The organism is Bacteroidetes Order II. bacterium, assembly GCA_016788705.1.
GTDB lineage: Bacteria > Bacteroidota > Rhodothermia > Rhodothermales > UBA2364 > UBA2364.
This window is the reverse complement of sequence record JAEUSQ010000013.1, coordinates 1-48,429: the sequence shown is the minus strand read 5'-3', so window position 1 is coordinate 48,429 and position 48,429 is coordinate 1. Positions and strand designations below refer to the sequence as shown.

Below are 48,429 nucleotides of genomic sequence, written 5' to 3'. Positions count from 1 at the left end.
TGAGCCGAAGTTCTTTACTAAAAAAATCTTGTAGCTCACTATATTGAGCCAGCTTTTTCGCTTTTGTTGCCATAATCTTGTAGATGTCAGAACCCACAAGATAGGCAACATGGCGGAAAAGCTTTTTTGTCATGTACTTAGCAACGTTTTATAATTTTGGGAACAGTCCTACTAGTATTGGACGGAATAACAATTGGGCTATTAATGGCAACATGACGTTAAATGGAACAAATGTGTCCACATCCCCCAATCCTTTAACGGTGTCTTTTGGCAATGGTTCATACCTGTATATCAATGGTGCGGGAGTAAATTTCCAGCAAGCCACATTCACCTCCCAAAATGGCGGGACATGGAAAGGTATCACCATGAACCCGGGCAGCAGTGCGACCTTCGATGGTTCCAAAATCTTGAATGTAGGTGGCTCTTGGGGGGGTACGGCCTTGAGTGTCAATAGTGCAAGCCTCACGTTTAACAACAGCGAGATTGATGTGCCTTCGGGTGGTGCAGTCTATGGTTTGTATGCAAGTCAGTATGGGGGAAGCAATTCGGTAAGCATCAGCCATTCCAAGATCAAAAGTGCGTCCGAAAGTGCCATTGTAACCTACGGCTTGCCTGTTTCTTTGTGGTATAGCCAAGTTGTACAAACGAATGGAAAGACGGCTTTTAGGAATAGTGCTACAACGAGTTATTTAGGCAACGACAAGATCAAAGGCGGAAAGTTAAGCGCAGGGTATAATGGTGGCATTTTAGGTGGGTTGTACGCTGGCCATGGCTCGCACAATCATTTTTGCGATGCAGCAAGTTCGTCCTTAGAAGTATCGGGTGGTGGCTATATCTTTGCCAATAGCAATTATTGGAACAATACCCCTACCATGAGCGGTTCGCCTATTTATTATGACGGTTCATTGGGGGCACCAAATTGTGCAGACGTTAGCACAGCACTCGCACGGGCCAGAGAAACAGCCGTGCAGGCGCAAGGTATAGACACAAATGCCAATACAAGCCTAAGCACATCCGCAAACGCCGACCAATTGCCAGATGTTTCGTTGCTCTCGGCCTTGAGCAAAGTGGGCAAAGGCAAGATAGAGGAAGCACTCGCCGATCTGCAAGTGGTGGTGCATAGTGGGAAGATGCCAGATGCACAAATCGCGCTGACCCAAATTGGACAACTTTCAGCACGATACCAAAAAGGGCAAGAACAACGTGGCTTCGTAATACAGAAACTTAAGAAAAGCGATCCATTGTACGTGACGGCATTGGAGACATCGGCACTTTTGGACGCGAGCGAAGGCAAAACGGCAGATGCCATCAACACACTCAAAACACTTGCCAATGCAGACAAAGGCATAGCAGGTTTCTATGCACAACTCAATATGGCGCAGTTGTATCACCAAATGGGCGATATCAACAAGGCAAAAGCAACTTTGGCAAGTGCAAAACCACAAAGCCAATACCAAGAACAAGATTTGGCCATGCTCTTGGCTACATTGGGCGAAACCAAAGTACCGAATAACAGGAAGGATATGCGTCTTGACGACAGGGAAAGGGTTACTTATTCAAATACGAGCCAAGCCGTACACATTACGACGTACCCAAACCCGTTTAATCCAAGTACAACACTATCGTATAGCTTACCACAAGAAGCGAATGTGCGCCTCACCATGTATGATGTTACAGGCCGTGAAGTGTCGGTGTTGGTCAATCAAAAGCAATCCCAAGGTATGCACCAAGTTATGTGGCAAGCCTCTTCGTTTGCGAGCGGTGTGTACTTTTATAAACTTGTTATCGGTGATCAGATTCTGTCGGGAAAATTGATGTTGGTGAAATAATTCTCCCTGTTCGGTCAAACAAAAGCCTACGATTATTATCGTGGACTTTTGTCGTTAAACGAATACTTATGGGCAAAGATAATTTTGCGGTATTCAGCACATCGGTTATTACAGTCATTCCTTTCTGCGGTCAAGGGTTTCTCGCACCCTGCGCATTTGGTTTCTGTGGCGTTCTGAGCGTTTGTAGCGGCTCTACAAACAAAATATGGTAGCTGTAGTGGAAAAAACGTGGGCGTGGAGTATCTTACCATTTTTGATCAAAAAAACAAAATGGCATGTTGAAAAAAGCGTTCTTCCTAATGTGTTTGATTGGAGGGGGGGCGAGCGTTGGTTTTGCACAAGAACAACTGCTACCCCTACATGGCACCCCAACTGTTTTAGCCAAAAAAGCAGAGATGGGGTTCCCTAAAACGAAGATGATAAAAAGTCTGCATATTACGGATCAGTTGGTGAACAGTGAAGAAGGACAACGTACCCTTGCAGGATTCCGGGAGTGGAAAAAGAATGGCGGACAGGCTTTGCTTAAGAAAGAATCTCCGGCTAAATTAGGCGATACCTTGGCGTTTCGGGTACGAGACTTCAAGAATAACCGCAATATCACCCTAAAATTCCGGTTAGAGCGAGTCCACGATCAGGCTAATTTTTGGGTAGAATTGGGGGAAATAGCCGCAAAACGTATTCGGAGTACGGCCTTAGACTCGGTCGTGGCCTATATGACCGCCAAAACACCGGCATTTACGGATAAAGGCATTATTCAAACCGATCAAGCCTTGTTTGGACAGCCGCCCAATAGTGATAATGATGGAAAATTAGACGCGCTGCTGTATAACATCCCCGATAATTATGATCCGGAAGGCAATGCATCCGCGATTGCGGGATATGTGTCGCCGCAAGACTTGCCCGGAGCCGGCGGAAATGGTAATAACCGCGACATTATCCATTTAGATACCTATCCCAGTTTAAATAATGGGATTGCAGAGTTGATGGCCACTGCGGCACACGAGTACCAACACCTGATCCGCATCAACTATGACAACCTCGAAGTTACTTTTGTGGATGAGGGCCTCTCGGAATGGGCCGAGTTGTATAACGGCTTTTCCGGACGACTGATTTACTACCTCAGCACGTTCTCTATTCCAACTATTGGTTTTTCGCAAGTGGCCGAAAATAATGTTTACTTATTAGATTGGCGTACTCTTTCTTCTGGAAATGATAACCTTACCCAGAATGATTATCAACGAGCAGGCTTGTTTACCACCTATATGGCCGAGCAAGTTGGTGCGGAAAATACGGGAGCCATCACGCGAGACACAGCGACAGGGCTTGGCGGCTATCGGAATGCCCTCTCCAAAAATGCCACTACGCTCAGCTTAGAAACCTTGGTACACAACTGGCACACCGCCAATTTGGTAAATTCCTATACCTTAGACCCGCGATTTGGCTATCAAAACCGATACCGCCGGAGTTTTTTCCGAAATGTAACCTACGATGGCGATTTTGACGGGGCATCCGCAACCGAAAAAACCCAAACCACGGCCAAAATCCAGCCCGGTGGCGTAACCTATTTTCGCTGGAATACCGTGAAAGACTTTAAAATTCAGATAGACCCCGTAGCAGATGCTGGCGGAACGCTCAGTGATTATCGGAGCGTGACCCGTGCCCGTCTCATTTTGAAAGCAGTAGGGGGGACAACGCAGGTTAAAGACCTGACATTGGGCACGGCCACCGAGACCATTACGGGCGAGTTTACATCGGTGTCACTCCTCATTAGCAACGTAAATCCCAGTCGAGGATCCGGATATACGCCCGCTGTTCGGTTTGTTACCTCGTGGTCTTCGGAACTTGCCACCGCTTCCACCGAGGTGAAGTATGGGGAAAATGCCTTGGTACACCAAGATACGGACTCTGGAGCCTATTATTTCTTTGCATTGGGCGGGAATGAAAGCAATGCCGCCGCTACAAGATTCCTAAAACCCACCAATGCCGTAAGATTACAAAAAGTATCTGTTTCTCCCTACTATCGTAGTCAAGATAGTAGTTTTGGAATTTCCGCAGATGCGCCAAGAGACATTAAGCTAACGGTTTGGCAAAGCAATAGCCAAGGATTACCGGGCGATGTCTTATTCGAGTTGGATGTGACCGATCCCCGTGCTTATGATGTGCCCCGCGTTGGATTTAATTTTTTTGAAATAGATTTGACGGCCCATGAATCTAAATTAAATGCCTTGCCCGATACCGTTTTTATAGGCTATCGTGAAGCCGGAAACGACCAAAATTATATGTTATTGGCTGCTTCCTATTTTTCAGGAGAAAACACCTCCTTCTTTATGGGGAGTACCAAAGCATGGCGGGAACTCAATGGAACCCAACTATCCGCCACTACCACCGTTACCAATGCTACCTTGCCCATACGCGCCACATTCCTAACCCGAAAAATTGTGGCGATAGACGACGAAACCACCTTACCAGAGCAGATAGAACTTTTGCAAAACTATCCGAATCCTTTTAATCCCACAACGACTATTCAATACCACTTGCCCACATCCGGGCATGTTCGCCTTTTGGTCTATGACACTTTGGGACGATTGGTAGAAACAATGGTGGATCAACCACAAGTAGCCGGAACGTATTCCGTACAACTCCAAGCCAAAAACTGGCCGAGTGGTTTATATTTTTATACGATAGAATCTGGCTCGCAGCGCTTTTCTAAGCGAATGATATTGATTAAATAATGTCTTTAATGCTGATTCTGATGAGGGCCTCTTTTTTATAAAAGGGGCTTTTCTGTGTGTGAAATAATTGATTTTTTTGGTATGATTATTGCTTTATTTTCATGTAGCCCTCCTATAACGACCCAAATAGTATGAAAATTCTGGCTGTGGATGACGATCCCTCTCTTCGCCGATTGTTGTATTTTTTTCTAAAAGACCAGTATGAGGTCGTGACGCTGGCTTCTGCTGAAGAGGCCATAGAATATGTCCGTGCAAATCCACCTGATGCTGTGATCATGGATGTTGGATTTGGCGGGGGGATGGATGGAGATGAAGCCGTTCTGGAACTAAGGCGGACCCATCCACACCTTCCAATAATCGCCCTGAGTGGTTATGTATTTAAGCGTCATCGTGAAATTTGTCGTGACGTTGGTTATACTGATTTTGTACCTAAACCTTTTTCACAGGAACAAATCATCGCTTCGCTCGAAAAGTGGTTATCTTATACCCTTGCCCGCACATAAGTCGTTTTCATACCGCTTAGTTTTAGTATATTCGGGCCGTTTTTGTGTCCGGAGGATATCCAATATGTATCTCCGGTGTACACCCAACCCCTTCAAGAAAATACAGATTATGAGTTACGGACTCTTAAAAGGGAAAAAAGGCGTCATCTTTGGGGCCATGATTGAAACCTCCATTGCTTGGGCCATTGCCGAAGCGGCCCATCGGGAAGGGGCACAGTTTGTGCTTTCCAATGCGCCCGTTACTAAGCGATTTGGAAATTTGCCCAAACTGTCTGAAATAACAGGAAATAGCCCTGTTATCTATGCGGATGCCACCAGTGATGAAGACCTGAAAGCGCTCTTCGAAGCAACCAAATTCCATTTTGGCGGTCAAATTGATTTTATCGTTCATGCCATTGGGCAAAGCATTAACATCCGTAAAGGGCTTGCTTATACCGAGTTGGACTATGAGAACATGCACAAAACGTTAGATATTTCCGCGATTAGCCTGCATCGTGTCATCCGCGCCTCTTTAGATACCGAGGCATTGGCAGACGGGTCTTCGGTGGTGGCCCTCAGTTATATTGGGGCACAGCGTACGTTCTCAAAATACTCCGAGATGAATGATGCAAAGGCATTGTTGGAGTCTATTGCTCGTACCTACGGCTACAACCTCGGTAAGCGGAAAATCCGGGTGAACACCATTTCCCAAAGCCCAACTATTACGGTTGCAGGACAGGGCCTGAAAGGCTTCGATGCCATGTTCGAGTTTGCCAATCGGGTTTCGCCACTTGGTAATGCCGATGCCGCTTCGTGTGCCGATTATACGGTTTCGTTGCTCTCGGACCTGACCCGCATGGTGACGATGCAAAATCTCTTTCACGACGGAGGGTTTAGTTCTACGGGCATGTCGGACGAGCTTATTCTGATGTTGGCAGAAGCACTGACAAAGGACGAAGGGAATCTGGGTTAATCATTGCATGATTGAACTTTTTATCTCGGATATAGACGGCTGTCTTTCGGAGGTTTATCGTCCGCATAAGTTGGGTGCATTCCAGCGCATAACAGATTTTGTTGTACGAGAAGATGCTGTATTTCCGAAGTGGTCATTATGCTCTGGACGATCGGGGCCGTATGTGGAGGCCATGGCCCAACTGTTCGGGCTAACCCAGCCGGTGCTCTTTGAAGGAGGGGCTGGTATGTTGCATCTTACCACCGGACACGTGCAATGGCATCCCGCTTTTGAAGAAGGGGTAAATCTCGACATTCAGGAGGTTCAACGTTGGCTTCAACAAGCGATCATTGGCTCCCCCATCGTATATGATTATGGAAAGCGTACACAAGCGGGCGTGGTTTGTCCAGACCGAGCCGCTTTAGCGCGGTTTTTCCCCATTGTGGAGCAACATATTCTCCAGCATTATCCGAATCTGGTGGCATTCCAAACCCCTTATTCGGTAGATGTAATCCCGAAAGCCACTACAAAGGCCGATGGAATCTTGTGGCTTTCTCGGATAACAGGCATTCCATTGCACAAAATGGCTTATATCGGGGATGCTGGGATGGATATTGGGGCCCTAAAATTGGTCGGTTTTCCTTTTGCACCTGCCAATGCCCACGAATCGGTAAAAGCATTGGGCATCCAAATTACAACCGGAAGCTATGTGGAGGGTGTTTTGGAGGCATACGATTGGTGTGTTTCGTGGAACCGGATGAAGCAATACGGACGCGACACCTTGCCCGTCGGGGTTTGATTCGGATTGGTTGAAGCACCCACAAACGGTGTATCCTCTTTAAATGACTTCTGACTTTCAACCGAAGTATCGTTATGAAAACCGCTGTTGCATTTCTGCTTTCTGCTTTAATTCTTGCTTCTTGCGACATGCCCATCCTGTGCTTAGGGGTAAAAGATTGTTCACCTGTAGTATCGGATGAACCGTTCCCTATTTCGGGTAGAAGCCTGCAAGAATCTCGCAAAATTCAGGTGTACGATCACCTAAATCCGGATGACTTACCGCATGATCCGGCAGGTATCGAGGGTGGGTCTTTGAAGGGCCATACCTTAACCCTTAAAGTGGCCAGTAGTGGCGGATGTCGAACGCATGTTTGGGGGCTTGCCGGAAGTCCGGCCATTGCCAAGTCTTTACCGCCCCAAAACAACCTCTTCCTCACACATAATGCCAATGGCGATCTTTGCGAAGCGATGCTTTACGAAACCCTTACGTTTGACTTGGAGCCGCTGGCTGCCGTATTAAAACCAAGCAAGGAAGTCATTCTTCATGTTTTTGAACCAGGAGCGACGAAGCCCTTTGCTAAATCGTTTACGTTTAACCCTTAAAATGGAAAGACTGACCTCATGTTTACTGGTATTATTGAAACCGTTGGAACCGTTCAAAGCATCACCAAATTGGGTGGTGGGCGCCGTTTTGGGATTCAGTCCGATGTGGTGCCAATGCTTAAAGTGGACCAGAGCATCGCCTGTAATGGGGTTTGTTTAACGGTGGTGGCGCTGGAAGAACAGGTGTTTTTTGTAGAAGCGATCGAAGAAACCTTGCGAAAAACCACCTTGGGTGGATGGGAAGTTGGACAACGGGTGAATATGGAACGGGCCATGTTGTTGTCTGCACGATTGGATGGTCATATTGTTCAAGGCCATGTGGATGCAACTGGAACCATAGAAAGTGTGGTCTCGGAAGAAACGGGATGGCTGTTTACCATCCGTTTTGGGCTGCAGCATAAAGCATTGGTGATCCCAAGAGGTTCTATTGCCATTGATGGGATCAGCCTAACTGTGGCACGTTTGTCGGAAGAGGTCTTGACCATCGGGATTATTCCCTATACCTTTCATCATACGGTGGTCTCCGATTGGCAAGTGGGTACGATGGTTAATATAGAGTTTGACCTACTTGGAAAATATGTGGTGGGCTGGTTAGAACAACGTGAAAATGCGGCCTAAAGTCGCCATGCGATCTTTAACGTTAGTTGTTTGTCTTGCACAAAACCGATGATCCTGCCAATATCTTATGACATCACTTTACGGTTACACGTGCCAATTTTCTTAGCGAACCAATTAGTATGTAGATCCATCACGAATACCACTGGCAGGTTAAAATTCTGTAAGCGATTTTCTATCTGAATATGGGAAGGGAAATATTTTTTGGGACGGGTTTGTAAAAATTTTGTTTTCTATTTGGAATTAGTCTAAATAAGCATTATTTTTAAGACATTAAAAAACCCGTCCTTCGGGCAGGAAAGACAGGTTTATAAAATGGGCTATGATTAGGCTTTTTTAACCCAACTGGTGCAGTATCCTTTGGGTGCGATCGGTCCTTTGACCACACTGCATTTGCCACAAGCCGCACCGCCGGTTGCTGCAATATAGAGTTGACAACCGTCACAAGCCTTCGTCGGATCGGTTGTTACATCTACGTACTTCAGGGTTTGACGCATGGTGATGTCCGCAGGTGCAAGGCCCGTTGTGTCGTTACAACCCGCTGCTGCGGTATCGCCACCACCGCCACAGGCAGCTAACGTTCCTGCTAAGGCAGGTGCGACAGCGCCAACCATGGCAGCCTTAAATAAGAAGTCTCTGCGGTTGAGTTTTTCTTGCATGAGATTTTGTGTTTAAGTGTAAGAGGGTTGCCTCATTGTGAGGCAGCAAGCATTAATTGATTAAGGTATTCCGTTCATTGAATTTCGTTCAATAGGCTTTTGCGCAATGTGTTGTACGTCAAATGCCTACATAGCCGTTATTTTCGGGGGCGGCGATAGGTGTCGTCGTCCCAATCTTCGTCTTCGTCGGATAAATTCCCAATGCCAGATAACATAGACCCCACGATGTCGCTATAGGAAGCAAAGAACTCCGAATAGTCTTTTCCGACGAGGGAATGTTGGTGCAACGCTTCCAGTACCCACTCCATCATTACCAGCTTGTCCGCCTCTCGGTGGGTTTGGATGGTTTTTTGTACCATTTCTTCGAGTCCATGGATCTTTGTGAGGGCTTTATGATAATCTGCTTGGTCCATGTCGTGCCGAAAAGTAAGGCTATTTCCTTTCGCAAACCAGTTCAGGACTTCTTTATAAGCGGCTTTCCCTGATTTTTTATCTGCTGGATCGGGGAAGTAACGCAGAAAAATGGCCTTTACGGCTTTTCCGATGAGTAATCGAGCGACATTTTGGGCTCCTTCTTGCTCTCCTTCATATACCAATTCCACTTTTCCGGTGATGGCTGGTTCAACTTGCAACAAGTCTGATATCCGTACAGTGGTTTTTTGTTCATGGTGGAAGAGGGCGCGTCTTTCGGCAGCGGAGATCAGGGCTTCGAGTGCGGAGCGTGTCATCCGAACCGAAACGCCGGACTTCTGGTCTATGTATTCGCTGGTACGGGCCTCGAAAGCTACTTGTTCAATGATTTCCCGAAAGAAGTGTGGCACCTCTATTTGTACGCCACCACCTCGTTCTTGCCAAGCTTCTTGGCGGGTAATTTCGATCCCCGTTTCTAAGTTCTTAGGATAGTGGGTAATGATCTGGCTGTCAATCCGGTCTTTAAGGGGGGTAATGATACTGCCACGATTGGTGTAGTCTTCGGGATTGGCAGTAAAAACCAGCAGCAGGTCTAGTGGAATACGGAGGTTAAAGCCCCGTATCTGGACATCTTGCTCTTCCATAATGTTCAGAAGCCCCACTTGGATCCGTGGCTGGAGGTCTGGTAATTCATTGATCGCAAAGATTCCCCGATTGGCGCGTGGGATTAATCCAAAATGGATCACTTCTTCGTCGGCATAGGTCAATCGTCGGGTAGCGGCTTTGATGGGGTCAATATCCCCGATCAGGTCTGCCATATTGGTATCCGGCGTGGCGAGTTTTTCAGTGTATCGTTCCGATCTGTGTAGCCAAGTGATGGGGGTTTCGTCGCCTTTTTCATTTACCAAGTTTTTCCCATACTTTGTGATGGGGTTCAGTGGGTTTTCATTGAGTTCGCTGCCTTCGATAAAAGGGATATATTCATCTAAGAGCGAAGCCAGCATCCGTATGAGCCTGGTCTTGCCTTGTCCGCGTAGGCCTAGTAGGATAAGGTCGTGACGGGCAAGGAGTGCATTCTGAATTTGTGGAATGACCGTTCGTTCATAGCCGATCATCCCCTCGAAGACAGGTTGTTTTGCCTTGAGCTTTAGGATCAGGTTATGGCGTAATTCTTCTTTAACCGTTCGGAAGACGTATCCGGACTTTTTTAATTCGCCAAGGGTTTGGATGGGAGGAGGATTCATAGGCGGGGTTTGGGGATGTTCGGTGCTTATAAAAATTAAAAACCCGAAACCACCCGGAAGGTTCATGCCGTTTACCGAAATAGGGTATGTGTATCTACTATTCACGGACAGTTAACGCATGAACCGTTGCTGGGTTTTTGGTTTATGCGCGTTTAAGGACCACACCGGGTTCAACCGGTTTTACGGAAACCCGATCACCGACATTAAAGCGGTGGCGATTATCGGTATGTACCAAAAATTCCAGCCCTTTTTGACGGAGGCGGTAGGTGATGTCGTGGCCACGGAAATCCTTAGAGATGACTTCGGCTTGTATCGGATCCCCTTCGTTCACCAAACGAATGTCTAAGTGCTCTGGTCGGAGTGCGACTAAAACATCGCCTTTGGCAGCACGCTTTAGGGAAATGGTTCCAACCGGGCTTTCGGCCATATTTCCGGCTGCCTCAGAAAAGAACAAGTTGGTCTTGCCGAGAAACTGGGCGACGAACAAGGTATTGGGCTCGTAATAGAGTTCTTCGGGAGTCCCCAATTGTTCGAGGTGGCCTTCTTGCATTACCCCGATTCGGTCTGCAAATGAAAAAGCTTCTTCTTGATCGTGTGTTACCAGAATGGCGCTCATTTTGGCTTCTTTCAATAAAAGGCGCAATTCGTCGCGTGTTTCGTTGCGAAGGACGGCGTCTAAATTCGAGAAGGGTTCGTCTAACAGAATGAGTTGTGGTTTGGGGGCCATTGCGCGGGCAAGGGCTACTCGTTGTTGTTGTCCGCCAGAAAGTTCGTGTGGTTTTCGGTGAGCCAGTTTTTGCAAGCCTACAAGCCGGAGCATTTCGTCGGCACGGTCGGGGCGGGCAGATTTGGGGAGGTGGTGCAAGCCAAACATTACATTTGCCCGAACATCTAAATGCGGGAATAGGGCATATTCCTGAAAGACAAAGCCAATGCCCCTCTTTTCTGGCCGAATCCATGTATGCGCATCCGAAAGGGTGCGGCTCCTTAGTATAATCCGTCCTTGGTCTGGTCGTTCAAACCCCCCAATCATCCGTAAAATGGTGGTTTTTCCACAACCACTTGGGCCTAAGAGGGCAAAAATCTCCTCTTCTTGCACCGCAAAAGAAACCTGCGCTACCACTTTGCCTTCAGTAGGACAATAACATTTATGCAGGTCTTGTACTAATAGTAGGGGTGTTGCGTCCATAAAAAAGGAGGTTATTAAGGAGTCTATAATTTAGCCTTGAAGATGACCATAATGTAACCAATGGGTTGTCGGATCATTTAAATTTCATTGGATCAGGCTTTTTCGCGGTGTAGGAGTAAGCCTACAAAAGTCGAGGAAAGCGTCACGATGGTGATGGCATATGGTGCCGCGGCTGAAAAATTGGCAGTTGCGGTATATTGCCAGACGTTCATCGCAAGAGACTCAAAGCCGATGGGGGCCAACAACAGGGTGATGGGCAATTCCTTCATGATAGACAAGAAGACGAAAGCCATACTCGTCAGTAAACCCCGTTTAAGCAGGGGCAGTGTCACCTTTTGGAAGGCCGAAAAGCCCGAAATACCCAAAGAACGTGCTGCTTCTTGAATATGGGGTGATGCCTGAAAAAGAGCAGAGCGGACAGGGCCAATCGCCTCGGCAAGGGCATGAAAAACGTAAGCGAATACCAATAGAAGCATGGTTTGGTATAAAAAGGGAACGGCCCCTAGTGCAAAGGCGATAAAGGCCAGACCAAAAACGACGGGCGGTGTGGCATAACCCGTATAGGCCAGTCGCTCGAATAAGCGGGTTTGAAAAGAAGGATGACGGACTGCGCCATAGGTCAACAAAAGCGCACACAACGCAGCGCCCACGGCAGAAGGGAAGGCCACAGAAGTTGAGGCCCATAACGAGGTCAGTAACTCTTTCCAATGGGTAGTATTATTCGACTGGAAAGCCCAGAACCCAATACATAAAAGGGGTAGTAAAACTGTTATAAACGTCATTATAATGTAAAACATCCAGAGGATCCATTGGAGGTATCCTATTTCGTGCAACCTGAAACGGCGTTTGGCGGCACGTGGGGAGGTGTCTAAGCGAAGTCCTTTGAGTTGTCGGGCTTCTATCCACAATAAAACCAATGTGATGGCGAGGGGAATAAGGGCGAGGCAGGCAACCGCTGCCGGATTGCTCATCTCGGTGGCTTGATACAGTACAAAACTGAAGGTGCGATAGCGCATCAACGAAACTACTCCAAAATCTCCTAAGACATGGAGTGCCACCAAGAGACCGCCGGATAAAAGGGCAGGACGTAACTGCGGCAATATGATCCGAAACCAAGATTGTTGAACACTCATCCCTAATGACCGCGCACTTTCTTCAACCGAAGGGTCTAAACCGATCAAGGCAGTACGCAGGTTTAAAAAAAGATAAGGATATAGGGTGATGGTAAGGGCCAAACATGCGCCCCAAAACCCGTAAAACCGAGGGACCGAAACGTCGAAGAGTCGGGCGGACATGCCATAGTCCCCACCAATTGCCAAAAGGGCATACGCCATCACATATCCAGGGAAGGCCAGTGGCAAGACGCCCAGCCAAGTGAGTATCTGTCTTCCGGGCATATTGGTGCGGGTTGTAATCCAAGCGAGGGGGAATGCCAAAACCATCACCAAAACCACCACTGCCAGCATAAGCAGAAAGGTATCCCGAAACAACAGCCAGGTCCTTACAGTGAACACTTCGGCCAATGCGATTTCATCTGCACGAAGGGTATTAAACAGCAAAAAAAGCAATGGGAGCAACATGCCTGCCGTCAGTATGGCGGAAAATAACCAAATGGCGGAAAGGCTCCGGTTTTGCATGATAACTTATAAAATGCCAGTGGTCTTGAGTAGGGCAAGCGTGCCCTCTATGTCTGCGAGCGAATTAAGGTCAACCGATGGTTTTAATTTGTCTAACTCGTCCATTGACATCAGTTTGTGATGGCGTTTTACGCCCTCTGTAACCGGGTATTCAAATTCGTCGTTGGCCATGTAGGTTTGTCCTGCTTGCGACAAAATAAACTTTAAGAAGGTTTTTGCGGCCTCTGGGTTTTTACCGGATTTGAGGATGCCCGCCCCCGAAACATTCACAAGATTGCCGGCATCTCCCGCCCTAAACACCGTTTGCCCCACTGGATAATTGGGGTCTTTATCGGTAAAAGATAATAAATAATAATGGTTGGGCAAGCCCAGATCGGCTTCTCCAGCGGCGATCGCCTCTATAATGGCCGCATTATTGGCATAGGCTTTGGGTTCATTGGCTTTCATGGCCAAGAGCCAAGCGCGGGCTTTTTCCTCGCCTTGCGTTTTGCGGAGCGCGGTTAGAAAAGACTGAAACGAGGCATTATCAGGAGACCAAGCAATCTTCCCTTTCCATTTCGGATTGGAAAGATCAAAGATACTTTGTGGTAGATCGGCAGAGGAAACTCGTTTGAGGGAGTACGCAAGGGTGCGGGCGCGGCCAGTAAGGGCCACCCATTGATGGTGTGGGTTCCGGAAAGTTTTGGAAACGGCTCCGGTGAGGTCTTGCGGAAGTTCGGTCAATAGTCCGGCTTGCATCACTGCACCCAAAGAGCCAGCGTCTTGTGCCCAAAAAACATCCGCAGGGCTATTGACGCCTTCTTGTTGGAGCATCAGCGCCAATTCTGCCGTTTTACCATATTTGATTTGTACGTTAATCCCAGATTCTTTCATAAAGCGTTCGATAATGCCATCCACCAATTCTTTGCCACGTCCAGCATAAAGGATCAATGTTTTTTCTTCGGTTGTTTGGCTGGCTGGCTTGCAGCCGGAGAGAAGGACGAGGCTTAGGCTAAGGAATAAAATGTATCGCTTCATGACGGTGCGGGTTTGAATGTTTTTTGTTTAGATTCAATCTAAATTAAATGAGCCAAAATACCAACGGGCATACAAAAAAATCAATAATCAGAGAAGGTTGGCTGCGTTCGCTGCTATGTAGCCAAAAACCAAAGCGGACAAACCGACATTTATAAACCAGATGATTGTATCTGAAACAAATTTACATAAAACTGAGTTGTATGCCTAATTTTTTACATAGTATCATGAATACCCTTTCTTATAACGAGAAGGTTTTTTTCTTTATCGGTCTATGGTCCTACTATACCTAAAACCAACCCCCAGAAAGAATGAAGCCATCTGTTGCATATAGAAAAGTGAAGAAAAAGATATGGACCAATAAAAAATGAAAAGCCTCAAACTTTTATCTTTTATGAATATTTGACGATTTTCTGGATTTGGTATATCTAACACACATGCTTAATGTCAACTTTATATCGAAATAGCTTGCATCTATATTGCTATGTTCATTAAGAAATATTCTTTATCTTATACTCTCATTGTGAGAAAGGCTTTATGCTTATCAAATCGTATCCTCAATCACAAAATAAGACTTTTCTCTTTTGGATGAGGCTTTACCTCAACCTTACTTTAAAACTTTAAAACCACCTCTTATGGAATCTTCCACGATCATTTTGGGAGGGTCATGTATGAGACCTGGCCTTTACCTTTTCAAAATCCTACTCGTAAGTAGTTTTTTTGCGTTTCTAACAAGCCCAAGTAGCCAAGCCCAATGGACCATTACAAATCCTGCGGCAGCAGGCAATACGTTACAATCGGTGTCTTGCATTGATCCGAATACCGATAGCTTGCCAACCTGTTTTGCTGTAGGTGGATCAGGTACTCTGGTCAAAGCCTCTTTTGATGAAACCGACAATCGTTGGGAGTTGCAACATGTCGTTAGCCCAACCACAAGCAGTATGAATCATATAGATTGCCCAACCCCCTCGTTTTGTATGGCTGTGGGGAATAATGGGGCAACGATGTATTGGAATGGGAGCGTTTGGACGGTTGCTGCAACGCCTACGGCCCATCACCTAAATGGCGTAGCGTGTTTAAGTGCTAATTTTTGCAAAGCAACAGGTGCAAGCGGTACCCTTTTATCATGGAATGGCACGGCATGGAGCGATGAATCTATGGGTATTACGGAATCGCTCTTCGGCCTAGATTGTACCAGTGCATCCGCTTGTATGGCTGTCGGTGGAAATGGTAAGGCATTTTTTTGGAATGGTACCGCATGGAGTGCCTCCACAACAGGTACTACAGAGGCCCTCAATGGAATTTCATGTTTTGATACCGCTTGTACAGCCGTAGGGGACAATGGAACCGTTCTAAGGTGGGAAAGCAGTGTATGGGCCAGCCAAACCTCTGGAAGTATCTCCCATTTTTTAGATGTTTCTTGTGCGAACGCAAGCTGGTGTGTGGCGGTACAAGCAGGTGGAAACATTATGGACTGGAATAGCATTGATTGGACGCTGATTGACAACCTGACAAGCACGAATCTATATGGGGTTTCTTGTACGCATGATGAGGGGGCAAATAGTCTTTGCATTGGGGTTGGTGAAAGCGGGGTAGCGGTTTTGTCTGATAGTGGTAACGCGTGGAAATATGCAACGGGGGGTATTGTCCAAAATCTACGAGATTCTTCTTGCCCAGATGCAAATACTTGTGTCATGGTTAGTGATGATGGACGTGTTTTTTACAAAAATAATAATGAGTGGTTGCATGAAGTGCCTGTATCAGCTGCAACATGGAACTCCGTTGCTTGTACAAACTCGGTTTGCTTTGCCGTCGGCAACGGCGGCGAGATTGCGCGATGGAGTGGCGTTGGTTTTAGTTGGGAGAGGGTAGAGGCCAACCTTACCACCGAAAACCTAAAGGCTATCTCTTGCATTTCGTCCAGTTCCTGCGTGGCTGTTGGAGATAACGGTACGCTTGTTCGGATGTCTAGTGGGGTTTGGAGCTTACTTTCTTCGCCTAGCACCGCAAATCTAAACGGCGTTTTCTGTCGTTCTGGTACGCCCGTTGTTTGTGTGGCAACGGGAGATAACGGGGTCGTTTTAAGGGGCAATACCAGTTCTTTTAATGTTCAAAGTACGGGTTCTACACAAAACTTATATGGGGTACATTGTTTGAATGGTACGTATTGCCTCGCTGTAGGGGCTGGTGGAACGATTCTAAAGTGGAATGGCACCAATTGGACCGCCCAAACTTCTACAACAACGGCTACCCTATTAGATGTGGATTGTGTTTCCGCCAATCTTTGTATGGCCGTTGGCGAAAATGGGACGATTGTTCGCTGGTTGGATACGGCATGGGGAACCATGACTTCTGGTACTACACAAACCTTACGCAGTATTGATGTTTCGAGTGGCGATCTGGCAGTGGTTCTCGCTAAAACGGCTGTTGATTATTATGCAACGGCTACAGGAGATGGCGGTTTGATGCTTTACATTGCAGATGCGGCGCTACCTGTCACCTTTACAGCAGTTCAAACGCAGATTACAGGGCAAACGGCCACGATTTCGTGGCGAACCGCCCAAGAAATCAATAGCGACTACTTTGTAATAGAGCGCCAAACAGCGACGGGCTGGGAAGTTTTGCAACGAATTCAAAGCGCAGGTAACCCCCATAGGCCCCAAGACTACCAACTGTCTATTCCAAACTTGGCTTATGGGACGCATGCGTTTCGCATTACAGAATATAGCTTAAACGGCGTGGCTACGCATGGCAGACCTTTTGAGGTGCGTATCCAACTTGCAGATACGTTTGCCCTTTCGGAAGCTTACCCCAATCCATTTAATCCCCAAACCCAGTTTACCTTAACGGTTGCCCGTACCCAAAACGTGCAAATTCGGGTCTATAACCTGCTGGGGCGGGAAGTTGGACAGGTCTTTAGTGGACGTTTGGCGGGGCAGGAAACCCATGCCTTTCGGTTGGATGGAAGCGCTTGGGCTTCGGGCTTGTATTTTATCCGTATCTTAGGCGAGTCCTTTAACGCCACCCGAAAAGTTAGTTTGGCTAAATAAATAAAAGCCCTGAAACGCTTCCTATATAAAAAACGCCTCGTTAGTTTAAATACCAACGAGGCGTTTATACCTAATATTTTTCCAATATATCGTAAATCAAATTTGTCATTACTCAGATAGCCATATAAACCAATATGATGAAGAAAATATACCATTTCTTGTGATGACCGTCTTGGCACTTGGTTCAGTAAAGAGTCAATTTTGTGTCATTGCCAAACGTTTAATAGAGTACAAAGAACCCACATCTTAGGCATTACATAATTCTCTAATGGAAAATACGTGCTTTCGGGTAGTGGTGATAATCTGGTTTTTTTATGGAATGAAAAAGGTGAAATACTTGACACCATTTACGTACACGTAAAGAGGGTTAATGAGGTGGTTTTTTCGCTGGATAATCGTCGTTTTATCACAGTCGGCTCCGAGGGTACATTCATACGGTGGTATTATGAAACCTAAACGGAAAATCTGTTACTATGCTGTCGGGGCATTCTGACGAGATCAATCAGGCGAAATCCTCTTTCGATAACAGGTTTATATTGACCTCCAGCGAAGACGGTACGGCTAAATTACGGAGCCGACCGGGTACACTTTTGAAGACTTTTGGAGAGAAAATTTAGTTGATTACACCGTATGGGTTTTTTCTATGGATGGGTAATTTGTCATTATGTCCTAAAAAGACCATACGATAGCTTTTTTGGTATTTGCCTCAATTGTAGCCACATTTTGTTATACGAATTTTAAAGGTGTAAAAAAAGTCCTCTGCAAGGCAAAGGACTTGAAAGCGTGTGGTTATGGGAATTATGTTACATCATTTCCGCGCGGTTGAAACGACTGGATGCCCGTAATTTCGCGCCCCAAAATCAATCCATGTATGTCGTAAGTACCTTCGTAGGTATTGACACTTTCGAGGTTAACGGCGTGGTGAATCACCCGGAACTCGCCGCTGGTTCCATTTCCGCCGAGCATGTCTCGGGAGATACGGGCAATTTCGAGGGCTTTTCCACAGTTATAGCGTTTGGCCAACGAGATTTGTGGCGGTGTACTTTGGCCTAGGTCGTGGAGATTGCCCAAGCGCCAGGCGAACAATTGCATGGCCGTGATCTCGGTGGCCATGTTCGCCAATTTGGTTTGGACGAGTTGGTTTGCTGCAAGCGGGTATCCAAATTGGTGGCGCTCGGAGACGTATTTTTTGGCACGGAAATAACAGTTTTCTGCTGCCCCCAGGGTGCCCCAAACGATGCCGTAACGCGCACTGTTTAGACAGGTAAAAGGCCCTTTGAGGCCACGGATCTCTGGAAACACGTTTTCATCGGGCACAAAGCAGTCTTCGAGGACAATTTCGCCTGTTTCGGAGGCACGAAGTGACATTTTATGCTGGATTTTTGGGGTAGAAAATCCTTTAAAACTACGTTCTACGATAAATCCACGAATCACCCCTGGATCGTTTTCATGCTCCTTGGCCTTTGCCCAGACCACCGCAATATCGGCGATGGGCGCATTGGTGATCCACATTTTGGCTCCATTAAGCCGCCATCCACCCTCGGTTTTACGGGCATTTGTCACCATCGAAGCGGGATCGGAACCATGATCCGGTTCCGTAAGACCAAAACAGCCAATCAGTTCCGCCGTTGCGAGTTTGGTTAAAAAGCGTTGCTTTTGTTCTTCCGTCCCGAATTTATAGATCGGCCACATCACCAGCGAAGATTGTACAGACATGAAGCTCCGGTACGCGGAGTCCACCCGTTCTACTTCACGTGCAATCAGGCCATAGGCGGTATAACCCGCGCCCAAGCCTCCATAAGTTTCGGGAATGGTGGCCCCGAGCAAGCCGCGCTCGCCCATTTCTTTTGGAATTTCGGGATCAAAATACCCCTCCTGATTGCCTTTCAGTGCACGAGGTTCTAAATACTGCTGGGCATAATCGCGGGCGGCCTGCATAATCAGGCTTTGCTCTTCAGACAATAACGACTCAAATTGATAGACGTCTTCCGCATTAAATTTGACAGACATAAATGTATGTTATTTATGAACAAGATTAAAGGGTTCGCTTGGTTTGTAAGTAATTTCTGAAAGAGAAAGTTACGGAAGCCCTTACGAAAGCCACGTTGATTCAGCGTGAAGGTTCTGCGACGAGGTTTGGCGGTGTCTTACGGTCTTTGCGCCATCGGATAAACAGTCCGTTCTCGGGAGCGAACAAGAAGGCTAACAGAAACAACGCACCCAGCACAACGGTAATCCCGCCAGCAATAGAGGCATTATAATAAGCAGCCATATAATATCCCAATACGGATGAGAGGCTACCAATTCCGATGGCAATGCCCAATAGCCAACCCAATTTATCGGTAAGCAAGAAGGCTGTCGCTGGCGGGGCTACAATGAGGGCCACCACCAAAATGGCCCCCACACTCTCGAACGAAGAAACCGTGACCAACGAAACGACACTCATGAGGGCATAATGCCAGAAGACCGTCGAGATTCCAACAGATGCCGCATAGGCCGGATCGAAGGCGCAGAGCTTGAGTTCTTTGTATCCCAATCCCACAAATGCCAAGACAAAGAGTAGGACCCCGCCCGTTTGCCAAAAAGCCCGAGGCAGGGTGAAACCCCAATAGGTCTCGACGTCTAAAGGCACATAGGCAATCTCGCCATAGAGCACACAGTCTTGGTCTAGATCCACCTGTCGGCTGAACAGCGAAATAAGGATAACCCCAACAGCAAAGAGGAAGGTGAAAACCGTTCCCATCGCTGCGTCTTCATTCACCCGCCCTCGGTTCCGGAGTAGTTCGGTAAGCCAAGTGGTTAATAACCCCAGAAGTCCCGCCCCGATGAGCATGGGTAGGATGTTACGGCTACCTGTCAGTAAAAAAGCCAGCACAATGCCCGGCAAAACAGCGTGGCTAATGGCATCAGCCAGCATGGTCATTTTGCGCAACATCATGAATGTTCCGACAAGGGCGCAGGCCGTGGCCACCATGGCAGCCGTAAAGATGATTTCAAATTCCATGCTCATGTGCGATGGCGATTTTATAACTGGAATAAATAGGTCAGTTTGGCCACTCCCAAGCGGTTAAAGAGGTCATCCTCTCGGAATTGTAGGCGGTCTTGGAAGAAATAACCCGTATTAAACACCAAAAACAGGTCGCTACCGGGCCGATGAATCCAATTAATGCGGATGTTTGAACGGAATCGGTGCGAGAAGTTATCATACTGAATCAGGGCATTGGCGAATAATTTTCGGCTGGTAGCAGCCTGCACCGTGAGGCCATAGGTCGTGGCATCAAAACGGCCATTGGTTACGGGTAGATCTATGATGTTGTAGTTAATGGTTTGCTCTGCCTTTAGGTGTTTCGAGAAGCGATAGCCAATCAGGTTTTGGAGGAGGGTGCGGGTTCCATGATAAAAACCACCTGTTTGTGCCGTAGCAGTGATATAAAATGGCCGGCTCTGGTCGCTCGAAGCCGTAAATGCCGCAAAGTTGAAGTGATATTCTCCGGCAGGGATCACCACATCGGGACGTATGGCAAAAGGTGTAATCAGGTTTTCGAACGCCCATGTCGCTTTCAGGCCAAGTCGGTCGCGTTTGACAAACAAGACTGTTCCATTAATAAAAACCTCCGAGGATTCTAACATACCTGTTTGGTTCGTGAGGTACTCGCCCGATCCAGTAAAGGAAAGTCGTCGGACTTTTTTCTGGCCTGTCCGGCTGATGTAGGGATTATAAGAGGCATTCGCAGCATAACGCCGCACGTTGTCTCGTTCCACAAAGCCTAATCCGGGATTATACCCTGCCTCCACATTTGTGTATTGCAACTTGGCATTATATAGGTCTTTCAGAAAGAGCAAAGACAGGTTTCCGGCGGTGGTATTTTGGTTTTTCGGAGAATCCCACACGGCATTGAACCAGCCGCTAAGCTCACTCGCACCCCAGAACCGGTAACTGGCATCCACTCCGGCCACGCGGTTATAGGTCTCTTTGTTCTGTACATTGGTAAAGATGGTCCCCATACTAAGTTGGGGCATCACTTCCGCTCTGAGGCGCATTACGCCATAATTTTGGCCTTTTTGGGTGTCATTGTCCTTTGTCTGGATATTCAGGAGACCTACCGAGAGTTTGCCTTGTTGTCCGGTTATCCTTGCTCCTGCCAGAATATCATTGGTAATGCCGATGTTCCGACTAAAAAACGTCTCCGTTTCGCCCGTATTGCCAAATTCAAACAAACCATTGCGTTCTAAAAAGAACTCCCGCTTTTCGGGTAAAAAGAGATTAAAGCGGGTAAGGTTGATTTGGGCGGCGTCGGCTTCAACTTGTGCAAAATCCGTATTGTATGTCAGGTCTAGCGTTAGGTTAGACGATAGGCCGTACTTCATATCTACACCTGTATTGCGGACGATCTCGTTTTTAAACGTATTGTTCGTTTGCAGATTGCGTTGAGCGCCTGCAATGGCGTAGGGCTTAATCTGTAAATTTCGTCCACGGTGTACATTTTTAATGCCCACTAATTTGGCATATTGCGATACAGACAGTAATTCCGATTTATAATTAAGCGGGATAAATGGAAATGTGAGGCGTTCGTTTTTGCGGTTAATGACCCGCTGAACGGCCACCCCCATTACCAACTCGTCGTCTTTGCTAAAACGGATGGTTTTAAATGGGATTTTTACTTCCAAAACCCAGCCAAAATCGGTGACGCGGCCTTCGCTATAATACACGCCGTTCCAATCCCAGTTATATGTTTTTTCATCAGAGATTAGGGCGTCGTCCTGTGTGCCCAGCGGGTTCATCTCGAAGATATAGCCGTTTCGGCCATCAAAATAGGTATCCAAACCAATTTGAATGTTGTCGTCCTTGTCTATACGTCCGCCTCGGTCAAAGACGTTTGCACGGATAAGGTGGGGTTCTTTGTCGTAAAAAACCAAACCAAAGTAGAGGTTGTCTCGGTCATAAGCAATGCGGAGTTCCGATTTTTCGGTTCCGGGTTGTCCTTCGGAAGGTTGTCTTTGGCGGAAATCCGTTTCTGGGGCAATAGATTGCCAGATGGCTTCATTAAGTTGACCATCTACCGTAATTTTTTCTTCTGTAAAATGGGCGGTTATCTGGGGCTGAGGAGTCTGTGCCTGCAACAGGTGCAGACTGGTAAGCAAAACAAGAGTGAAAATTCGCTTCATGGTGTTTGAGGGTTTGGGTACAGAGTTTTGGGATCTCCATCAGACCCAGCCACCTGCGAAATGGTTACGCAATTGTACCCGTTGGATTGTTGTAGGGAATGGGAGAGGCATGTGGATCATGTAACGGGTGATTTAGGGTTTGGCGCAGTTTTTCTTCCAGTTCAGGGGTAATCATGTGTTCCATCGCCTCGGCATCGGCATGTACATGGTCATCAGGAAAGGCCAAGTGCTCGGCAAGATACAGCTCCCAAAGTCGGTGTAGTCGCGTAATCCGCATGGCTTCGTCCCAGCCTTTTTTTTGAAAAAAATAGCCCTTTTTATTTTGTTTCACATATCCTTCTTTTGCCAAGTGCCTCAGACATAAGGCCAGTTCTTGGGGAACAAAGAACCGTTTTTCTGAAATATCATAAAGCGTAAATAGTTGTTTTTCTGGAATTTCTTCATGTAACTGATAGAGTGTTTTTAAGACATTTTCCTGCATAATACGCCGCTTTGTTTGCTTATGTCGCAGCCATCTGACGATCATGCCGCGTTCGGGTGCAAAAAACATAGAAGTTCCAAAAATGAAGGTGGCGGCCACCACAACACATGGCCCGGTGGGCAAGCCCGGAATATAATAGGAGGCCAATGCCCCCAGCCAACCACTCAAGGCCCCGAAGGCGCCCGCCAGCCACATCATCACCCGGAGGTCCTCCGTCCAGTACCGAGCAGCGACGGCGGGCGTTACCAAAAGAGCCGCCATAAGTACCACGCCAACCGCCTGAATACCTGCGGTGATGGCAGCCACCAACAAAGCGGTCAGCAAGGCATCGTAGCGAAAAACATGAAAGCCCACCGAAGACGCAAAAGCGGGGTCGAAGCTTATTAATTTTAAGGGGTTAAAGAAAATGAATAACGTGAATAAGACGCTTGCTCCAATTAGCCCAAACAAGATCACATCACGTCCCAACAGGGAAGCCGCCTGTCCAAAGAGAAACTTATCCAACCCTGTTTGGGCAGCCATACCAGATTGTTGGATCATGGTAAGCAAAAATATCCCGATCCCAAAAAATACAGACAAGACCAACGCCAATACCGCATCTGCCGGAAGTTTGGTATTTCGTTGCACCAAATCCATGAAAAAAGTGGCCAATCCACCCGATAGTAAAGCACCTACCAATAGTATAAATGGATCTTTGGTACCCGTGAACATAAAAGCAAGACACACGCCCGGCAGAACCGCATGTGCAATAGCATCTCCCAGTAATGCCCGCCTGCGCAATACGGTGAAACTGCCCAACATGCCCGCTGTCAGCCCCAACAACATCGTTCCAGCCACCACATAACGGGTATTGGCTTCGCGAAGCAGCATAAAATCAAGTAGTTCGTTCATTATTCCGGTTTTTTTTCGGCGTGGATAATGTGGCTATGGCGGGTAGCCAGATGCGCTACTTCCGAAAGCAGGTTGAGACGTCCACCATAGGTTTTCTGGAGGTTTTCGGTGGTAAAGGTGTCCTCCATTGGTCCATTAGCAATAAGCCGCATGTTGATCATCAGCACATAGTCAAAATAATCAGCTACTGTTTGCAGGTCATGATGGACCACCAAGACCGTTCGGCCTTCGGCACGCAGGGATTGCAAGAGTTCCAGAATGGCCGCTTCGGTTGCCGCATCTACCCCTGCAAAAGGCTCGTCCATCAAGTATAAGCGGGCTTCTTGGGCCAAAGCGCGGGCCAAAAAAATGCGTTGTTGCTGCCCTCCCGAAAGTTGTGAGATTTGCCGTTTAGCAAACTCCGCCATACCCACTTTTTCTAATGCGCCCAAAGCAGCTTCTCGGTCTGCCTTCCCCGGACGTCGGAACAGGCCCATTTGGCCATAGCGACCCATCATCACAACATCCAGTACATTGGTCGGAAAGTCCCAGTCCACCGACTCCCGCTGAGGTACATAAGCCACTTCTTTACGCACGGCCTCCAAGGGCTGGTCATAAACCCGAACCTGTCCGGATGCTGCGGTAATTAGCCCCATGATGGCTTTGAGCAACGTAGATTTCCCCGCACCATTAGGCCCTACAATGGCGGCAAGTTGGCGTTCGGGCAAGGCAAAATCAACCCCCCAAATTACGGGTTTATCTCGGTAGGCCACCGTCAGATCATGCACTTCTAAGGCAATGATTTGTCCCTCGGATCGTCGGATATCGGATGATTTCATGTTTTAAGTATTTATTCTATATGTTGGTCAAAAATTAAGCGGAACTCAAAATAGTCAACTTTCTGGGCATTGAGCAGAGTCGAGCCGAGCGAAGCGACACACGAAACAAATGATCATTTTTACGACGCATTTGAGGATGAAAAATAAAATTTGGCCCTTATTCTTAAAAATGACTAATACATAGTTGTTTAAGATAATTTTAGGTATATATTATGGGTGTAAAAGTCCACTCATTAAGACCCTATACGGGCCTGTTCTCCTATTTCAGTGCCTGTACGATGGTATTTATGTTGTAACGCATCATCCCCACGTAGGTACTCTCGGAAGTTCCAGGTTGCCCCATCGCATCCGAAAATAAGTGCCCGCCAATGTGTACTGCTTGTCCTCGTTGTTTTGCTCCTTCCACGACGGCTTCTATCGCACGGGGCGAGATGCTCGACTCCACAAAAACTGCTTTTATCCGGTTTTGGGTAATGATTTGCACCACTCGCCGAATGTCTCCCAGGCCATATTCCCCTGCTGTACTGATGCCCTGAAGTCCTACCACCCGAAAACCATAAGCGCGGCCAAAATAGCCAAAAGCATCGTGCGCGGTGAGCAAAATGCGATGCTCTTGGGGAATCTCGGCCACTCGGCTACGCATATGGTCCTCCAATTCCCGGAGGTGCGCTAGATAGGTTGTGGTATTGGTACGGATTTCCAGTTGTTTATCCGGGAGCATCTCTGCCAACTTCTGTCCAACCGCTTCGGCTACCCTTTGCCATAACGATACATCAAACCAAATATGGGGGTCATAGATTGCCTCTTCTGCGTCAGATACATGAAGAAGTTTTTCTGATGGAATCATTTGTCCTAAAGCCATCACTGGTTTTCGGCGGGCCAATTTCTCTAAAACCTCGCCCATTTTTCCTTCCAGATGAAGGCCATTGTACAACACCAAATCTGCGTTCATCAGGCTAAGCAGATCACCTTGGGTGGCCTTGTATAAATGCGGATCTACGCCCGGCCCCATCAACGCCTTCACCGAGACATGCTCCCGTCCAATTTCCTTTGCTGCGTCGGCGATCATGCCCGTGGTGGTCACCACACGGAATTTTTCCTGATCATCGGCTTGCGGCCTGGTGCATCCAACAAAAATTACCCCCAAAACAAAATACAATAACTTGTTCATAAAAATTCCCTATCCACTTGTTCTACAAAGACATAGCAAGCAGCCTTATACCCCACCACAACCTCGTTTTCCCCAATGCGCAAGGTTAATGGACCCTCAAAAGGCGCCTTGTCCATAATCCTTACCTTGGTTTCCGGAACCAAATGGCACTGCATCAAATATCGAAGGAGTTCTTTGCTGTGATCTGAAATCCGACGAACCACCCAATCCACTTCTAAGGCAGCTTCGGAAAGGGCATTGTTACATCTCGGCGGAATCAGGCCCTCTTTGGAAGGTATAGGGTCTCCATGAGGATCGTACCGAGGATATCCCAATAGTGCATCTATGCGCTCTTCAAATTGTTCGGAAATGTGGTGCTCCAGATGCTCGGCCTCGTCGTGTAGTTGATCTAACGAGTACCCCAGTGCCTGTGCCAGATAAGTTTCGATCAACCGATGATGGCGCAACATTTCTAATGCAATCAATCGGCCAGAGTCGGTGAGGGAAACCCCACGATACGAGGTATAGGTCACCAATTTTAGGTCTGCAAGGCGTTTAAGCATATTGGTCACGGATGCAGCCGCAACGTCCATCCCCTTTGCTAGGTCGTTGGTAGAGGGGCGTCTGCCTTCTGTCTCAAGGCGGTAAATGAGTTTCAGGTAATCCTGAGTGGCTTGACTTAGCATTAAAAATATTTTTAGTATAATCTAAAAAATTTATTGCAACTTGTCAAATTTTGTTATTAGGGATGGTTTGTATCGTTACTGCTTGGCTGAAGACCCCGTTATCCGTTAGTGACAAATAAAAACTTCTTGCCTCTTGACATCGAAACGATGATCGTAGTATATTTATTACGACGATCATCGTACTTCTATCATCGTACTTCTATCATCGTAATAAAAAAAGATATGAAACGAACTTATACCGGACTGGGCGAAACCGAAATGGAATTGCTCCGGCACGTATGGGAGGCCGGACGTTGTACCGTTGCTGATATTCATAAGGCTGTCATGAAATACCGCCCTGTGGCCTATACGACCGTTATGTCCGTCATGAAAAAATTAGCCGATAAAGGCTACCTAAAATTCCAGCAAGAGGGCAATGCCTATGTTTATTGGTCTGCCGAGCCAGCTGCCGAAATGCAAGGGAAGGTCTTGCAAGAAGTAGTAGAAAAAGTCTTTAGTGGCTCGCCTATTGCCTTGGTACAAACGTTGGTAGAACAAGGCAATATGAGCGAAGCACAGCGCGAGGAACTGCTTGCGATTATTGAACAACTAAAGCCTTGAACCATTTTTTGCACACCTTTGTCACACTTTTACACCTTAACTCGTCTTCTCAGCGTTCACCTGTTCATGCTCTTTTTACCCCCCAAAAAACCACAACACTATGCGCTATTTCCTTGGCCTTCTACTGCTTTTTATCCCACTTGGCCCCTCTGTTTTTGCACAAAACCCACCGCCTCAGCCACAGGTTTTTTTAGATTGTATGTTTTGTGATGGTGACTTTATCCGGACCGAAATCCGCTTTGTGGATTATGTGACCGATCGTACCATATCGGATATTCATGCGCTTATTACTACCGAAACCAACGGAAGTGGTGGTGATACTTATACGACAGAGCTAATTGGTCAAAAACGTTTTGAATCCCAAAGACAAGTACTCAAGTTCAGCACATCTGGTACAGATACACAAGACCAAGTTCGGAAGAAGTTGGTACAACACTTGAAGGCCGCCTTGATGCCGTTTGTCTCCAAGACGCCAGCCTTTGCCAATCTCCAAATCAGCTACACGCCACCAGCAATAGATGAGAATAAGCCACCAGTATCTGTGGTGGATAAATGGAATTTGTGGAATTTCCGCTTAGGGACAAATGCCAATATCCAAGCCGAGAGCAGCTACAAATCAGCTGATTATGGGGGGCGTTTTAGTGCCACAAGAACGTCTAATAAATGGAAAACCGCCGTTTCGTTAAACCTAAACCAAAACCGAAACGAATACTCCTACGTTAACAGCAACAATCGAGATACCACATTGGTGAACATCAACGACAATTGGTCGCTAAGTACTTCTGGCATCCGAACAGTGGCCAAACAAACTTCTGGTCGGCTTTCGGTCTCGGTTTTTGGCTCCACCTACAACAATGTTTTGCGCAATTTTCGCATCAGTCCGGGCTTCGAGTACAGTTTTATGCCCTACGAAGAGTCCACTCGCCGTGCTTTTAAATTACAATGGAATCCGAATGTTCAGTTTGTGACCTATGACGAAATCACGTTGTTCGACAAAACCAAAGAAACGGTTTTCCAAAACCAATTAAGCGCCATTTTATCGCAGCAACAACCTTGGGGTTCGGCCTCGCTGACGCTTACCGGATCACATTATCTGCACGACACCAAGTTTTGGCAACTCTCGCTGATGGGTAATGTGGAATGGCGCATTACCAAAGGCTTGTCTTTTAGTGTAGGCGGTTCGTTTGCTTCCATCAACGATCAAATCAGCTTGCCCAAAAACGATCCCTCCAGCGAAGATATCCTGACGCGCTTTAAGCAACAAAAAACAAATTTCCGGTATTGGACGTTTATGGGGCTTTCGTACCGTTTTGGAGCATTGACCAATAGTATCGTCAACTCTCGCTTTGATGAAAGTGGTGGTTTTTACATTTCCTATTAACGCCTTGCTTTGTTAGCATTAACCCAATAAGCCATGACAACTTTTTCTTTTTCTCCCGAACTTCAGGCATGGGCAAATGCTGGGCTTGTTCTCTTGGTCTGGAGCATGATTGCTTTGTTGATGTGGGGTATCCTTGAGGTCAAACAAAATTGGCATCCGGTTCTACGAACGGGTCTTTATCGGGCTGTGATGGTCGCTTTGCCGTTAGGAATTTCTATGGGTGCACTTGGTTTTCCGGTCATGATGCCCGTAGAGGGATTGACAAAAACCGAAAATCTGGCGGACTCGCCAAACACCAAAACAGTTTTACCTGATCCTGTTCCCCCCTCTGCACAGGCAACCACCGTACCCACACCAGCACCCGAAACGCAAGCCGCTGCCAGTTTGCCTACCAACCACTTGTTTGCTACGCCTCCTCGTACCGACGTCACCTCTCTGATATGGATCATCGGCAGTTTAGGACTGGGGATGTTGTTGCTGTTTCAGATGGGAAAATTTGTGTACGAAACCGCGCTACTCCGGCGTTTTCGGCGTGGGCTGAAGGTCTCGTTACACCCAGATTTTCAGGACATGCTCAGTGCGTTATCACAGCAATTGGGCATTCGCCAGAATCGGGTGATGTTGGCAACAATCCCCACCGAAACCGTCCCTATGACCTTTGGGTGGCGGAGGCCCATGATTGTGCTGCCCGCCTCCTTATTGGAAAAACCGTTGGAGGCAGAAATGGCCATTTTCCATGAATTGGTACACATTCGCCGACACGACTTTGTATGGAATTGGGTAGAACGGGTGTTGAATCTGGCTTTCTGGTTTCATCCATTAATGTACCTGATTCGCAACCGGATTGCGCAGACCCGCGAACAAGTGTGTGACACCACGGTTCTAAGCATTGGATGTTATCCGGCGGAGGCGTATGCCCGTTTGTTGTTCCAACTTTCGGCGGCTCCAGCGCATCGCCCGGCCTTGCAAATGGCCGATACGTTTATGAGCCTCAAAGCCCGCCTCGAAGCCATGAAAGAAACGGTTCATTCGCAAAATCATATCCGGCGTGCCAACCGATTGGGCAGCCTGATGAGTTTTGCTTTTTTAACCTTGACCACTATCGCCCTTGCCGGAACCAAATTCCACCAGCCAGAAAGGCATCTTCCTGTTACCAGTCACGTGAATGCAACAAACGAAGACTGTAAGCTATCTTTTGAAAGCGGGCAGATTAGCCTATATGGCAACGAAGATTTGGAGGTAGAGGAGACTTATCGTTCCCATAAGGGTTTTTGTTCTGGTATTATCCTGCATCCACAAACGGGGTTGATTCGGTTTTCTACGGTTCCGTTTCTGAATGCCCAAAGAGTTGGCAGTGTGAGCAAAGGCTTGTTGCGGCTTTCGATAGATGGTGTTCAGGTTGCGATTACTTCTCAGCAAGCCATTTTAGCAAACCCCAACCGCCAACCGCTCTATGGGGCACGTTACCCGTACATTCAACCGGAAAACTGGCGCAACAACCGTCCGGAGGGTAGTTTCGAGCGTTTCTCTAATCCGCAGTGGTACTTTGGCTTGGAGGCCGAAATGCCGCCTGAAGAAGAGGAACAGGCTAATTTAACGGTAGCAGGTTTCGATCACGGTGTCATTTTCTCGCCAAGAATGATGAACGGAAAATCCGTAACCCGCAATGTTTTCACGATGAGTAGCCTCCGAGACCGACTGCTTTTCTGGTACGTTGAAGGGATTGGCCGGATTGTGTTTTCGGAAACGAAGTTTCGAGGTGCGGTATTGACGGCAGAAGTAAACGGAAAAAACATGGAGATTCGTTATAAGGGAAAGGTTTACAATGTCCAGATGGAACACAATTTTTTCCGAGACCGTCGTAGTGGACAACTTTGGGTGCAAATAGAGCCTAATCCCCTTCACGATTCAAGCGGAACTGCCACTACCCTCGAAGAGATAGATCGTGTCCCATTCCGGCGTGGACAAGTCAATAACGCTGGCACCTTCACAACCGAGGAGGATAATTACATTGGGGGAAATGCTTTCGCACGCGCAGGAAGTTACCCAAACAGTTCGGGTAGTGCCAGCGCCCATGGCGGTACCCCCGAAACCAGTAGCGCACGTTTCGCTGAAAGCCCAGCAGACGTCAACCTATCCGGCGACGTGAGTGGTCGGCTATCTCAATTAGGCACTCTTTTGGAGCAACAAAGCGAACAGCTGCAATGGGAAAATTATCAGGCACAAGACCTGTATAATCAGTATAACCGTGCAAACACCGAGTATGGCGAGCAAATCTGGCAATATGGTGCTCGTATTAGTCAAAAACAAAGTGGCCTTGCGTTGCTACAGTCCCAATTACGGCAGCAAGAAGACTTGTATGTACGTGGAAAAGCGGTGTATAATGCTCAAAGGCTACAGGAATTTGAACAAAGAGTGGAACAATTACGCAATGAAATCGAAACGTTGAAACGCCGCAAGCCGAAAGCTCCGGCTTCTCGCTTGCGTAGTTCCAGTTCGGGGAGCAGGGGCGGTGATGAATCGGGGAATGCGCCCGCATGGTCGCCCAATGGTGCTGGGACCTTACCGGCTTGGCCTTCCGGTCCCAGTGACACCCGTCCGGCACGTGCGCCAAGTAGTACGTCAGGCGCCACCCCGGCGAGAACCCTCAACGGACAGCGAGTGGCGCAGCCTGCGAGAGGTACGAGTGTGACCAGTTCCAATGGCTATACCTTTGTGTGCGAGGCCGGAAATGATTGCTCCGTCACCACATCGTGTACGGAGAATAAAAACTGTAACGGGTTCGCCACGTTTAGTACCAGCCCACTCAACCGGGCAACAGAAAAAGACGGTAACAAAGCCTCAAAGCCTTGCCCAGTCAATCTACCTTGTGCATCAGGTGGCACGGGTGCAACAACCTCAGGTCAACAGCGCAATAGACTGCCTAAAGAATAACAGATCAATCCTCCTTCAACAACAGACCCGTTTAAGCATATGCTTTGCGGGTTTTGTTGTTTTGAGGCCATCGGGGAAAACAACGAAAAAGGCATCAGATGTGCTTTACCCGATGCCTTCCAATTGTATAAAAGTTCAACCTTTCTTTCGGAGATACACTTCATTTCTACACGAACAACATGTTCGAGTAAAGATAGAAGCATTCGGTATCAAGCCGTCAAACGTTCTACCAGTGGGGTGTTATTCCCCTTCATAGATATTGATCTCATCCATTGGGATCATATTCTTGGGGATTTTTTTTCGCACGATGGTTGGTTTTTTGCCCCCTTTAGACGTCTCAGTAACCTGATTCCCCGTCAGAAGGTTTTTACTCACTTTTTTACTATCGCCATTTGCACGGTCGTAGTCCACTCGGTCTTCCCCAATCAACATCATACGCTTAAACAGCGACTCCCAGCGAAACCGTTGGGTTAGGTTGGTCGCTTCACGAGATCCCATCAATTGATCCACAATTACCACACCATTTTTAATTTCTGTTTTCACCGATGTAAGCATACCACCGCAGGTAGTACACTGTAACACATAGTGCCCGACGGTATTCAATTCAAAACCGTTACCATTTTTTTTCCGAAAAATGATAACCAAGGCACGGTAACGGGTAGTAGGCGCACCGTTTTCGTCTTCGGCGGCGATGTCTTCAACCAACTGAAGCGCCGCATCTATACGCCCGTCTTTGTTGAGGTCTCCGGTAGCTTGTTCTTCCAAAGTCCAGCCTTCCGGCACAAAATCACCGATATTCATGCCTTCCTGGGCCACATCATCCCAGCTAAGTGTCCGAATATCTTCGTCTTGGGCTTGTGCCAGTCCAAATATCCAGCAGAAGCAAAGGGTTAAGAGAAGTTTTTTTTGCATGACTTTACGTAAGGTTAGTGAATGAAGTTTATGGGTTATATGAAAAGCGTTTTTGGCCCTAAAAACATGAGGAAGGTCATCCAGAGATGTTTTAAAAGGGCTATAGCAATTTGAAGTTACCATAAAACCATCCTGATTTCTACCGGAGGCGAAAAAATAATCCAACAAGTTTTTTATGTACCCTTCTATGGCATAGCACAATTAATGGCAGATACTGCAACCATTTTGCATGATGATTCGTTGAAGAATGTATAAATTAATAACCATGCATCAATAAAGGCCCTTCCTCTTATCCATAACTCACTATGGAAACACCCACTTCCCCCTCCAATACCGTCGCCAAGGTAATTCGGAACTCGGCCCTTGCTCTTGGAGCGGCCACCGTCGCTGCCTTGAACGCTCTTGCATACCGTCATGCACATCTGCTGACCCGATATGTGGAGGCACCACGGGGGTTGAAAAAACATCCTGCCGAGCTGACGTCGGCCGAGCGGTTTCAGGCCGCGCTCAAAGGAATCGGAAATCCGCGCCCGCAAAACGACCAGTTTCCAGAACGCCCCTATAAAACCATCGAAATTCCGGGAGAGGAGCACACTTTGGAAGCGTGGCTTCTACCCGCAGAACAGGCGCTGGGGACTGTTGCGCTTTTTCATGGCTACACCAGCAAAAAATCCGACTTACTGGATAAAGCATTGTTTTTTCATGATGCAGGCTATGAGGTTATACTGGTGGACTTTTCAGGATCGGGAGGATCGGGTGGGTCCCAAACCAGTATAGGCTACTACGAAGCGCACGAAGTGGCGGCGGTTTGTCGGTATCTCGAAGAAACAAGCAAATCACCCATAATACTTTTTGGCACTTCGATGGGAGCAGTTGCCATTTTGAAGGCGCTGGCCACCGAAGAATTAAGCAGCCTCAAAAACCAACCCCGTGCCCTCATTCTGGAATGCCCATTTGGCTCTATGTATCGTGCCGTTGCCAATCGGTTTGAGAATATCGGCATTCCCACCTTTCCGGTTGCTGCCCTGATGGTATTTTGGGGAGGTGTACAAAACGGCTTTTGGGCCTTTAGACATCGCCCAACCGACTATGCAAAACGGGTTTCAGTTCCAACGTTGCTCATTTGGGGCGAAAAAGACCCACACGTCCGCCGAGAAGAGGTGGAGGCGGTGTACAAAAACCTCGCAGGCCCTAAACAGTTGTGTTGCTTACCCCATGCAGCCCATTCCGACTTTATGCTCGCCGATGGCGAACGATGGCGGCAGGTTGTCCATGACTTTATGACACATCTGAGCGCCTAAAATAGCTAAATTTGTAAATAAAAAATATTTTCTGCTTGATTCATACAGGGAAATTCCCGATGTTGCCACCAATATCCATATCACCCTAAAAAAGAATAAAAGCTATGAAAAAGTATTTTTGGATTTACCTTATCGCAGTGATGACCCCTTTTACTTGGGCGCAGTCTTCGCCGAAAATTCTATCCTATAAAATCTTGAAAATGGTTCCTGTTTCTGCAATCGAAAAAGACGCCTTCGACGAACTCCTCACGGAAGTGCGAAGTCCGCAACTTCAAACGCCGGAAGCCATGTTACGGTCCTTGACGATGGAATCTGGCGCAAGACCACTTGTATGGTGTGCAGCGCCCACCGAACAAGGCAATAGCCAAGTCTGCACGTTTAGACTCGAAGGCTTGGAAGACGACAGTGTGGCCGGCGAAGTAAAAAAAATCCGCTTTCGGCAAATCAGCCGAGTATGGATTCCCGAAAAAGTAGAAACCGCTTGGCGGTGTGCGGAAGGGCGCGGGAAATCAGATGCATACCACACCACCACTTGTCAATAACCTTCGCATTTTTGATTCCCCAATCGTACAACCATGCGGTTGGGGCTTTGTTTTGTATTATAACTGATTTAGAAAACCCAACAGAACTTGTGAACCAAAAACGTTTTCTGTATTATAGTAAAGCCTAAACGCATCCCCCCCCTTATACCCATGCCTCGATTGATTGGATTAGACTTCGGCGAAAAAAGAATTGGCGTGGCCATCACCGACCCATTACAGTTGATTGCCCAGCCACATGGTACCTATCACCAAGCAGAACTCTGGTCGGTTTTGACCAAAATGGTGCAGGAAGAACCGGGTGTGGAGGCCTTTGTCGTGGGATGGCCCTTGCAAGAAGACGGCTCCGAAGGGGCTGCAACCTTTAGGGTGGCGACATTTATCCAACAGCTATCCGAAAAATTTGCTGATATTCCGATTCACAAAATAGATGAACGATATACCTCCGAAATGGCCATTGAAAGCATTCGGGCTTCGGGATTACGCATGAAGGCACGGCGCGAAAAATCGCGGGTGGACAGAACGGCAGCCGCCATTCTACTTCGTGACTTTATGGAACTGCGCTAATTCTTCTACCTACACGCCCCGTAATATTCTTACTTAAACCAAACTTCGAAATAACGCTTATGATTTTGCCCATTAGACGTTACGGTGATCCGGTGCTGCGCAAAGAAGCGCAAGCAATAACCTCAAACACACCGGAACTTCAGACGCTTATAGACAACATGTTTGAGACCATGAAGAATGCAGATGGCGTTGGCTTGGCTGCACCGCAAATAGGCGAAAGTATCCGACTGTTTGTGGTAGATGTTCGTCATTACGAAGAAGACTATCAAGAAAAAACCGGAGAACCTTTCCCTGATGCCTGGAAAGAATGTATGGTTTTTATCAATCCAGAAATCATAGCAGAAAGCGACGAGGAATCCGAGTATGAAGAAGGTTGTCTTTCTGTACCCGACATCCACGAGATGGTGACACGGCCCAGCAAAATTAGCCTTCAATATTTAGACCGGAATTTCGCGCCTCAGACAATGGAGGTGGATAAACTGGTGGCACGGGTTATTCAACACGAGCACGACCATTTAGAAGGCATTTTATTCTTAGACCATATGAGCGCTTTTAAACGCCGAATGCTTCAACGGAAACTTCGCGACATTCAGCGCGGTGTTCTGGAAACCAAGTATCCTATGGCCAAATTGTCTGCTTAAGTCTTTCTCTTCATAAGAATGGTAAACATATGTTTTTATTGGAAAATGTAACTCATCAATACGACGGCCAAACCGTTTTGGATATGCCCTCGTGGAAGGCGGATCAAGGTGAGCAATGGATCATGCTGGGCCCTTCTGGCTCCGGAAAAACCACGCTTCTCCACATTTTGGCGGGCCTATTGAAGCCCACCAGTGGAAACGTAACCATTGCAGGCCAGAATCTGGGCACTTTGGGTGTGGCACAGATAGACCGCTTTCGTGGACAGAATATTGGCATCGTATTTCAGAGAATGCACCTGTTTGGTACATTAACTGTACGCGAAAATTTGTTAATGGCCCAATTTGTGGCGGGGGAACCGCAAAGCGAGGAGCGGGTGGATGAAGTGCTGGAAGGATTAGACATTGGAACCAAAAAATTCGCCTACCCCGCACAACTGAGCGTAGGACAGGCGCAACGTGTCTCTATTGCACGTGCTGTGATCAATCGGCCCAAAGTAATTCTAGCGGATGAACCAACCTCCGCTTTGGATGATCAGAACTGTGACAAGGTGTTGGAACTGCTCAAAAAACAGGCAGAAACGCATAAAGCAACATTGGTCATAACCACACACGATCAGCGCATCAAAGATGCTTTTGGTAACCAGTTTAATTTGTAGTCCCACCCATCAGCCTGCATACACCCATGAATTTATTAAAACTAAGCCTGTCTTATATCCGACGGCAAAAACTGACCACGCTGCTCAATACATTTTTGCTGGGGATTGGTATTGCTACCATCCTTCTCCTCTTGTTGTTTAGTGCACAGTTCGGAGAGAAAATGGAGCGTGATGCAAAAGGAATAGACATGGTGGTTGGGGCCAAAGGAAGCCCTCTCCAGTTAATCCTTTCTGGTATTTATCATTTAGACGTTCCGACAGGCAATATACCCCTTTCTGAAGTGGAAAAACTCAAGGCCAACCGAATGGTAAAAGAGGTAATCCCACTCTCCCTTGGGGATAGTTACAAGCAATTCCGTATTGTTGGAACCACCGAAGCCTATCCGGCCCATTACGAGGCCAAGGTGGCCTCTGGTAAAATGTTTGGTGGCACTTCCGAGGCCACCATAGGCGCACAAGTGGCAAAAGAAGCGGGCCTTAAGGTGGGGGATACTTTTGTAGGCGCACACGGCTTAGTACAAGGCGGTGAAGGCCATCACCAACACCCCTACAAGGTGGTGGGGATACTGGCACCGACCAATACCGTGATGGACCGGCTGATCCTCACCAGCCTTGCTTCTGTCTGGGATGTACACGGTTTACCACACGACAAGGCCGATGAACACGAAGACGAACACCATGCTGACGAAGTACACGATCATGAAGAGGAAATCAAGGCCAAGCCAGATTCTGCCGCCAAGGTTACCGAAGAGATAAAACCCTTACCAGTCCCTGCGATTACTGGTGCCCCTGCGGTTATGGGAGGGATGTTGCCTTCGGGCACAATAACTGAAAGCGGCCCGGAAGTAACTGTTGCCCTTGTAAAATTTGCCAGTCCAATTGCCACCGTTATGCTGCCCCGAAGCATTAACAGCCAAACGAAACTTCAGGCAGCAACCCCCGCGCAACAGTTGGCAAACCTGTTACAATTGGTGGGCGTGGGTATTAGCACCATTCGGGTTTTTGGTTTTATCCTCATGTTTGCAGCCTTGTTGGGGGTGTTTATTGCCCTCTACAATGCCATTCAGGAGCGCCGTTACGACTTGGCGATGATGCGAGCGTTGGGTGCTTCTCGTGAAAAAATCTTTCTCCATGTGCTCTTGGAAGGATTGATTTACGCCATCATGGGAATTGCCGTCGGTGTATTATTAGGACATGGTATCACCGAAATCATCGGCCAAGTGCTCTCGACGGCCAATCAGGTGGAATTGACCGGGCTTCGCTTTGTACCTGGAGAATTTTGGGTAATACTCGCAGCCCTAGGAACGGGCGTTCTCGCAGCCCTGATACCTGCATTTCAAGCATATCGGACCGACATTGCACAGACCCTCGCAGACTGATCATGCAAGCATCATGGCATCTAATAAGCCGGAAGTCAGCAAGACCTTCGGCTTATTAGGGTAATGAAATTTTTTGAAAAATAGTTTATAACCAGTATGAAAGTTAGGTGTCCACCTACCCAGACGGTTGCACCAAGTAGGTGAAGGAAAAGAGCAATTTTATTTATCATTTATGATTAGCATTAAAATATATTGAGATAGCAATTGAGCAAGGCATCGGGTAATTGGTTGGCATGTCGCAGAATTTGGTACCCACCGCGTCCGAATATTTGTGGGAGGTAGAACTTGGCCGTTTCGTCAATGGCGATTGCAGAGACGTGCATTTGTTTTTCTCGTGCCTCGCTAATCGCTTTTTGCGTGTCGTAAATGCCATATTGCCCCTCGTAGGTATCATAGTCATTCGGTTTCCCATCGGTTAATAGTAGCAACCACTTGGTATCTGCCCGCACTTGGGAAAGTAAATAAGTGGCATGACGAATAGCCGGCCCGATTCTTGTGTAACCACTACTTTCGATGGCACCAATATGGTCGCGACTGGCTTCCCATGTGTGATGAAAGGCTTTGGCCGTATGATAATAACAATGGTTGTGCGTCCGACTGGAGAAGGTGTCTAACTGAAATATCACTTCTAATTGCTGCCAGACCTCCGATACCATAACCAATGCTTCTTTTTCGGTATCCAAAATCCGTTTGTTGTTGCTATACCCATCTGTGCTTAGGCTTACATCAGTCAGAACCAGAATGGCAATTTCTTTGGTTCGTTTTCGCTTTGCATTATAAAGATTTTCTGACGGTGTAATGCCGCATCGTCTATCAACAAAGGCTTCTACGGTGGCATCTAGGTCTGGTTCGTCTCCCCATGCCAGCCTTTTCTTTACATGATAATCGGTAAGAAACCGTTCGGCATGTTTTAACATTTGGCGGATGCGCCCTTGATTTTCATGGATGATTTTTTGGGTATATAAAAGTTTTTTCTCTTTTATAAAAGCGGGAAATACCTTGCAAAACCCTAATTTATACTGCTTTTTATTCCGATCCCACTCGTCGTATTGTAAATGGAAAGCCGTTTGCCCTGGTGCATGAACCTCGATCAAGCCAAGCGAATCCACAAATTCCGATTTATAAATGGAGTGAACCGGGTTATCCACCCGTACCACATGCCTCAAGTCCAAGTCGCGTAGTGCCTCGCTGTGTTCCTCCAAATCGTCGCTGCCATCAAAGTCTCGCCACCGCCCTGAGAACTCGTCTAAGGTCTCAATTTTCTCGAAATTATGTGTAAGAGTATAATTCTCCTGTTCTCGGGTATCCACCTTTAGCAACTCGGTTTGTTCTTTGGCGGGGGCTTGATGTTCCGTATAGCCTTCTTTATCCTTATCATCGGCCACGGTATTTCGGTTGACCACTCCTTTTAGCGCCTCCAACACCTCCAACTCGTCTATGCTCGTATATAGCCATTTCCCGTACACGAAAGAGGTGTCGAAGCGCATTTCTTCGATCCCATTTTTTTTTTGCTTTCGTTGAAATGATTTTTCCTGATTGAGCACCGAACGATATAGGTCTGGAAATGCCGCAAACTCCTTGCTCAGGAAATGAATGACCTCCTCGGCTTGTTCCTGTGCCTTTGTCACCGATGCTTCGTAGGTATGGTTGTTGTGGTCTGTCCAAACATGCCGGAGCATATATTGCCCATACAAAAACAGGGTTCGGAATAGGAAAAAGGCTTCGTTTGCCTCGCGAGAATCGCCGCGGTCATAGAGGCGCGGTAGAAAAAAGGAGGTGCCCTTATAGCCACCCACGTCTTCCGAGGGATGTAAGGTAATGGCCTTTCCACATAAAAGCCGTGCCAGCGACGTAAGACGAGGTGAGATTTCCTCTAAAGCAACCGCCCGTGCCACTCGTTCGGGATCAGGTTTCTCCGATCTGACAAACGTGACCAAACGGTGGATTTTTTTGAAGACGAATTGATCCCATTCCATAATAATCGCCTAAAAAATCATCGCAATTAGGTCTTTCAGAGAAGCCTTCACATCTTCGTCGTCGGTCAGGGTTTCGGCAATCGAAACGGTACAGGCCAACCGAGGTGGTAAACCACTGGCAATCAACTTTCCCGCATCCACCAGCAACCTCGTAGAAACTGTTTCGGTAAGGCCCAATTCTACGCTGTTACGAATTTTGGCTGCGATGGCCACCAATTTTTGCGCCACATTTTTCTCCACCTTGGTCTCCGAGAGGATGATTTCCATTTCAAGTTCTTTGGCGGGATACTGAAAAGACAGCGTGACAAACCGCTGACGAGTGGAAGGTTTCAATTCTTTGTATCCCTTCTGATACCCCGGATTAAAAGAAGCCACGAGCATAAAATGATCTGGAGCCTTCAGGTTTTCGTGATGCCGATCTAAGTACAGCATCCGGCGATGGTCGGTAAGCGAGTGAATCGCCACCATAACATCGGGGCGAGCTTCGGCAATTTCATCCAAATAGATAATTCCACCTCCCCGAACAGCACTCGTGAGCGGGCCATCTATCCACTCGGTATCATTTCCTTTGATAATATAGCGGCCCAATAAGTCCACTGTAGAAGTCTCTTCGTGGCACATAACCGTTATACAAGGTAAATCCAACTTCTGGGCCATGTATTCCACAAACCGTGACTTGCCCGACCCTGTGGGACCTTTTAATAAAAGTGGGAGACGATTTCGAAAACAATGATCAAAAACCTCGACCTCGCGGGCAATAGGCTTATAATAAACTTGTTCGATAGTGGACGAGAACAACACTTCCATAGGTTAAGCCAGAAAAAAAAAAAGGGTTCCGCAGCGGGCAGAACCCTTTAAGGTGAAAATTTATACCACAACTGCGGTATCTTCGGAAACGCCAAGCGCTTCATCCGACGGGAAGCCGAACTTGGTGAAGTCGAAAATGTATAGGGCAATTCCCGCCGTAAACAGACTTGCTGCCAATACCAACCCCAAGAAATGAGGTTCTACCTCGCGCTGAACCTGCAAAAAGTCCATACCCATCTTCCGCTCTAAATACACTTGGGCAATACCTGCAACCGCAAAAGCACCCGTCATACCCAGCATACCGATATTGGATAACCAAAAGGCCAGATTACCCGTCATGCTTCCATAATTCTTACGGCCTGTCATGAGCGGCATCGAATAATTAATAATGGCCAGAACAATCATGGCATATGCCCCCCAAAACGCCAAATGTCCGTGCATGGCCGTCACTAACGTACCATGCGTATAGAGGTTAACCTGTGGTAATGTATGTGCAAACCCTAAAAATCCTGCACCTACAAAAGACATAATGGCACACCCAATAGTCCACATCAAAGCCAATTTATTAGGGTGCTCACGACCACTCCGACGGTACATGGTGATCGCAAACAATGCCATTCCCAGAAATGCCAAAGGCTCTAACGCAGAGAAAATACCGCCCACCCAGAGCCAGTACTTCGGCGCGCCAATGTAATAATAGTGATGGCCCGTTCCCAAAATACCCGATAAGAAGGTAAGCCCCACAATGATGTACAACCACTTTTCTATTACTTCGCGATCTACGCCGGTTAGTTTGATTAATAAATAAGCCAAAATGCCACCCATGATTAACTCCCAAACCCCTTCTACCCAAAGATGCACCACCCACCAACGAAAATAGGAGTCCATCGTCTGGTTCTCGAAATATATCATGCCGGGCAAATATAGCAAGGCTGCTGCCACCAAGCCCGTATAAAGAACGATCGAAGTGGTGGAGGCTCGATTCGCCTTGAATACCGTCATCCCGATGTTGAACAGAAACGTGAGAACATTCACAACCACTAAATAATCTAATGGGCGTGGAATTTCCAAAAACTTGCGACCTTCCCACCAGTTTACATGGAAGCCAATCAGCGCAACTACGCCAACCACAACCAATGAAGCAAGTTGAATGTAGGCCAACTTAACGGAATAAAGCTCGCGCTGTACCTCGTCTGGAATAATGTAATGCGCTGCTCCCATAAAGCCTGTTAATAACCACACAACCAAAAGGTTGGTATGCACCGCACGGGCTGTATTAAATGGGATCAAATCGTGTAAAACATCAAACCCCATATGGGCAAAACCCATAATGAAGCCATAAATTAGTTGGAGAGAAAAAAGCAGCATACAGGTTGCAAAAAACCAAAAAGCTACTTTCTGAGAGGCGTATTTCATAGTTAAGACCTGTTAAAGGATTATTTTAGGGTTTGAAGGAAAGCCACAAGTTGGGAAATGTCCCCGTCTGGTAAGCCTAATTTTGGCATCTTGGAGTCTGGTTTTACCGACATAGGGTCTTTGATGCGCTTTGTCATCTCCTCCACACTCATGCGGCTGGCTACTCCGTCTAAGGCCGGGCCAACATTGCCGCCTTTGCCTCCAACACTATGACACGCCGTGCATAATTGCGAGAACGTAGCCGGAGCGCCTTTTAACAAATCCAGATTAGAGGCGGGGGCAGATGCCGTGGTGGCAGATAAGGTGGGCTTCGCCGGAAAACCATTCAAATCCACCTCGCCTGCCCATTTTAAAAAAGCAATTACATCGTTAATTTGGTTGTCCGAAAAATGATAATTCGTCATCTTCCGCTCTCCGGGATACATGGCTTCAGGATCCTTCAAAAATGTTTTTAGCCAAACCTCTCCACGCCTTTCCACTACTTTGGTTAGTTCCGGTGCATAATAAGCACCTTCTCCAAAGATGGTATGACATCCCATGCAGTTATTGGCTTCCCAAATTTTTTTGCCCCGATCTACAGCAGGCGTAATATTGGCGGCTCGTGTCTGATTAGGCACCTGTCGTATGGTATCTACCGTAAGCCATAGGAAAACACCGGAGAAAAAAATGGTACCAACAATAAAAAACAGCCTTGCCTGAGATTTTGAAAGCATAGCGTCTGAATGTTTAGGGTGTGCATATTTCGGACCGTCAACCGACAATCCATGTAGTTTTATTATTCAAATCCAATTTTCTTACTCACCAAGTCCCAAGTAAGCTCATCTACATAGGTTTCGATCAGTATCCGGTTTAGATCAACCTTCAGCCCTTCGTAGTATGGATGGATAGGACATGGGGACTCGGAGGAGCAACGTTCTAAGCCTAAGCCGCATCGCTCGAACAAGCCAACACCCTCGATGGCCACCACGATTTCTTTCAGATTGATGCGTCTATCCAAGGGCAATCTAAAACCACCTTTTGGCCCGTTTAGAGAAGTCACCAAATGCGCCTTCCGCAAACGTTGCAGAACTTTAGCGGTATAGGCTATAGGCGTGTGTATCCCAGACGCAATGGTTACAAGGCTTACCCACCCTTCTTGATCAGGCTGTAAAGCCAAAAAACACATGGCCTTAATGGCATAAGTGGTTGCCTTGGCAAACATGGCATAGAGAGTTAGTACCTTACCAGTAGGGCATCAATAGGTCAACGCCTGATGTACAGAAAATATGAAACCCAAATTCAATTTAGGATTCGCAAGTCCGATATTCAATAAAAAAGAATAAAAGACCTTTTAGTACTTTTTAGCGTTTAAAAAAGATATATCGCATCAAATGCACATATAAAAAATCCTTAAATCGTTGTTCAACAAAATAAGGATTTGGTATATGGTTTTTGACCGTCTGTAGATATGACACCTGATCTTTTAAAAACCAGACTATTCGCCGCTTGATAAGAAAACCTCTATTCTGAGAGGCGTTTATTCAGTTGCTTTCTGTTTGAGCCATCTTTTGGTTGACCAATAACGCTACCTGATTTTGCGCACTCTCTCGGATGGAGTGATGGCTTAGCTGGTGCATCACCTTATGACGCGCCGTAGAGAAGCTGTTGTGTAGAAAACAAGGATTATCTGTAGAGCAAGATGTGAAGCCCATCACGCAGCGCATCAACTCACCCAAGCCGTCTGTTACCTCCACAACCCGTAAAATGGGCATTGCTAACTGCTCTTCTGTTAGATAGAACCCCCCGCCTGGGCCTTTAACAGACGTGACAACCCCAAACCGCGCCAAAATTTGTAAGACTTTTGCCAAGTAAGGTTCTGGAATTTCTAAAGTTGTTGCCATGCTTTTAACGCCCAGCCGATTCTGGGCAGACGCTTGATCGGCCAAATACAATACCGCACGCAAGGCGTAGATACACGAGTTTGAGAACATTTTGTAGGTGTTTTCACTACACAGGGTTAAGGAGAAGGCGTGAAAAAAATAATAAAAGACTTTTTTATCTTTTAATTAATACCGTACTGAGTTTGAAAAATAACAAATCCTTAACCAATTGTTTTGGAGAAGAACGCAACGAAGAGGACTTGTGCCTACTCATCGAATAAAATTCACCTAATCCTTAATTTACTATGAAATACTTAACAACACTCGTTCTATGCTTGGGTATATCAGGCTTTAGCCTCTCTTTCATGGGGTGTTCATCCAATACGAACGAAACCAGTTCGGGTAAAATGATCAATGCAGAGCTGACCGATCCCCCATTTGTCCCAAAGGCCGATATTGGCGACCGCGCCCCTATCAAGTGGCGGGTGGACCTGGAGGTTATCGAAAAGACCGCACGTATGGCCGATGGGGTGGAATATACCTTCTGGACCTTTGGTGGGGTTGTTCCCGGTAAATTCATCCGTACCCGTGTAGGAGACGAGGTGGAGTTTCATCTAAAGAACAATCCGAGTAGCAAGTTACCGCACAACATAGATCTACACTCCGTCACAGGACCGGGCGGGGGAGCTGCCGCTTCTTTTACTGCACCGGGGCACGAGTCCGTATTTTCTTTTAAGCTCATCAATCCGGGCTTGTATGTGTATCACTGTGCTACGGCCCCGGTTGGGATGCACGTTGCAAATGGGATGTATGGCCTTATTCTGGTAGAGCCAAAAGGTGGTTTACCGAAAGTGGATAGAGAATACTACGTAATGCAAGGCGATTTTTATACCAAAGGTGCTTATGGCGAATCAGGACTTCAGCCTTTTGATATGGAAAAAGCCATTGCCGAAAAACCAGACTATGTGGTGTTTAACGGCTCGGTTGGAGCCTTGACAGGTGATAAAGCACTTAAAGCAAATGTGGGCGAAACCGTACGCTTGTACATTGGCAATGGTGGCCCGAACATGGTTTCCTCTTTTCATGTCATTGGCGAGATTTTCGACAAGGTATATATAGAAGGGGGCGATACCATCAACAACAATATTCAAACAACGCTTATTCCGGCAGGTGGCTCGGCAATTGCAGAATTTAAGGTGGACGTACCCGGTACCTTTATTCTGGTGGATCACTCCATCTTTAGGGCCTTCAATAAAGGAGCCTTGGGTATGTTGAAAGTTGAAGGTCAGGAGGATAAAACCATCTACTCCGGCAAACAAGACGACCGGATTTATCAACCCGAAGGAGGAGTGATCCAAACCATAACTGCGGATAAACCCGTTGCACCTTTAGCTAAAAACTTACAAGAGCGCATTGCAATGGGTAAATCCCTGTATTCCGCCAATTGCCAAGCATGTCATCAGGCAGAAGGACAGGGGATTAAGGGCGCCTTCCCGCCACTGGCTAAGTCCGATTATTTGAACGCAGATCCCAAGCGTGGGATTCATGCAGTGGTAAATGGCTTGAACGGCAAAATAGTTGTCAATGGCGAGCACTATGATGGTATCATGCCAAAGTTATCTCTTAATGACGAGCAGACGGCGAATATCCTCACGTTTGTCCTAAATAGTTGGGGTAACAAGGGCGGAGAAATTACGCCTACCCAAGTGAAATCCATTCGGAAATAATACCCAATAACCGATATGAAATACCTTTTTTTGATTGGATTAATACTTTGGTCTTCTTGTCAGACGCCAGAGGAAAAGAAGACCAAAGGCCACATGATCCATGTGCTATCTCAAGCCAAAGAAAGTGCCTATTTGACACAAAACAATCGTGTGGAGATGGTTCCTATAAAAGGTGGGAAATATCGGGCATTTTACGGAAAAGACGCAGCATTGGTGACGGTCCAAGACTTTGAGCTAGACTCAACACCCGTTACCAATGCCCAATATCTACGCTTTGTGGAACAATTCCCAGAGTGGGGAAAAGGAGCGATTGCCTCTATTCGGGCAGATTCATCATATCTGGCACTATGGACAGACCCGCTCGTACTGGGAGAAAAAGCCCCGCCCAATGCTCCCGTCGTAAATATTTCTTGGTTTGCAGCAAAAGCCTATTGTACTTGTATGGGAAAACGATTGCCCACAATGGATGAATGGGAATTTGTGGCCAGGGCCGATGAGAAGCAACCGGATGCCCGCAACAACCCTGCCGCTTATCAAAGGTGGTTAGACTGGTATTCCGAAGCAAAAAAAACTGTTCTGCCCAATATCCGACACACCAAACCCAACTACTGGGGCGTGTATGACCAATATGGATTGGTTTGGGAATGGGTGTCTGACTTCAACGCCGTGCTGATTTCCGGTGAGTCGCGGAAAGATGCCAAAGTAGATGACCGGGGGCTATTTTGTTCGGGTGGGTCGGTGGGCGTAGAAGACCTCAAAAACTACGCTGCTTTTATGCGGTATGCCTTCCGTGGAAGCCTCAAAGCCCGATATACCATTCAGAATTTAGGATTTAGGTGCGCCAAATCCAAAACATCTTGAGGATTTAGAGATGAAAAAGTTACTCTTATTCTGTCTATTATTTATCGTAGGATGCAAAAAAGAAGAAAGCCTTCCACCAGCAAAAACCATAACGATGAAGCAAGGCGAAGGTCAGTCAATCTTCCAGTTACCCGGTACGTGGGCGACACAAGAAGGAATCTCCACCCAATTGGGCTCCTTAAAAGGAAAAACCACTCTATTGGCTATGATCTATACCTCATGCACTTTTGCCTGTCCACGACTATTGGCAGACATGAGACGGATAGAGGCCAAAATTCCTACTTCCGAACGATCTAACATGCGCTTTATCCTGATCAGTATAGACCCAGAACGGGATACGCCCCAAAAACTAAAACAGTTTGCGGCTGATAATAAATTAGATTTGGCTTATTGGACGCTTATGCGGGGATCACAGTCCGATTTGGAGGAACTCTCCGCAGTACTCGGTTTCCGATTCCAGAAAATCAGCCCGATAGATTTTGCACATTCCAACCTGCTTACGGTGTTTAATCCCCAAGGCGAAATGGTCTTCCAACAAGAAGGCATTGGCACCAATCCAGACGAGGTGGTGTCTGTGATGCAACAAACTGCCCGAAAACTCAGATAGGTTAATAATAAAAAAGGTGAAACAGCAAAAAAGGTGTGGCACAATGCTGTCACACCTTTTTTGGTATTATCGGTTCAACACGGAGTACTTCGACATAGCCACTTGGAATTCATAAAACACAACAAAAATGCAAGATGCTTCTCCTTCCTTGGCACGTAATGCACGGCTCATCATGGTTTCGGATGCCAACAACAACAAATATTACCATATGAACGCCCTTGCGGACGGAACCTTTGCGGTAGCATATGGCCGTATAGGAGGCCGTGCGACAACCGCCACCTATGATATGGCGCTGTGGGAAAAAAAATACCATGAGAAAATCCGAAAAGGCTATACAGATGTGAGCTATTTGTTTACTGATAAGAAAGTCATAGCTGAGCATTGCGACACCGGAAATGTCTGGATAGATGGCTTAATGAACCGTTTACAGAATTATGCAAATCGCTCCATACTGGCCAATTATTTAGTTGGATCTAATGAGGTGACAACTACACAAATCACCGAAGCACAAGGATTGATTAATAAAGTAGTTAAGGATTTTGAAGCGGGAACTGCAAATGAAGTCCTCAATCGTCAACTGATCCGGCTGTATGCCATTATACCCCGAAGAATGACCAATGTGCGGGATCACCTCGTACAGCCCAGCACCGAGGAAGCCGCGATTTGTAAAATGCTGGCGCAAGAACAAGCCACCTTAGATGTAATGGCCGGACAAGTAAAACTTTCGGATAACACGTCCACCACTAGACAAACCGATCTGCTTGCAATGCTGGGCATACAAATCCGAATGGTGGAAAACGAGTCGGAACTTGCACAGATCCGGTCGAAGATGCAAGAACATGCGCCCAAAATGGTGCGGGCTTTCGAGGTTACACATCTCGAACAACGGGATCGTTTCCAAAACCATGTACAACATGCCGATAACCAAGCCACGCATCTACTCTGGCACGGTAGCCGGAACGAAAATTGGATGTCTATCCTTGGAAGTGGCTTGGTATTACGCCCAAGCAATGCCATTATCACAGGGAAGATGTTTGGGTACGGGCTGTATTTTGCAGATAAGTTTCAAAAATCACTGAATTATAGTTCGCTTTCTGGCTCCTTCTGGGCGGGTGGTAAAGCCGATCGGGGATATTTGGCCTTATACGAAGTGCATACAGGGCGTGCACTCACCATCCGGCGCCATCAGCCGTGGTGCTACCAATTAGACGCTGACAATCTGAAAGCACGTGGCATCCTGCGGCGGCGCTACGATTCGGTTTTTGCCAAAGGAGGTGCGGATTTAATCAACAACGAGTACATCGTCTATAAAGAGACACAAAGCACCATCAAATACCTAATAGAAGTTGCACACTAATTCACTTATAGATATACGACCATGAACAAAAAAATTTCGGTATCGGCGGTACGGAAAGCCGCCTATCAGTTGATGCAGGATAATGGAATTACCACCACATTAGAAGTAAAGTTGGCGCTCCGAGAACGCGGTTTTTGGGCGGTTCAGACAGAAGTTTCTGCCATCATCGAGAAAGTGGCCGCACAAGAGGGTTGGTTTTGGCAATGTAATGGCCGATTTCGGCAGTATGCGCAATATCCAGAAATGATGCCCAATGTCTATGCGCCTATGGTGCATGGAACCGAGACCATTCGGTTTTTGTTTTTGAACTGAGGCTCTGGAAGAGGAGATTATAAAGTGCCGAAAAGACCAGCACATCCTTTAAAGGCAATATCCAAGTTCAAATGGTTTCCGCAAGCCACCTTTGTCTCCGATGATACGGATGCCGTTGGGCAACAGCTTTTTGCATGGATGCATAACCCCGCGCAAATCAAAACTGAACCTTTTACGTTTGAGGTGCTTTGGTGACGGAGGTTGCGTT

41 protein-coding genes are annotated in these 48,429 nt (G+C 47.0%); 22 read left to right on the top strand and 19 right to left on the bottom strand.

Annotated features, from left to right (window positions below; genetic code table 11):
- The first annotated feature begins 131 nt into the window (after positions 1-131).
- From JNN12_02240 to JNN12_02210, 7 genes are all read left to right on the top strand, one after another.
- Positions 132-1,829 carry a T9SS type A sorting domain-containing protein gene (locus JNN12_02240; protein MBL7977132.1) on the top strand — a complete coding sequence of 566 codons (1,698 nt, stop codon included), beginning with the start codon at positions 132-134 and terminating at the stop codon, positions 1,827-1,829.
- 275 nt (positions 1,830-2,104) lie between these two features.
- Positions 2,105-4,561, top strand: a complete 2,457-nt coding sequence (locus JNN12_02235) for a T9SS type A sorting domain-containing protein (protein MBL7977131.1) — start codon at positions 2,105-2,107, stop codon at positions 4,559-4,561.
- Between the two features lie 131 nt (positions 4,562-4,692).
- Positions 4,693-5,064 (top strand): response regulator, encoded by a 372-nt coding sequence (locus tag JNN12_02230; protein ID MBL7977130.1) that lies wholly within the window; start codon positions 4,693-4,695, stop codon positions 5,062-5,064.
- Positions 5,065-5,164: 100 nt separating this feature from the next.
- Complete coding sequence (locus JNN12_02225) at positions 5,165-6,016, top strand: SDR family oxidoreductase (protein MBL7977129.1); 852 nt, start codon at positions 5,165-5,167, stop codon at positions 6,014-6,016.
- 7 nt (positions 6,017-6,023) lie between these two features.
- Positions 6,024-6,794 (top strand): HAD family phosphatase, encoded by a 771-nt coding sequence (locus JNN12_02220; protein ID MBL7977128.1) that lies wholly within the window; start codon positions 6,024-6,026, stop codon positions 6,792-6,794.
- Between the two features lie 74 nt (positions 6,795-6,868).
- Positions 6,869-7,378, top strand: coding sequence for a hypothetical protein (locus JNN12_02215; protein MBL7977127.1), 510 nt, complete (start codon positions 6,869-6,871; stop codon positions 7,376-7,378).
- A gap of 18 nt (positions 7,379-7,396) precedes the next feature.
- The gene (locus JNN12_02210) at positions 7,397-7,996 is read left to right on the top strand and encodes a riboflavin synthase (GenBank protein MBL7977126.1); all 600 of its coding nucleotides are present in this window, start codon (positions 7,397-7,399) and stop codon (positions 7,994-7,996) included.
- A gap of 323 nt (positions 7,997-8,319) precedes the next feature.
- Here JNN12_02210 and JNN12_02205 read toward each other — a convergent pair whose 3' ends face one another.
- From JNN12_02205 to JNN12_02185, 5 genes are all read right to left on the bottom strand, one after another.
- Entirely contained in the window at positions 8,320-8,652 is a 333-nt protein-coding gene (locus JNN12_02205; protein ID MBL7977125.1) for a high-potential iron-sulfur protein, read from the bottom strand.
- Between the two features lie 137 nt (positions 8,653-8,789).
- Positions 8,790-10,307 carry a sigma 54-interacting transcriptional regulator gene (locus JNN12_02200; GenBank protein ID MBL7977124.1) on the bottom strand — a complete coding sequence of 506 codons (1,518 nt, stop codon included), beginning with the start codon at positions 10,305-10,307 and terminating at the stop codon, positions 8,790-8,792.
- 142 nt (positions 10,308-10,449) lie between these two features.
- Positions 10,450-11,496 (bottom strand): ABC transporter ATP-binding protein, encoded by a 1,047-nt coding sequence (locus tag JNN12_02195; protein ID MBL7977123.1) that lies wholly within the window; start codon positions 11,494-11,496, stop codon positions 10,450-10,452.
- 92 nt (positions 11,497-11,588) lie between these two features.
- A complete protein-coding gene (locus JNN12_02190) occupies positions 11,589-13,133 on the bottom strand; it encodes an iron ABC transporter permease (GenBank protein MBL7977122.1) in 1,545 nt (514 codons plus the stop codon).
- A gap of 6 nt (positions 13,134-13,139) precedes the next feature.
- Entirely contained in the window at positions 13,140-14,150 is a 1,011-nt protein-coding gene (locus tag JNN12_02185) for an iron ABC transporter substrate-binding protein (GenBank protein ID MBL7977121.1), read from the bottom strand.
- Positions 14,151-14,782: 632 nt separating this feature from the next.
- Between JNN12_02185 and JNN12_02180 the strand changes: the two genes are divergently transcribed.
- Positions 14,783-17,197 (top strand): T9SS type A sorting domain-containing protein, encoded by a 2,415-nt coding sequence (locus JNN12_02180; GenBank protein ID MBL7977120.1) that lies wholly within the window; start codon positions 14,783-14,785, stop codon positions 17,195-17,197.
- Between the two features lie 798 nt (positions 17,198-17,995).
- On the opposite strand, the gene JNN12_02175 is transcribed toward JNN12_02180, so the two are convergent.
- The 7 genes from JNN12_02175 to JNN12_02145 form a co-directional block, all read right to left on the bottom strand.
- The gene (locus JNN12_02175; GenBank protein ID MBL7977119.1) at positions 17,996-19,207 is read right to left on the bottom strand and encodes an acyl-CoA dehydrogenase; all 1,212 of its coding nucleotides are present in this window, start codon (positions 19,205-19,207) and stop codon (positions 17,996-17,998) included.
- 100 nt (positions 19,208-19,307) lie between these two features.
- Positions 19,308-20,207, bottom strand: coding sequence for a metal ABC transporter permease (locus JNN12_02170; protein ID MBL7977118.1), 900 nt, complete (start codon positions 20,205-20,207; stop codon positions 19,308-19,310).
- A 14-nt stretch (positions 20,208-20,221) separates the two neighbouring features.
- Positions 20,222-22,363: a carbohydrate binding family 9 domain-containing protein gene (locus tag JNN12_02165; GenBank protein ID MBL7977117.1), complete on the bottom strand. Its 2,142-nt coding sequence runs from the start codon at positions 22,361-22,363 to the stop codon at positions 20,222-20,224.
- 64 nt (positions 22,364-22,427) lie between these two features.
- The gene (locus tag JNN12_02160) at positions 22,428-23,735 is read right to left on the bottom strand and encodes a metal ABC transporter permease (protein MBL7977116.1); all 1,308 of its coding nucleotides are present in this window, start codon (positions 23,733-23,735) and stop codon (positions 22,428-22,430) included.
- The gene (locus tag JNN12_02155) at positions 23,735-24,553 is read right to left on the bottom strand and encodes a metal ABC transporter ATP-binding protein (GenBank protein ID MBL7977115.1); all 819 of its coding nucleotides are present in this window, start codon (positions 24,551-24,553) and stop codon (positions 23,735-23,737) included. Before JNN12_02155 ends, JNN12_02160 begins: the two co-directional genes overlap by 1 nt.
- Before the next feature lie 259 nt (positions 24,554-24,812).
- Positions 24,813-25,724, bottom strand: a complete 912-nt coding sequence (locus tag JNN12_02150) for a zinc ABC transporter substrate-binding protein (protein MBL7977114.1) — start codon at positions 25,722-25,724, stop codon at positions 24,813-24,815.
- Complete coding sequence (locus JNN12_02145) at positions 25,721-26,389, bottom strand: metal-dependent transcriptional regulator (GenBank protein MBL7977113.1); 669 nt, start codon at positions 26,387-26,389, stop codon at positions 25,721-25,723. The genes JNN12_02150 and JNN12_02145 overlap by 4 nt, the downstream gene beginning before the upstream one ends.
- A gap of 222 nt (positions 26,390-26,611) precedes the next feature.
- Between JNN12_02145 and JNN12_02140 the strand changes: the two genes are divergently transcribed.
- The 3 genes from JNN12_02140 (at position 26,612) to JNN12_02130 (ending at position 31,304) form a co-directional block, all read left to right on the top strand.
- Positions 26,612-26,989, top strand: coding sequence for a BlaI/MecI/CopY family transcriptional regulator (locus JNN12_02140; GenBank protein MBL7977112.1), 378 nt, complete (start codon positions 26,612-26,614; stop codon positions 26,987-26,989).
- A 100-nt stretch (positions 26,990-27,089) separates the two neighbouring features.
- Positions 27,090-28,370: a hypothetical protein gene (locus JNN12_02135; protein MBL7977111.1), complete on the top strand. Its 1,281-nt coding sequence runs from the start codon at positions 27,090-27,092 to the stop codon at positions 28,368-28,370.
- Between the two features lie 33 nt (positions 28,371-28,403).
- Positions 28,404-31,304, top strand: a complete 2,901-nt coding sequence (locus tag JNN12_02130; GenBank protein MBL7977110.1) for a hypothetical protein — start codon at positions 28,404-28,406, stop codon at positions 31,302-31,304.
- Positions 31,305-31,544: 240 nt separating this feature from the next.
- Here JNN12_02130 and JNN12_02125 read toward each other — a convergent pair whose 3' ends face one another.
- A complete protein-coding gene (locus JNN12_02125; protein MBL7977109.1) occupies positions 31,545-32,216 on the bottom strand; it encodes a hypothetical protein in 672 nt (223 codons plus the stop codon).
- 305 nt (positions 32,217-32,521) lie between these two features.
- On the opposite strand from JNN12_02125, the gene JNN12_02120 reads away from it, so the two are divergent.
- The 6 genes from JNN12_02120 to JNN12_02095 all read left to right on the top strand — a co-directional run bounded on the left by JNN12_02120 (position 32,522) and on the right by JNN12_02095 (position 37,299).
- Positions 32,522-33,517 carry an alpha/beta hydrolase gene (locus JNN12_02120; GenBank protein ID MBL7977108.1) on the top strand — a complete coding sequence of 332 codons (996 nt, stop codon included), beginning with the start codon at positions 32,522-32,524 and terminating at the stop codon, positions 33,515-33,517.
- Between the two features lie 104 nt (positions 33,518-33,621).
- Entirely contained in the window at positions 33,622-34,059 is a 438-nt protein-coding gene (locus tag JNN12_02115; protein ID MBL7977107.1) for a hypothetical protein, read from the top strand.
- Positions 34,060-34,209: 150 nt separating this feature from the next.
- Positions 34,210-34,623 (top strand): Holliday junction resolvase RuvX, encoded by a 414-nt coding sequence (gene ruvX, locus JNN12_02110; protein MBL7977106.1) that lies wholly within the window; start codon positions 34,210-34,212, stop codon positions 34,621-34,623.
- 59 nt (positions 34,624-34,682) lie between these two features.
- Complete coding sequence (def, locus tag JNN12_02105; protein MBL7977105.1) at positions 34,683-35,264, top strand: peptide deformylase; 582 nt, start codon at positions 34,683-34,685, stop codon at positions 35,262-35,264.
- 29 nt (positions 35,265-35,293) lie between these two features.
- Entirely contained in the window at positions 35,294-35,920 is a 627-nt protein-coding gene (locus JNN12_02100; protein ID MBL7977104.1) for an ABC transporter ATP-binding protein, read from the top strand.
- Positions 35,921-35,946: 26 nt separating this feature from the next.
- On the top strand, positions 35,947-37,299 hold the full coding sequence (locus JNN12_02095) for an ABC transporter permease (GenBank protein ID MBL7977103.1): 1,353 nt from the start codon (positions 35,947-35,949) through the stop codon (positions 37,297-37,299).
- Positions 37,300-37,481: 182 nt separating this feature from the next.
- On the opposite strand, the gene JNN12_02090 is transcribed toward JNN12_02095, so the two are convergent.
- The 6 genes from JNN12_02090 to JNN12_02065 form a co-directional block, all read right to left on the bottom strand.
- Positions 37,482-39,236: a VWA domain-containing protein gene (locus JNN12_02090; GenBank protein MBL7977102.1), complete on the bottom strand. Its 1,755-nt coding sequence runs from the start codon at positions 39,234-39,236 to the stop codon at positions 37,482-37,484.
- A 48-nt stretch (positions 39,237-39,284) separates the two neighbouring features.
- Positions 39,285-40,082, bottom strand: coding sequence for a CbbQ/NirQ/NorQ/GpvN family protein (locus tag JNN12_02085; protein ID MBL7977101.1), 798 nt, complete (start codon positions 40,080-40,082; stop codon positions 39,285-39,287).
- Between the two features lie 60 nt (positions 40,083-40,142).
- On the bottom strand, positions 40,143-41,498 hold the full coding sequence (locus tag JNN12_02080; protein ID MBL7977100.1) for a cbb3-type cytochrome c oxidase subunit I: 1,356 nt from the start codon (positions 41,496-41,498) through the stop codon (positions 40,143-40,145).
- Between the two features lie 20 nt (positions 41,499-41,518).
- A complete protein-coding gene (locus JNN12_02075) occupies positions 41,519-42,211 on the bottom strand; it encodes a c-type cytochrome (GenBank protein MBL7977099.1) in 693 nt (230 codons plus the stop codon).
- A gap of 62 nt (positions 42,212-42,273) precedes the next feature.
- Positions 42,274-42,699: an Rrf2 family transcriptional regulator gene (locus JNN12_02070; GenBank protein ID MBL7977098.1), complete on the bottom strand. Its 426-nt coding sequence runs from the start codon at positions 42,697-42,699 to the stop codon at positions 42,274-42,276.
- A 319-nt stretch (positions 42,700-43,018) separates the two neighbouring features.
- The gene (locus JNN12_02065) at positions 43,019-43,468 is read right to left on the bottom strand and encodes an Rrf2 family transcriptional regulator (GenBank protein ID MBL7977097.1); all 450 of its coding nucleotides are present in this window, start codon (positions 43,466-43,468) and stop codon (positions 43,019-43,021) included.
- A gap of 194 nt (positions 43,469-43,662) precedes the next feature.
- On the opposite strand from JNN12_02065, the gene nirK reads away from it, so the two are divergent.
- The 5 genes from nirK (at position 43,663) to JNN12_02040 (ending at position 48,221) form a co-directional block, all read left to right on the top strand.
- On the top strand, positions 43,663-45,084 hold the full coding sequence (gene nirK / locus JNN12_02060; protein ID MBL7977096.1) for a nitrite reductase, copper-containing: 1,422 nt from the start codon (positions 43,663-43,665) through the stop codon (positions 45,082-45,084).
- Between the two features lie 15 nt (positions 45,085-45,099).
- Positions 45,100-45,945, top strand: coding sequence for a formylglycine-generating enzyme family protein (locus JNN12_02055; GenBank protein ID MBL7977095.1), 846 nt, complete (start codon positions 45,100-45,102; stop codon positions 45,943-45,945).
- A 10-nt stretch (positions 45,946-45,955) separates the two neighbouring features.
- Positions 45,956-46,552 (top strand): SCO family protein, encoded by a 597-nt coding sequence (locus JNN12_02050; GenBank protein ID MBL7977094.1) that lies wholly within the window; start codon positions 45,956-45,958, stop codon positions 46,550-46,552.
- Positions 46,553-46,679: 127 nt separating this feature from the next.
- On the top strand, positions 46,680-47,909 hold the full coding sequence (locus JNN12_02045; GenBank protein MBL7977093.1) for a hypothetical protein: 1,230 nt from the start codon (positions 46,680-46,682) through the stop codon (positions 47,907-47,909).
- Between the two features lie 21 nt (positions 47,910-47,930).
- Entirely contained in the window at positions 47,931-48,221 is a 291-nt protein-coding gene (locus JNN12_02040) for a hypothetical protein (protein MBL7977092.1), read from the top strand.
- Positions 48,222-48,429 lie beyond the last annotated feature (208 nt).

Coding starts and splice junctions, on each gene's coding strand:
- JNN12_02235 (MBL7977131.1), top strand. CDS start 2,105: ATGTTGAAAAAAGCGTTCTTCCTAATGTGTTTGATTGGAGGGGGGGCG.
- JNN12_02085 (MBL7977101.1), bottom strand. CDS start 40,082: ATGGAAGTGTTGTTCTCGTCCACTATCGAACAAGTTTATTATAAGCCT.
- JNN12_02185 (MBL7977121.1), bottom strand. CDS start 14,150: ATGAAGCGATACATTTTATTCCTTAGCCTAAGCCTCGTCCTTCTCTCC.
- JNN12_02075 (MBL7977099.1), bottom strand. CDS start 42,211: ATGCTTTCAAAATCTCAGGCAAGGCTGTTTTTTATTGTTGGTACCATT.
- JNN12_02135 (MBL7977111.1), top strand. CDS start 27,090: ATGCGCTATTTCCTTGGCCTTCTACTGCTTTTTATCCCACTTGGCCCC.
- JNN12_02205 (MBL7977125.1), bottom strand. CDS start 8,652: ATGCAAGAAAAACTCAACCGCAGAGACTTCTTATTTAAGGCTGCCATG.
- JNN12_02210 (MBL7977126.1), top strand. CDS start 7,397: ATGTTTACTGGTATTATTGAAACCGTTGGAACCGTTCAAAGCATCACC.
- JNN12_02050 (MBL7977094.1), top strand. CDS start 45,956: ATGAAAAAGTTACTCTTATTCTGTCTATTATTTATCGTAGGATGCAAA.
- JNN12_02200 (MBL7977124.1), bottom strand. CDS start 10,307: ATGAATCCTCCTCCCATCCAAACCCTTGGCGAATTAAAAAAGTCCGGA.
- JNN12_02160 (MBL7977116.1), bottom strand. CDS start 23,735: ATGAACGAACTACTTGATTTTATGCTGCTTCGCGAAGCCAATACCCGT.
- JNN12_02125 (MBL7977109.1), bottom strand. CDS start 32,216: ATGCAAAAAAAACTTCTCTTAACCCTTTGCTTCTGCTGGATATTTGGA.
- JNN12_02220 (MBL7977128.1), top strand. CDS start 6,024: ATGATTGAACTTTTTATCTCGGATATAGACGGCTGTCTTTCGGAGGTT.
- ruvX (MBL7977106.1), top strand. CDS start 34,210: ATGCCTCGATTGATTGGATTAGACTTCGGCGAAAAAAGAATTGGCGTG.
- JNN12_02040 (MBL7977092.1), top strand. CDS start 47,931: ATGAACAAAAAAATTTCGGTATCGGCGGTACGGAAAGCCGCCTATCAG.
- nirK (MBL7977096.1), top strand. CDS start 43,663: ATGAAATACTTAACAACACTCGTTCTATGCTTGGGTATATCAGGCTTT.
- JNN12_02230 (MBL7977130.1), top strand. CDS start 4,693: ATGAAAATTCTGGCTGTGGATGACGATCCCTCTCTTCGCCGATTGTTG.
- JNN12_02195 (MBL7977123.1), bottom strand. CDS start 11,496: ATGGACGCAACACCCCTACTATTAGTACAAGACCTGCATAAATGTTAT.
- JNN12_02155 (MBL7977115.1), bottom strand. CDS start 24,553: ATGAAATCATCCGATATCCGACGATCCGAGGGACAAATCATTGCCTTA.
- JNN12_02130 (MBL7977110.1), top strand. CDS start 28,404: ATGACAACTTTTTCTTTTTCTCCCGAACTTCAGGCATGGGCAAATGCT.
- JNN12_02140 (MBL7977112.1), top strand. CDS start 26,612: ATGAAACGAACTTATACCGGACTGGGCGAAACCGAAATGGAATTGCTC.
- JNN12_02215 (MBL7977127.1), top strand. CDS start 6,869: ATGAAAACCGCTGTTGCATTTCTGCTTTCTGCTTTAATTCTTGCTTCT.
- JNN12_02055 (MBL7977095.1), top strand. CDS start 45,100: ATGAAATACCTTTTTTTGATTGGATTAATACTTTGGTCTTCTTGTCAG.
- def (MBL7977105.1), top strand. CDS start 34,683: ATGATTTTGCCCATTAGACGTTACGGTGATCCGGTGCTGCGCAAAGAA.
- JNN12_02145 (MBL7977113.1), bottom strand. CDS start 26,389: ATGCTAAGTCAAGCCACTCAGGATTACCTGAAACTCATTTACCGCCTT.
- JNN12_02045 (MBL7977093.1), top strand. CDS start 46,680: ATGCAAGATGCTTCTCCTTCCTTGGCACGTAATGCACGGCTCATCATG.
- JNN12_02065 (MBL7977097.1), bottom strand. CDS start 43,468: ATGTTCTCAAACTCGTGTATCTACGCCTTGCGTGCGGTATTGTATTTG.
- JNN12_02095 (MBL7977103.1), top strand. CDS start 35,947: ATGAATTTATTAAAACTAAGCCTGTCTTATATCCGACGGCAAAAACTG.
- JNN12_02175 (MBL7977119.1), bottom strand. CDS start 19,207: ATGTCTGTCAAATTTAATGCGGAAGACGTCTATCAATTTGAGTCGTTA.
- JNN12_02150 (MBL7977114.1), bottom strand. CDS start 25,724: ATGAACAAGTTATTGTATTTTGTTTTGGGGGTAATTTTTGTTGGATGC.
- JNN12_02170 (MBL7977118.1), bottom strand. CDS start 20,207: ATGAGCATGGAATTTGAAATCATCTTTACGGCTGCCATGGTGGCCACG.
- JNN12_02080 (MBL7977100.1), bottom strand. CDS start 41,498: ATGAAATACGCCTCTCAGAAAGTAGCTTTTTGGTTTTTTGCAACCTGT.
- JNN12_02115 (MBL7977107.1), top strand. CDS start 33,622: ATGAAAAAGTATTTTTGGATTTACCTTATCGCAGTGATGACCCCTTTT.
- JNN12_02070 (MBL7977098.1), bottom strand. CDS start 42,699: ATGTTTGCCAAGGCAACCACTTATGCCATTAAGGCCATGTGTTTTTTG.
- JNN12_02180 (MBL7977120.1), top strand. CDS start 14,783: ATGGAATCTTCCACGATCATTTTGGGAGGGTCATGTATGAGACCTGGC.
- JNN12_02165 (MBL7977117.1), bottom strand. CDS start 22,363: ATGAAGCGAATTTTCACTCTTGTTTTGCTTACCAGTCTGCACCTGTTG.
- JNN12_02120 (MBL7977108.1), top strand. CDS start 32,522: ATGGAAACACCCACTTCCCCCTCCAATACCGTCGCCAAGGTAATTCGG.
- JNN12_02240 (MBL7977132.1), top strand. CDS start 132: ATGTACTTAGCAACGTTTTATAATTTTGGGAACAGTCCTACTAGTATT.
- JNN12_02100 (MBL7977104.1), top strand. CDS start 35,294: ATGTTTTTATTGGAAAATGTAACTCATCAATACGACGGCCAAACCGTT.
- JNN12_02190 (MBL7977122.1), bottom strand. CDS start 13,133: ATGCAAAACCGGAGCCTTTCCGCCATTTGGTTATTTTCCGCCATACTG.